The organism is Acidovorax sp. MR-S7 (genome assembly GCF_000400995.2).
Taxonomy (GTDB): domain Bacteria; phylum Pseudomonadota; class Gammaproteobacteria; order Burkholderiales; family Burkholderiaceae_C; genus MR-S7.
In genome coordinates, this window is sequence record NZ_DF238911.1 from 1 (window position 1) to 54,600 (window position 54,600).

53 protein-coding genes and 1 tRNA gene are annotated in these 54,600 nt (G+C 69.6%); 34 read left to right on the forward strand and 20 right to left on the reverse strand.

Translation table 11 applies throughout. The features are described from left to right. Window positions 1-96 precede the first annotated feature (96 nt). Complete coding sequence (locus tag AVS7_RS07585; RefSeq protein WP_020227838.1) at window positions 97-600, reverse strand: TlpA disulfide reductase family protein; 504 nt, start codon at window positions 598-600, stop codon at window positions 97-99. Window positions 601-696: 96 nt separating this feature from the next. On the opposite strand from AVS7_RS07585, the gene AVS7_RS07590 reads away from it, so the two are divergent. The 4 genes from AVS7_RS07590 to ptsP are packed head-to-tail and all read left to right on the forward strand — an operon-like array spanning window position 697 to window position 3,733. Then, window positions 697-1,248, forward strand: a complete 552-nt coding sequence (locus AVS7_RS07590) for a hypothetical protein (RefSeq protein ID WP_020227839.1) — start codon at window positions 697-699, stop codon at window positions 1,246-1,248. Between the two features lie 20 nt (window positions 1,249-1,268). After that, window positions 1,269-1,718: a PTS sugar transporter subunit IIA gene (locus tag AVS7_RS07595; RefSeq protein WP_020227840.1), complete on the forward strand. Its 450-nt coding sequence runs from the start codon at window positions 1,269-1,271 to the stop codon at window positions 1,716-1,718. Beyond that, window positions 1,687-1,956, forward strand: a complete 270-nt coding sequence (locus AVS7_RS07600) for an HPr family phosphocarrier protein (protein ID WP_020227841.1) — start codon at window positions 1,687-1,689, stop codon at window positions 1,954-1,956. Before AVS7_RS07595 ends, AVS7_RS07600 begins: the two co-directional genes overlap by 32 nt. Before the next feature lie 10 nt (window positions 1,957-1,966). Further along, window positions 1,967-3,733, forward strand: a complete 1,767-nt coding sequence (ptsP, locus tag AVS7_RS07605) for a phosphoenolpyruvate--protein phosphotransferase (protein ID WP_020227842.1) — start codon at window positions 1,967-1,969, stop codon at window positions 3,731-3,733. Window positions 3,734-3,796: 63 nt separating this feature from the next. Here ptsP and lipA read toward each other — a convergent pair whose 3' ends face one another. The 3 genes from lipA to AVS7_RS07620 are packed head-to-tail and all read right to left on the reverse strand — an operon-like array spanning window position 3,797 to window position 5,777. Then, the gene (gene lipA, locus AVS7_RS07610; RefSeq protein WP_024001133.1) at window positions 3,797-4,777 is read right to left on the reverse strand and encodes a lipoyl synthase; all 981 of its coding nucleotides are present in this window, start codon (window positions 4,775-4,777) and stop codon (window positions 3,797-3,799) included. A gap of 14 nt (window positions 4,778-4,791) precedes the next feature. After that, a complete protein-coding gene (gene lipB / locus AVS7_RS07615; protein WP_024001135.1) occupies window positions 4,792-5,484 on the reverse strand; it encodes a lipoyl(octanoyl) transferase LipB in 693 nt (230 codons plus the stop codon). 5 nt (window positions 5,485-5,489) lie between these two features. Further along, on the reverse strand, window positions 5,490-5,777 hold the full coding sequence (locus tag AVS7_RS07620) for a YbeD family protein (protein WP_020227845.1): 288 nt from the start codon (window positions 5,775-5,777) through the stop codon (window positions 5,490-5,492). Between the two features lie 227 nt (window positions 5,778-6,004). On the opposite strand from AVS7_RS07620, the gene AVS7_RS07625 reads away from it, so the two are divergent. The 13 genes from AVS7_RS07625 to pdeM all read left to right on the forward strand — a co-directional run bounded on the left by AVS7_RS07625 (window position 6,005) and on the right by pdeM (window position 19,346). Then, window positions 6,005-6,472: an ATP synthase subunit I gene (locus tag AVS7_RS07625; RefSeq protein ID WP_020227846.1), complete on the forward strand. Its 468-nt coding sequence runs from the start codon at window positions 6,005-6,007 to the stop codon at window positions 6,470-6,472. Window positions 6,473-6,494: 22 nt separating this feature from the next. Beyond that, complete coding sequence (gene atpB / locus AVS7_RS07630) at window positions 6,495-7,358, forward strand: F0F1 ATP synthase subunit A (protein WP_020227847.1); 864 nt, start codon at window positions 6,495-6,497, stop codon at window positions 7,356-7,358. 48 nt (window positions 7,359-7,406) lie between these two features. Beyond that, complete coding sequence (atpE, locus tag AVS7_RS07635; RefSeq protein WP_011803767.1) at window positions 7,407-7,655, forward strand: F0F1 ATP synthase subunit C; 249 nt, start codon at window positions 7,407-7,409, stop codon at window positions 7,653-7,655. Between the two features lie 38 nt (window positions 7,656-7,693). Beyond that, window positions 7,694-8,164: a F0F1 ATP synthase subunit B gene (locus AVS7_RS07640; RefSeq protein ID WP_020227848.1), complete on the forward strand. Its 471-nt coding sequence runs from the start codon at window positions 7,694-7,696 to the stop codon at window positions 8,162-8,164. An 11-nt stretch (window positions 8,165-8,175) separates the two neighbouring features. Further along, window positions 8,176-8,718, forward strand: a complete 543-nt coding sequence (locus tag AVS7_RS07645) for a F0F1 ATP synthase subunit delta (protein WP_020227849.1) — start codon at window positions 8,176-8,178, stop codon at window positions 8,716-8,718. Between the two features lie 43 nt (window positions 8,719-8,761). Next, window positions 8,762-10,321: a F0F1 ATP synthase subunit alpha gene (gene atpA, locus AVS7_RS07650; protein WP_020227850.1), complete on the forward strand. Its 1,560-nt coding sequence runs from the start codon at window positions 8,762-8,764 to the stop codon at window positions 10,319-10,321. An 18-nt stretch (window positions 10,322-10,339) separates the two neighbouring features. After that, a complete protein-coding gene (gene atpG / locus AVS7_RS07655) occupies window positions 10,340-11,206 on the forward strand; it encodes a F0F1 ATP synthase subunit gamma (RefSeq protein ID WP_020227851.1) in 867 nt (288 codons plus the stop codon). 28 nt (window positions 11,207-11,234) lie between these two features. Further along, window positions 11,235-12,641 (forward strand): F0F1 ATP synthase subunit beta, encoded by a 1,407-nt coding sequence (gene atpD / locus AVS7_RS07660; protein WP_024001136.1) that lies wholly within the window; start codon window positions 11,235-11,237, stop codon window positions 12,639-12,641. An 80-nt stretch (window positions 12,642-12,721) separates the two neighbouring features. Beyond that, on the forward strand, window positions 12,722-13,138 hold the full coding sequence (locus AVS7_RS07665; protein WP_020227853.1) for a F0F1 ATP synthase subunit epsilon: 417 nt from the start codon (window positions 12,722-12,724) through the stop codon (window positions 13,136-13,138). Window positions 13,139-13,243: 105 nt separating this feature from the next. Next, window positions 13,244-14,287 carry a ligase-associated DNA damage response exonuclease gene (locus tag AVS7_RS07670; RefSeq protein WP_020227854.1) on the forward strand — a complete coding sequence of 348 codons (1,044 nt, stop codon included), beginning with the start codon at window positions 13,244-13,246 and terminating at the stop codon, window positions 14,285-14,287. Continuing rightward, window positions 14,284-15,927, forward strand: coding sequence for an ATP-dependent DNA ligase (locus tag AVS7_RS07675; RefSeq protein WP_020227855.1), 1,644 nt, complete (start codon window positions 14,284-14,286; stop codon window positions 15,925-15,927). The genes AVS7_RS07670 and AVS7_RS07675 overlap by 4 nt, the downstream gene beginning before the upstream one ends. Before the next feature lie 78 nt (window positions 15,928-16,005). Then, on the forward strand, window positions 16,006-18,618 hold the full coding sequence (locus tag AVS7_RS07680; RefSeq protein WP_020227856.1) for a ligase-associated DNA damage response DEXH box helicase: 2,613 nt from the start codon (window positions 16,006-16,008) through the stop codon (window positions 18,616-18,618). Window positions 18,619-18,692: 74 nt separating this feature from the next. Beyond that, window positions 18,693-19,346, forward strand: coding sequence for a ligase-associated DNA damage response endonuclease PdeM (gene pdeM / locus AVS7_RS07685; RefSeq protein WP_020227857.1), 654 nt, complete (start codon window positions 18,693-18,695; stop codon window positions 19,344-19,346). On the opposite strand, the gene AVS7_RS07690 is transcribed toward pdeM, so the two are convergent. From AVS7_RS07690 to AVS7_RS07700, 3 genes are read right to left on the reverse strand one after another with little or no spacing between them, the layout of a single operon-like run. Continuing rightward, window positions 19,343-19,873, reverse strand: a complete 531-nt coding sequence (locus AVS7_RS07690; RefSeq protein WP_020227858.1) for a TPM domain-containing protein — start codon at window positions 19,871-19,873, stop codon at window positions 19,343-19,345. The genes pdeM and AVS7_RS07690 overlap by 4 nt on opposite strands. An 11-nt stretch (window positions 19,874-19,884) precedes the next feature. Next, window positions 19,885-20,781, reverse strand: coding sequence for a YgcG family protein (locus AVS7_RS07695; protein WP_020227859.1), 897 nt, complete (start codon window positions 20,779-20,781; stop codon window positions 19,885-19,887). Window positions 20,782-20,784: 3 nt separating this feature from the next. Next, the gene (locus tag AVS7_RS07700; protein ID WP_020227860.1) at window positions 20,785-21,369 is read right to left on the reverse strand and encodes a LemA family protein; all 585 of its coding nucleotides are present in this window, start codon (window positions 21,367-21,369) and stop codon (window positions 20,785-20,787) included. A gap of 83 nt (window positions 21,370-21,452) precedes the next feature. Here AVS7_RS07700 and AVS7_RS07705 point away from each other — a divergent pair, with 83 nt between their 5' ends. From AVS7_RS07705 to AVS7_RS07715, 3 genes are read left to right on the forward strand one after another with little or no spacing between them, the layout of a single operon-like run. Further along, the gene (locus tag AVS7_RS07705) at window positions 21,453-21,902 is read left to right on the forward strand and encodes a nuclear transport factor 2 family protein (protein WP_020227861.1); all 450 of its coding nucleotides are present in this window, start codon (window positions 21,453-21,455) and stop codon (window positions 21,900-21,902) included. Window positions 21,903-21,947: 45 nt separating this feature from the next. Then, window positions 21,948-22,946 (forward strand): YheT family hydrolase, encoded by a 999-nt coding sequence (locus tag AVS7_RS07710; protein WP_020227862.1) that lies wholly within the window; start codon window positions 21,948-21,950, stop codon window positions 22,944-22,946. Beyond that, the gene (locus AVS7_RS07715; RefSeq protein WP_020227863.1) at window positions 22,939-23,481 is read left to right on the forward strand and encodes a DUF2946 family protein; all 543 of its coding nucleotides are present in this window, start codon (window positions 22,939-22,941) and stop codon (window positions 23,479-23,481) included. The genes AVS7_RS07710 and AVS7_RS07715 overlap by 8 nt, the downstream gene beginning before the upstream one ends. Before the next feature lie 46 nt (window positions 23,482-23,527). Here AVS7_RS07715 and AVS7_RS07720 read toward each other — a convergent pair whose 3' ends face one another. The 4 genes from AVS7_RS07720 to AVS7_RS07735 all read right to left on the reverse strand — a co-directional run bounded on the left by AVS7_RS07720 (window position 23,528) and on the right by AVS7_RS07735 (window position 30,119). Beyond that, window positions 23,528-24,076, reverse strand: coding sequence for a cytochrome c5 family protein (locus AVS7_RS07720; RefSeq protein WP_020227864.1), 549 nt, complete (start codon window positions 24,074-24,076; stop codon window positions 23,528-23,530). A gap of 119 nt (window positions 24,077-24,195) precedes the next feature. Further along, window positions 24,196-25,650, reverse strand: coding sequence for an efflux transporter outer membrane subunit (locus AVS7_RS07725; RefSeq protein ID WP_020227865.1), 1,455 nt, complete (start codon window positions 25,648-25,650; stop codon window positions 24,196-24,198). A gap of 22 nt (window positions 25,651-25,672) precedes the next feature. Further along, window positions 25,673-28,819 (reverse strand): efflux RND transporter permease subunit, encoded by a 3,147-nt coding sequence (locus tag AVS7_RS07730; protein WP_020227866.1) that lies wholly within the window; start codon window positions 28,817-28,819, stop codon window positions 25,673-25,675. Window positions 28,820-28,844: 25 nt separating this feature from the next. Continuing rightward, window positions 28,845-30,119 carry an efflux RND transporter periplasmic adaptor subunit gene (locus AVS7_RS07735; RefSeq protein WP_024001138.1) on the reverse strand — a complete coding sequence of 425 codons (1,275 nt, stop codon included), beginning with the start codon at window positions 30,117-30,119 and terminating at the stop codon, window positions 28,845-28,847. Window positions 30,120-30,288: 169 nt separating this feature from the next. Here AVS7_RS07735 and AVS7_RS07740 point away from each other — a divergent pair, with 169 nt between their 5' ends. After that, window positions 30,289-30,909, forward strand: a complete 621-nt coding sequence (locus AVS7_RS07740) for a TetR family transcriptional regulator (RefSeq protein ID WP_020227868.1) — start codon at window positions 30,289-30,291, stop codon at window positions 30,907-30,909. 67 nt (window positions 30,910-30,976) lie between these two features. Continuing rightward, window positions 30,977-31,052: transfer RNA gene (locus AVS7_RS07745), tRNA-Arg, on the forward strand. A gap of 57 nt (window positions 31,053-31,109) precedes the next feature. Here the strand turns inward: AVS7_RS07745 and AVS7_RS07750 are convergent. The 5 genes from AVS7_RS07750 to AVS7_RS07765 all read right to left on the reverse strand — a co-directional run bounded on the left by AVS7_RS07750 (window position 31,110) and on the right by AVS7_RS07765 (window position 35,640). Then, complete coding sequence (locus AVS7_RS07750; RefSeq protein WP_020227869.1) at window positions 31,110-32,135, reverse strand: Ldh family oxidoreductase; 1,026 nt, start codon at window positions 32,133-32,135, stop codon at window positions 31,110-31,112. Window positions 32,136-32,160: 25 nt separating this feature from the next. Beyond that, on the reverse strand, window positions 32,161-32,928 hold the full coding sequence (locus AVS7_RS07755) for a class II glutamine amidotransferase (protein WP_020227870.1): 768 nt from the start codon (window positions 32,926-32,928) through the stop codon (window positions 32,161-32,163). A 19-nt stretch (window positions 32,929-32,947) separates the two neighbouring features. Continuing rightward, entirely contained in the window at window positions 32,948-33,136 is a 189-nt protein-coding gene (locus AVS7_RS07760; RefSeq protein WP_020227871.1) for a 4-oxalocrotonate tautomerase, read from the reverse strand. Continuing rightward, window positions 33,112-33,294, reverse strand: a complete 183-nt coding sequence (locus AVS7_RS23565) for a cysteine-rich CWC family protein (protein ID WP_369799087.1) — start codon at window positions 33,292-33,294, stop codon at window positions 33,112-33,114. Before AVS7_RS23565 ends, AVS7_RS07760 begins: the two co-directional genes overlap by 25 nt. 147 nt (window positions 33,295-33,441) lie before the next feature. Further along, entirely contained in the window at window positions 33,442-35,640 is a 2,199-nt protein-coding gene (locus AVS7_RS07765) for a malate synthase G (protein WP_020227873.1), read from the reverse strand. Window positions 35,641-35,870: 230 nt separating this feature from the next. Between AVS7_RS07765 and AVS7_RS07770 the strand changes: the two genes are divergently transcribed. The 3 genes from AVS7_RS07770 to AVS7_RS07780 are packed head-to-tail and all read left to right on the forward strand — an operon-like array spanning window position 35,871 to window position 38,011. Then, on the forward strand, window positions 35,871-36,809 hold the full coding sequence (locus AVS7_RS07770; RefSeq protein ID WP_020227874.1) for a LysR family transcriptional regulator: 939 nt from the start codon (window positions 35,871-35,873) through the stop codon (window positions 36,807-36,809). A gap of 49 nt (window positions 36,810-36,858) precedes the next feature. Next, window positions 36,859-37,374 (forward strand): DUF3016 domain-containing protein, encoded by a 516-nt coding sequence (locus AVS7_RS07775; protein WP_020227875.1) that lies wholly within the window; start codon window positions 36,859-36,861, stop codon window positions 37,372-37,374. A 58-nt stretch (window positions 37,375-37,432) separates the two neighbouring features. Further along, window positions 37,433-38,011, forward strand: coding sequence for a DUF3016 domain-containing protein (locus AVS7_RS07780; RefSeq protein ID WP_024001143.1), 579 nt, complete (start codon window positions 37,433-37,435; stop codon window positions 38,009-38,011). 9 nt (window positions 38,012-38,020) lie between these two features. Here AVS7_RS07780 and AVS7_RS07785 read toward each other — a convergent pair whose 3' ends face one another. The 3 genes from AVS7_RS07785 to AVS7_RS07795 all read right to left on the reverse strand — a co-directional run bounded on the left by AVS7_RS07785 (window position 38,021) and on the right by AVS7_RS07795 (window position 42,079). Then, window positions 38,021-40,387 (reverse strand): TonB-dependent siderophore receptor, encoded by a 2,367-nt coding sequence (locus AVS7_RS07785; RefSeq protein ID WP_020227877.1) that lies wholly within the window; start codon window positions 40,385-40,387, stop codon window positions 38,021-38,023. Window positions 40,388-40,571: 184 nt separating this feature from the next. Beyond that, entirely contained in the window at window positions 40,572-41,561 is a 990-nt protein-coding gene (locus tag AVS7_RS07790; protein ID WP_020227878.1) for a FecR domain-containing protein, read from the reverse strand. After that, window positions 41,558-42,079 (reverse strand): sigma-70 family RNA polymerase sigma factor, encoded by a 522-nt coding sequence (locus AVS7_RS07795; RefSeq protein ID WP_020227879.1) that lies wholly within the window; start codon window positions 42,077-42,079, stop codon window positions 41,558-41,560. Before AVS7_RS07795 ends, AVS7_RS07790 begins: the two co-directional genes overlap by 4 nt. Before the next feature lie 153 nt (window positions 42,080-42,232). Here AVS7_RS07795 and AVS7_RS07800 point away from each other — a divergent pair, with 153 nt between their 5' ends. Continuing rightward, the gene (locus tag AVS7_RS07800) at window positions 42,233-42,688 is read left to right on the forward strand and encodes a DUF2214 family protein (RefSeq protein WP_024001144.1); all 456 of its coding nucleotides are present in this window, start codon (window positions 42,233-42,235) and stop codon (window positions 42,686-42,688) included. 48 nt (window positions 42,689-42,736) lie between these two features. On the opposite strand, the gene AVS7_RS07805 is transcribed toward AVS7_RS07800, so the two are convergent. After that, a complete protein-coding gene (locus tag AVS7_RS07805; RefSeq protein WP_020227881.1) occupies window positions 42,737-43,066 on the reverse strand; it encodes a PsiF family protein in 330 nt (109 codons plus the stop codon). Between the two features lie 104 nt (window positions 43,067-43,170). Between AVS7_RS07805 and argS the strand changes: the two genes are divergently transcribed. The 8 genes from argS (at window position 43,171) to AVS7_RS07845 (ending at window position 54,570) form a co-directional block, all read left to right on the forward strand. After that, the gene (gene argS / locus AVS7_RS07810; protein ID WP_024001145.1) at window positions 43,171-44,874 is read left to right on the forward strand and encodes an arginine--tRNA ligase; all 1,704 of its coding nucleotides are present in this window, start codon (window positions 43,171-43,173) and stop codon (window positions 44,872-44,874) included. Window positions 44,875-44,886: 12 nt separating this feature from the next. Continuing rightward, the gene (locus AVS7_RS07815; RefSeq protein ID WP_020227883.1) at window positions 44,887-45,546 is read left to right on the forward strand and encodes an SPOR domain-containing protein; all 660 of its coding nucleotides are present in this window, start codon (window positions 44,887-44,889) and stop codon (window positions 45,544-45,546) included. Between the two features lie 57 nt (window positions 45,547-45,603). Further along, entirely contained in the window at window positions 45,604-46,260 is a 657-nt protein-coding gene (locus AVS7_RS07820; RefSeq protein WP_034690311.1) for a thiol:disulfide interchange protein DsbA/DsbL, read from the forward strand. A gap of 101 nt (window positions 46,261-46,361) precedes the next feature. Then, window positions 46,362-47,006: a lipopolysaccharide transport periplasmic protein LptA gene (lptA, locus tag AVS7_RS07825; protein WP_020227885.1), complete on the forward strand. Its 645-nt coding sequence runs from the start codon at window positions 46,362-46,364 to the stop codon at window positions 47,004-47,006. Next, on the forward strand, window positions 47,006-47,800 hold the full coding sequence (gene lptB / locus AVS7_RS07830; RefSeq protein WP_020227886.1) for an LPS export ABC transporter ATP-binding protein: 795 nt from the start codon (window positions 47,006-47,008) through the stop codon (window positions 47,798-47,800). Before lptA ends, lptB begins: the two co-directional genes overlap by 1 nt. Continuing rightward, on the forward strand, window positions 47,800-49,344 hold the full coding sequence (locus AVS7_RS07835; protein ID WP_020227887.1) for an RNA polymerase factor sigma-54: 1,545 nt from the start codon (window positions 47,800-47,802) through the stop codon (window positions 49,342-49,344). Before lptB ends, AVS7_RS07835 begins: the two co-directional genes overlap by 1 nt. A 16-nt stretch (window positions 49,345-49,360) precedes the next feature. Continuing rightward, entirely contained in the window at window positions 49,361-49,804 is a 444-nt protein-coding gene (locus AVS7_RS07840) for a thioesterase family protein (protein WP_020227888.1), read from the forward strand. 164 nt (window positions 49,805-49,968) lie between these two features. Beyond that, window positions 49,969-54,570, forward strand: a complete 4,602-nt coding sequence (locus tag AVS7_RS07845; RefSeq protein ID WP_024001147.1) for an IPTL-CTERM sorting domain-containing protein — start codon at window positions 49,969-49,971, stop codon at window positions 54,568-54,570. The last annotated feature ends 30 nt before the right edge of the window (window positions 54,571-54,600 follow it).

The following is a 54,600-nucleotide window of genomic DNA, read 5'->3' on the forward strand; positions in this document are numbered from 1 at the left end:
GCAAAGCCGCGCCAGCTCTTGCTCGACGCCATCGGAGTGCCGGTCATCAACACAGATTTGTGACAGAGCCTTTGCTTTTGGGGGTGGCAGGAGGGATCAGGCCTCGGCCAGCAGGCGCTCGATGAGCTTGTGCAGCTCCGCGAAATCGGGGGCGCCCACGAAGCTCTTCACGATCTCCCCGCGCTTGTTGACGATGAAGGTGGAGGGCGTCAGCTTCACATCGCCCCAGGCGCGGGCCACCTCGCCGGTATTGTCGATGGCCACCTTGAACGGCAGCTTGCGCGTCTCGGTGAAGTTCACCACGTAGCTCGGCGGGTCGTAGCTCATGGCGACGGCCAGGGTTTCGAAGCCGCGGTCCTTGAACTTGTCGTAGGTGGCGACGATCTCGGGCATTTCCGCCACGCACGTCGTGCAGCTCGTGGCCCAGAAGTTCACCAGCGCGACCTTGCCGCGCAGATCCTGGGTGGTCTGGCGCGAGCCGTCGAGCAATACGAAGGTGGACTGCGGCGCGGCCGATGCCCCGGTGCCCAGCACCACCACCGCCGCCACGGCGGCACATGCCGCCACGGCGCCCGCTACCAGCCACTTCTTCACTTGCATATCCTGGATTCCCCGTCGTTCGTGCGCATGCTGCGCCCATTGTGCCGCAGGGTGGATCGCCGTCGCGCGCGGAAGTTCGCGGAAATAATCCTCGCCATGCTCCGTCGCCTTTTCTTTGCCATCACCAGCGCCTGTGCGCTGGCCGCCTGCAGCCCCGCGCTGAACTGGCGCAGCGTGTCCATCCCCGAGGCCGGCCTCACTCTCTCCCTGCCCTGCAAGCCCGAACACGCCACGCGCCCGGTGGACCTGGGGCGCGGGCCGGTGGAGCTGGCCATGACCGGCTGCGAGGCCGACGGCGCCACGTTCGTGGTCTCGCACCTGCTGCTGGCCGACCCGTCCCAGGCCGGCGCCACGCTGGACGTGTGGCGCGCGGCGGTGCGCGGGCGCATGCAGGCTGAACCGCCCGACGGGCCGCATGCGCGCTTCGTTCCCGCCCGCGCGCTGGACCTGCCGCAGTCGGTGCGCATGGCCGCGCGCGGGCGCGCGCCCGACGGCAGCGCCGTGGCCGCCGAGGCGGTGTGGTTCGCCCGGCTGGAAGGCACGCAGGCACGCCTCTACCATGCTGTGGTCTACACGCGCGAACCGCACAGAACGCGCGGTGAGGCGGCCGCCGGCACCTTCTTCGACGCCCTGGTGCTGCAGCCATAATGCGGTCATTGCTGCCGCCCATGAACACGCGCCTCCTCCTCATCGCCCACGCCCCCCTGGCCCATGCGCTGCGCGAATGCGCGCTGCACGTGTTTCCTGATTGCGCATCCGACGTGCTGGCGCTGGACGTGCCGCCGAACGAACCGCCGGAGGAGACGCTGGCCGCCGCGCGCATCCTGCTGCAGCAGCAGGGCAGTGCCTCCGTCCTCGTGCTGGCCGACGTGTTCGGCGCCACACCGTGCAACGTAGCCCAGCGCCTCGTGGACGGCGTGCGCACGCGCCTCGTGGCGGGCGTGAACCTGCCCATGCTGCTGCGCGCCGTGGGCTACCGCGCCGAGCCGCTGGAGGCCCTGGCCGAGCGCGCGCTGGCCGGTGGCGCGCAGGGCGTGATGCCGGTGGCCGTGGCCGCGCCGCAGAACCAGACCCGACGTGCATCCCATGATCAAGAACACCATCACCATCAGCAATAAGCTGGGCCTGCATGCCCGCGCCTCCGCCAAGCTCACCAAGCTGGCGGGCAGCTTCCCCTGCGACGTCTGGATGAGCCGCGGCGACCGCCGCATCAACGCCAAGAGCATCATGGGCGTGATGATGCTGGCCGCGGGCCTGGGCGCGCAGGTCGAGATAGAAACCGACGGCGTGCAGGAGCAGGAGGCGATGGATGCACTCCTGGCCCTGATCAACGGCAAGTTCGGCGAAGGCGAGTAGAAAGCGGCATATGACCTTCTCCGTCCACGGCCTGGCAGTCGCACGCGGCATCGCCATCGGGCGTGCGGTGCTGGCGGCCGCGAGCCGCATGGAGGTGGTGCATTACTTCATCGAGCAGGATCAGGTCGAGGCCGAGATCCTGCGCATCCGCAATGGCCGCAACGCGGTGATCGGCGAGCTGCAGCGCCTGCAGACCGACATGCCGCCCGACGCCCCGCACGAGCTGGCCGCGCTGCTGGACGTGCACCTCATGCTGCTGCAGGACGAAATGCTCGTCAGCGGCGTCAAGCACTGGATCCGCGACCGCCTCTACAACGCCGAATGGGCGCTGACCACGCAGCTGGAGATCATCAGCCGCCAGTTCGACGAGATGGAGGACGACTACCTGCGCGAGCGCAAGGCCGACCTGGAGCAGGTGGTCGAGCGCATCCTGCGCCACATGAAGGGCGTGGGCAGCCCCGTCGGGCCGCCGCCCGCCAGCCCCCGGCGCCGCGCCGAGCAGGGCCTGCAGGCCGAGCTGCTGCCCGAGGGCAGCACCGAGGTGCCCCTGGTGCTGGTGGCGCACGACCTCTCGCCGGCCGACATGCTGCAGTTCAAGCAGAGCGTGTTCGCCGGCTTCGTCACCGACGTGGGCGGCAAGACCAGCCACACGGCCATCGTCGCGCGCAGCATGGACATCCCGGCCGTCGTGGGCGCGCGCGGGGCCAGCCAGCTCGTGCGCCAGGACGACTGGGTCATCATTGACGGCGACGCCGGCGTGGTCATCGTCGATCCCTCGCCCATCATCCTGGCCGAATACCGCTTCCGCCAGCGCCAGATCGCGCTGGAGCGCGAGCGTTTGGCCCGCCTGCTGCACACGCCGGCCGTCACGCTGGACGCCCAGGCCATCGAGCTGCTGGCCAACATCGAGCAGCCTGCGGATGCCGCCGCCGCCCTGGGGGTGGGCGCCGTGGGCGTGGGCCTGTTCCGCAGCGAATTCCTGTTCATGGGCCGCGGGGGCCGCCTGCCCGACGAGGAGGAGCAATACCGCGCCTACCGCGAGGCGGTCGAGGGCATGCAGGGCCTGCCCGTCACCATCCGCACGGTGGACGTGGGTGCCGACAAGCCGCTGGACAAGGGCCACAAGGACAGCTCGCTCAACCCCGCGCTGGGCCTGCGCGCCATCCGCTGGAGCCTGGCCGAACCGGCCATGTTCCGCACCCAGCTGCGCGCCGTGCTGCGCGCTGCGGGGCACGGCAAGGTCAAGCTGCTCTTTCCCATGCTGGCGCATGCAGGCGAGATCCGCCAGACGCTGGCGCAACTCGACCTGGCGCGCGCCGAGCTGGACACGCGCGGCGCGGCCTACGGCCCGGTGGAGGTGGGCGCCATGATCGAGGTGCCGGCCGCGGCGCTCATCGTGCGCGAGTTCCTGCGCCACTTCGACTTCCTCTCCATCGGCACCAACGACCTGATCCAGTATTCGCTGGCCATCGACCGCGCCGACGAGGCGGTGGCCCACCTGTACGACCCGCTGCACCCCGCCGTGCTGCGCTTGGTGGCCGATGTGATCGCGGCAGGGGCCCGTCAGGGCAAGAGCGTGAGCGTGTGCGGCGAGATGGCGGGCGACGTGACCATGACGCGCCTGCTGCTGGGCCTGGGCCTGCGCAGCTTCTCGATGCAGCCGGCGCAGATCCTCGCCGTCAAGCAGGAAGTGCTGCGCGCCGACACGCGCAAGCTCGCCGACTGGGCGCAGCAGGTGCTGGTCAGCGACGATCCGGCAGCGCTGCTGTCGCCCTAGCCGATTACTATTTTTTTGGTAGCTGCTGGCGCTTGCTGGATAAGCGCTAGAGGTCGATTGGCTTCAAACACCGGCGGCGTGCGCCTGCTGGTCGGCGTGGTAGCTGGAGCGCACCATCGCGCCCACGGCGGCGTGCGAGAAGCCCATCTTGTATGCCTCTTCCTCGAACATCTTGAAGGTGTCCGGGTGCACGTAGCGGCGCACCGGCAAGTGGCTGTTGCTGGGCGCGAGGTACTGGCCGATGGTCAGCATGTCGATGTCGTGCGCGCGCATGTCGCGCATCACCTGCAGGATCTCCTCGTCGGTCTCGCCCAGGCCGACCATGATGCCGCTCTTGGTCGGCACCTTGGGGTGCAGGGCCTTGAACTTTTTCAGCAGGTTCAGGCTGAACTGGTAGTCCGATCCGGGGCGCGCTTCTTTGTAGAGGCGCGGGATGGTCTCCAGGTTGTGGTTCATCACGTCCGGCGGCGCGGCTTTGAGGATCTCCAGCGCGCGGTCGTCGCGGCCGCGGAAGTCGGGTACGAGGATCTCGATCTGCGTGGCGGGCGAGAGTTCGCGCGTGCGCTGGATGCACTCCACGAAGTGGCCCGAGCCGCCGTCGCGCAGGTCGTCGCGGTCCACGCTGGTGATCACCACGTACTTCAGGCGCAGCTTGGCGATGGTCTTCGCCAGGTTCAGTGGCTCATCCTTGTCCAGCGGGTCGGGGCGGCCGTGTCCCACGTCGCAGAACGGGCAGCGGCGCGTGCATTTGTCGCCCATGATCATGAACGTGGCCGTGCCCTTGCCGAAGCATTCGCCGATGTTGGGGCAGCTCGCTTCCTCGCACACCGTGTGCAAGTTGCTCTCGCGCAGGATCTGCTTGATCTCGTAGAAGCGCGTGGTGGGGCTGCCCGCCTTCACGCGGATCCACTCGGGCTTCTTGAGCACTTCGCCCTGCTCGACCTTGATCGGAATGCGCGAAAGCTTGGCCGCGGCCTTTTGCTTGGCCAGCGGGTTGTAGGCCTCGGGGGATTGCGCTTCGCGCACGACTTCGGGAGTGCTCATGGCTGCGGGGAAAGTCAGGGTGCGAGGCGCGTGCAGAGCTGTTGGCCCAGTACCGCGGCGGCTTCGTCCCAGGTGGTTCGTGCGCCGATTGTAGAAAGGTCCACCGTCGGAAGGCCTGCGTAACCGCAAGGGTTGATACGGGAGAAGGGTTCCAGGTCCATGGCCACGTTGAGCGCCACGCCGTGGTAGGTGCAGTGGCGCGTGACCTTGATGCCCAGCGCGGCGATCTTGCCCAGGCCGGTGAAGTCGGGCGGAGAAGGCGGGGCGGCGGCACCGCGCTGCTGGGGCCGCTGGGGCAGGAGGGCGTGCCCGAACGGGTCGTCCAGACGCACGTAGATGCCGGGCGCGCCCGCCACGCGGTGGCCCGTCACGCCGAAGTGCGCCAGCGTGCGGATCACGGCCTCTTCGAGGCGGTAGACGTATTCCTTGACGTAGTAGCCTGCGCGCCGCAGGTCCACGAGCGGGTAGGCCACGACCTGCCCGGGGCCGTGGTGCGTGACCTGGCCGCCGCGGTTGGTGTGCACCACGGGGATGCCGCCGGGTTGCAGGATGTGGCCGTCCTTGCCCGCCAGGCCTTGCGTGAACACAGGCGGGTGTTCGCAGATCCAGAGCGTGTCGGGCGTCTCCTGCGTGCGCTCCTCGGTGAAGCGCCGCATGGCCTCCAGGGTCGCGTCGTAGGGCACGCGCCCGAGCATGCGCAGCTCCATGGCGTTCAGAGCACGACCTTGACCATGGGATGCGACGACAGTGCGCGATACAGATCGTCGAGCTGCTCGCGGCTGGTGGCGGTGATGGTGATCGTGACGCCGAGGTAGTTGCCGGCGCGGCTGTCGCGCAGCTCGATGGTGGAAGCGTCGAAGCCTGGGTCGAAGCGGCGCGCCACCTCGGTCACCGCGTGAACGAACCCGTCGACCTTGGCGCCCATCACCTTGATGGGGAAGCGCGAGGGGTACTCGATCAGCGAATCCTTGCGCGGATCCGGGGTGGCGGGTGTGGTCATTTCAGGTCTTTCTTCTGTCGCGCGGCGCGATCGCGATGGGGATGAATCGCGATGGTATGCCTGCCAAAGGTAAGCTTGATTTCCGGCCGCGTTGGTCTGCCGCCACAATGGCGCAGGCCGGCCCCCGATGGCAGCACGCAGCGGGGGCTTGTGGATTGCCCGGGGTTTTTACTTATAATCAAGGGCTTTGTGAAAGTTTTGGTCTGCCGCACAGGCAATCTTCGCGCATGAAAACAGACGCCCTCGGGACAGAAGCTGAGGCCGAAGATCCCGACTTCAAGCCCCTGGCCGCGCAAGAGGCCCAGGAGTGGCGCAGTCGCCACCCGGCCGTGTCGGTCTGGCGCATCGTCGGGAGCCAGGCAGGGGTGGGTGTGCTGGTCGCGCTGTCGGCATGGTTGCTGACAGGGCAGGTGCAGGTGGCCTGGTCCGCCGGATACGGCGCCTTGGCGGTGGTGATTCCCGCGGCGCTGTTCGCGCGGGGCATGGCGCGCAAGCGTGCATCCGCAGGGGCGGCCATGGCCGGGCTCTTCGGATGGGAGCTGGTCAAGATTGTGTTGACCGTCGCCATGTTGGCGGCGGCGCCCCGGCTGGTGCCGGGGCTGAGCTGGCTGGCGCTGCTGGTCGGCATGGTGGTGACGATGAAAACGTACTGGATCGCGCTGCTGGCGCGGCCCGGTGTCCGACGAACCGATTGATATTTGAGAGAAGAGTTGTCCGATGGCCGCAGATGCGAACGCCCCGACTGCAAGTGAATACATCGTTCACCACCTGCAGCATCTTCAGAACATCAAGCAGAAGTCCATCATCGACTTCTCGGTGGTCAATTTCGATTCCATTGCGGTCAGTGTGACTCTGGGCGTGCTGGGTTTGTTCCTCATGTGGCTGGCTGCGCGCAAGGCCACCTCCGGCGTGCCGGGCCGTTTTCAGGCCGCCGTGGAAATGCTCGTGGAAATGGTGGACAACCAGGCCAAGGCCAACATCCACAACGCCCAGAGCCGCCAATTCATCGCTCCCCTGGCGCTCACGGTGTTCGTCTGGATCTTCCTGATGAACGCCATGGACCTGCTGCCCGTCGACCTGCTGCCGGTGCTCTGGCAAGGCGCAACCGGCGACCACCATGCCTACCTGCGCGTGGTGCCCACTGCCGACCTCTCCACCACTCTGGGCCTGTCCACCGCGGTGCTGATCCTGTGCTTCGTATACAGCATCAAGATCAAGGGCGTGGGTGGCTGGGCCCATGAACTGGTGACGGCGCCTTTCGGCACCAGCAAGAATCCCGTCTTCGCCCTGATCCTGGGTGTGGTCAATCTGCTCATGCAGATCATCGAATACGTTGCCAAGACGGTCTCGCATGGCATGCGACTGTTCGGCAACATGTACGCTGGTGAGTTGGTGTTCATGCTGATCGCCCTGATGGGCGGCGCGGCGGCTATGTCGCTCTCTGGTGTGTTGCTCCCCGTGGGGCACATCATTGCGGGCTCTATCTGGGCGATCTTCCACATTCTGATCATCACCCTGCAGGCCTTCATTTTCATGATGCTGACGCTGATCTACCTCGGCCAGGCGCATGAAGCTCACTGATCCTTTCCTTTTCCTTTCCAACCTTTCTTTTCATCTCTAGGAGTCATCATGGAAAACATTCTCGGTCTCGTCGCTCTGGCTTGTGGTCTGATCGTGGGTCTCGGCGCTATCGGCGCTTCGATCGGTATCGCTCTGATGGGCGGCAAGTTCCTGGAATCGTCCGCTCGCCAGCCCGAGCTGATCAACGAACTCCAAACCAAGATGTTCATCTTGGCCGGTCTGATCGACGCCGCCTTCCTGATCGGCGTGGCCATCGCCCTGCTGTTCGCTTTCGCCAACCCCTTCGTCCTGGCCTAAGCACTCCGATCAACGCCAACGAATAGAAAGGTGTTGCCGTGAGTATCAACGCGACCCTGTTCGTTCAGGCCATCGTCTTCCTGATCCTGGTGCTGTTCACGATGAAGTTCGTGTGGCCCCCGATCGCGAAGGCGCTGGATGAACGAGCCCAGAAAATCGCCGATGGTCTCGCCGCTGCCGACCGTGCCAAGACCGAGCTCGCCGCTGCTGACCAGCGCGTGAAGCAGGAACTGGCCGCCGCCAGCAACGAAACCGCGACGCGCCTGGCCGATGCCGAGCGCCGCGCGCAGGCCATCATCGAAGAGGCCAAGGCACGCGCCACCGACGAAGGCAACAAGATTGTCGCCGCCGCCCGCGCCGAGGCCGAGCAGCAGGCGGTCACCGCCCGCGAAGCCCTGCGCGAGCAGGTGGCCGCGCTGGCCGTCAAGGGCGCCGAGCAGATTCTCCGCAAGGAAGTCAATGCCGGTGTCCATGCCGATCTGCTGAACCGCCTGAAGACCGAGCTGTAAGGGAGCATCCAATGGCAGAACTCGCCACCATTGCCCGCCCTTACGCCGAGGCGCTGTACAAGGCCTGCACCGACAAAGCCGGTGCGGACCTGAACGGCGCCGCAGCCTGGGTGGACGAGCTGGCGGCGATTGCCGCCAATCCCCAATTGCGCCAGCTGGCAGACAACCCGAAGGTGACGACGAACCAGGTGTTCGACGTCATCGCGGGCGTGGCCCGCTCGGCGTTGCCCGATCTGGCCCAGAACTTCCTGCGCACCGTGATCGACAACGGCCGCGTGCAGGCGCTGCCCGAAATCGCGGCCCAGTTCCGCGCACTGGTCAATCGCAGCAACGGCTCCTCGGATGCCGTGGTGTACAGCGCCTTCCCGCTGGATGCGCAAGCATTGGCCGACCTCGGCACCACGCTGCAAAAGCGCTTCGGCCGCAAGCTCAATCTCTCCGTGCAACAGGACGAGACGCTGATCGGCGGCGTGCGCGTGGTGGTGGGCGATGAGGTGCTCGACACTTCCGTCAAGGCCCGTCTGGAACAAATGAAAGCGGCCCTCACGGCCTGAGCGGCTGGAGGTTTCGGCTATTTAAAGAAAGAAGGAAAGAGTCATGCAACTCAATCCCGCAGAAATTTCTGAACTGATCAAGAGCCGCATCGAAGGGCTGGCAGCCAGCAGCGACATCCGCAACCAGGGCACCGTGGTGTCCGTGACGGACGGTATCGTGCGCGTGCATGGCCTGTCCGACGTGATGCAGGGCGAAATGCTGGAATTCCCCGCCACGGCGGACGGCCAGCCCACCTACGGCCTGGCGCTGAACCTTGAGCGCGACTCCGTCGGCGCCGTGATTCTGGGCGAGTACGAGCACATCTCCGAAGGCGACACCGTCAAGTGCACGGGCCGCATCCTGGAAGTGCCCGTGGGCCCCGAACTGATCGGCCGCGTGGTGAACGCCCTGGGCCAGCCGATCGACGGCAAGGGTCCGATCAACGCCAAGATGACGGACGTGATCGAGAAGGTCGCTCCCGGCGTGATCGCTCGCCAGTCCGTGGACCAGCCGCTGCAGACCGGCCTGAAGTCCATCGACTCCATGGTGCCGATCGGCCGCGGCCAGCGCGAGCTGATCATCGGCGACCGCCAGACCGGCAAGACGGCCGTGGCCATCGACGCCATCATCAACCAGAAGGGCCAGGGCGTGACGTGTATCTACGTCGCCATCGGCCAGAAGGCTTCGTCGATCAAGAACGTGGTGCGCGCCCTGGAACAGGCCGGCGCCATGGACTACACCATCGTCGTGGCCGCCTCGGCTTCCGAGTCCGCCGCCATGCAGTACGTGTCGGCCTACTCCGGCTGCACGATGGGCGAATACTTCCGCGACCGCGGCGAAGACGCGCTGATCGTCTATGACGACCTGTCCAAGCAGGCCGTGGCCTACCGCCAGGTTTCGCTGCTGCTGCGCCGTCCGCCAGGCCGCGAAGCCTACCCTGGCGACGTGTTCTACCTGCACAGCCGCCTGCTGGAGCGTGCCGCCCGCGTCAACGCCGACTACGTCGAAGCCTTCACCAAGGGCGAGGTCAAGGGCAAGACCGGCTCGCTGACCGCGCTGCCGATCATCGAGACGCAGGCCGGCGACGTGTCCGCGTTCGTGCCGACCAACGTGATCTCGATCACCGACGGCCAGATCTTCCTGGAAACCAGCCTGTTCAACGCCGGTATCCGCCCCGCCATCAACGCCGGTATCTCGGTGTCGCGCGTGGGTTCGTCGGCACAGACGAAGATCATCAAGGGCCTGTCCGGCGGTATCCGTACCGACCTGGCGCAGTACCGTGAATTGGCTGCCTTCGCGCAGTTCGCCTCCGACCTGGACGAAGCCACCCGCAAGCAGCTCGACCGCGGCGCCCGCGTGACCGAACTGCTCAAGCAGGCGCAGTACAGCCCGCTGCCCGTCAGCCTGATGGGCGCGACGCTGTTCGCCGTGAACAAGGGCTTCCTGGACGACGTGGACGTGAAGAAGGTCCTGTCCTTCGAGTCCGGCCTGCACCAGTTCCTCAAGACCAGCCATGCCGCCCTGCTGGAGCGCCTGGAGAAGAGCCGTGCGTTCGACAAGGAAGGCAAGGACGAGGCCGAGCTGACGCAAGCCATCACGGCGTTCAAGAAGTCGTTCGCTTAAACCGGACGAGGAGCCATCATGGCAGCAGGCAAGGAAATACGCGGCAAGATCAAATCGGTGGAGAACACCAAGAAGATCACCAAGGCCATGGAAATGGTGGCCGCGTCCAAGATGCGCAAGGCGCAGGACCGCATGCGTGCGGCCCGTCCGTACGCCGAGAAGGTGCGCAACATCGCCGCCAACCTCGGTCATGCCAACCCCGAGTATGTCCATCCCTTCATGAAGACGAACGACGCGAAGGCGGCGGGCGTCATCGTGGTGACGACGGACAAGGGGCTGTGCGGCGGCATGAACACCAACGTGCTGCGCGCCGTGACGGCCAAGCTGCGCGAGTTGCAGTCCGCTGGCGTGGAAACGCAGGCGGTGGCCATCGGCAACAAGGGCCTGGGCTTCCTGAACCGCGTCGGCGCCAAGGTGGTCTCGCACGTCACGGGCCTGGGCGACACGCCGCATCTCGAGAAGCTCATCGGCCCCGTCAAGGTGCTGCTCGACGCTTACGCCGAAGGCAAGATCAACGCGGTGTACCTCTCGTACACCAAGTTCATCAACACCATGAAGCAGGAATCGGTGGTGGAGCAGTTGCTGCCCCTCTCGTCCGAGAAGATGCAGGCCGAGAAGACCGAGCACGGCTGGGACTACATCTACGAGCCCGATGCGCAGACCGTGATCGACGAGCTGCTCGTGCGCTACGTCGAGTCGCTGATCTACCAAGCCGTGGCCGAGAACATGGCCTCGGAGCAGTCGGCGCGCATGGTGGCCATGAAGGCCGCCACCGACAACGCGGGCAACGTCATCAACGAGCTCAAGCTGGTCTACAACAAGACGCGCCAGGCCGCGATCACGAAGGAACTTTCGGAGATCGTCGCGGGTGCGGCAGCCGTCTAACCGGTTTCACAAATTTCTGGAGCAAAAAATGGCTCAAGTGCAAGGCAAGATTGTTCAATGTATCGGCGCCGTGGTGGACGTGGAGTTTCCGCGCGACCAGATGCCCAAGGTGTACGACGCCCTCAAGCTCGAAGGCTCGGCCCTGACGCTGGAAGTGCAGCAGCAGCTCGGCGACGGCGTGGTGCGTACCATCGCCCTCGGCTCGTCCGACGGTCTGAAGCGCGGCCTGATGGTCACCAACACCGCAGCCCCCATCACCGTGCCCGTGGGCAAGGCCACCCTGGGCCGCATCATGGACGTGCTGGGCAACCCCATCGACGAGCGCGGCCCCGTGGACCAAGCCCTCACGGCTTCCATCCACCGCAAGGCGCCCGCTTATGACGAGCTGAGCCCCTCGCAGGAGCTGCTCGAAACCGGCATCAAGGTGATCGACCTGGTCTGCCCGTTCGCCAAGGGCGGCAAGGTGGGCCTGTTCGGCGGCGCCGGCGTGGGCAAGACCGTGAACATGATGGAACTCATCAACAACATCGCCAAGGCGCACTCGGGTCTGTCCGTGTTCGCCGGCGTGGGCGAGCGTACCCGCGAGGGCAACGACTTCTACCACGAGATGGCCGACTCCGGCGTCGTGAACCTGGAGAACCTGGGCGAGTCCAAGGTAGCCATGGTCTACGGCCAGATGAACGAGCCCCCGGGCAACCGTCTGCGCGTGGCCCTGACCGGCCTGACCATCGCCGAGTCGTTCCGCGACGAAGGCCGCGACGTGCTGTTCTTCGTGGACAACATCTACCGCTACACACTGGCTGGTACCGAAGTGTCCGCCCTGCTGGGCCGCATGCCCTCCGCCGTGGGCTACCAGCCGACGCTGGCCGAGGAAATGGGCCGCCTGCAAGAGCGCATCACCTCCACCAAGGTCGGCTCGATCACCTCGATCCAGGCCGTGTACGTGCCTGCGGACGACTTGACCGACCCCTCGCCCGCCACGACCTTCGCCCACTTGGACTCCACCGTGGTGCTGTCGCGCGACATCGCTTCGCTGGGTATCTACCCCGCCGTGGACCCGCTGGACTCCACCAGCCGCCAGCTCGACCCGCAGGTCGTCGGTGAAGAGCACTACAAGGTGGCCCGCGACGTGCAGGGCACGCTGCAGCGCTACAAGGAACTGCGCGACATCATCGCCATCCTGGGCATGGACGAACTGGCACCCGAGGACAAGCTGGCCGTGGCCCGCGCCCGCAAGATCCAGCGTTTCCTGTCGCAGCCGTTCCACGTGGCCGAAGTGTTCACGGGCTCGCCCGGCAAGTACGTCTCGCTGGCCGAGACCATCCGCGGCTTCAAGATGATCGTGGCCGGCGAATGCGACCACCTGCCCGAGCAGGCGTTCTACATGGTCGGCACTATCGACGAAGCCTTCGAAAAGGCGAAGAAGGTCGCCTGATGGCCGCAGGGCCGGCCGTCCACGACGCCCGCCGGCCCCGGTTCTGAAAGGCTTGCCATCCCCTTTTGCAAGGAGCAAAGATGAACACCATCCACGTCGACGTGGTCAGTGCCGAAGAGTCCATCTTCTCCGGCGAGGCGCGCTTCGTCGCGCTGCCCGGCGAGGCGGGCGAGCTGGGCATCCTGCCCAAGCACACGCCGCTGATCACCCGCATCAAGCCCGGCTCGGTGCGCATCGAAATGGCCGACGGCAACGAGGAATTCGTCTTCGTGGCCGGCGGCATCCTCGAAGTGCAGCCCGACCGCGTAACCGTGCTGTCCGACACCGCCATCCGCGGCAAGGATCTGGACGACCAGAAGGCCCAGGAAGCCAAGGCGTCCGCCGAGGAAGCCCTCAAGAACGCCAGGAGCGAGATCGACCTGGCCAAGGCCCAGTCCGAGCTGGCCGTCATGGCCGCCCAGATTGCCGCTCTGCGCAAGTACCGCCAGAAGCGCTGATTCCCTTCCAGGGGTGCCAGCCAGCCGCCTTCAGGGCGGCTTTTTTTCGCCCGTGCCGCGGCGGCGTCCGACGCGGCGGCGCGCCGGCCCGCCCTAGCATGGGCCATGGCGAATCCCACCGACCTGGTCGTGGCCCGGCCCGAGGGCCTGTATTGCCCGCCCGGCGATTTCTACATCGACCCCTGGCGGCCCGTGGAGCGCGCGGTCATCACCCACGCGCACGGCGACCATGCGCGGCGCGGCCATGCGCACTACCTCGCGCACGAGGACAGCGCCGGCGTGCTGCGCGCCCGCCTGGGCGACGACATCGCCCTGCAGACGCTGCCCTACGGCGCGGCCGTCGAGCACCAGGGCGTGCGCATCTCGCTGCACCCGGCCGGCCACGTGCTCGGATCGGCGCAGGTGCGCATGGAGCACGGCGGGCGCGTCTGGGTCGCCTCGGGCGACTACAAGCTCGACGCCGACGGCACCTGCGCGCCGTTCGAGCCGGTGCGCTGCGACACCTTCATCACCGAATCCACCTTCGGCCTGCCCATCTACCGCTGGCCCGCGCAGGCCGCGCTCTGGGCCGAGGTGAACGCCTGGTGGCAGGCCAATGCCGCCGAGGGACGGCCCTCCGTGCTGTTCTGCTACGCCTTCGGCAAGGCGCAGCGCATCCTGCAGGGCGTGGACGCGGGCATCGGCCCGATCCTCGTGCATGGCGCGGTGGAACCGCTCAATGCCGCCTACCGCGCCGCGGGCGTGGCGCTGCCGCCCACGCGCCACGCCACCGACGCGGGGCTGGACGCCGACACTCTGCGCCAGGCCCTGGTGCTCGCACCCCCTTCGGCCCAGGGCACGCCGTGGATGCGCCGCTTCCCGCGCCATGCCGACGCCTTCGCCAGCGGCTGGATGCGGCTGCGCGGCACGCGCCGGCGGCGCGGCGTGGATCGGGGCTTCGTGCTCTCCGACCATGCCGACTGGCCGGGGCTGCAGACCGCCATCGCCGCCACGGGGGCCGGGCAGGTGTTCGTCACCCACGGCAGCGTGGCCGTCATGGTGCGCTGGCTGCGCGAGCAGGGGCTCGACGCGCAGGCGTTCCGCACCGAATACGGCGACGAGGACGAAGGGCCTGCGGACGCCGCCGCGCCTGCGGAACCCCCGCCATGAAAGCCTTCGCCGCGCTCTACCAGGCGCTGGACGCCAGCACCTCCAACCTCGCCAAGCAGGCGGCGCTGCGCGAATATCTGCGCGCCGCGCCGCCCGAGGATGCAGCCTGGGCCGTGTACTTCCTCGCGGGCGGCAAGCCGCGCCAGCTCGTGCCTACCAAATGGCTGCGCGCCGTGGCACGCGAGGCGGCGGGCCTGCCCGAATGGCTGTTCGACGAAAGCTACGAGGCCGTGGGCGACCTCGCCGAAACCATCGCGCTGCTGCTGCCCTCGCCCGCCGCCGGGGCGCCGCCGCTGGGCCTGGCGCAATGGCTGCGTGACCACCTGCTGCCGCTGCGCGGCCTCTCGCCCGACACCCAGGCCGAGCGCCTGCGCGCGCAGTGGGAACGGCTCGCGCCCGAGGAGCGGCTGGTGTACTTCAAGCTCATCACCGGCGCGTTCCGCGTAGGCGTGTCGCGCCTGCAAGTCACGCAGGCGCTCGCGGCGGTGAGCGGGGTGGATGCCAAGCGCATCGCGCAGCGCCTCATGGGCTACACCGGTGTGGGCGCGCAGCCCGGTGCGGCGGACTACCTGCGCCTCGTCTCGCCCGATGACGACGCGGCGGCGCAGGGCCATCCGTATCCGTTCTTCCTCGCCCATCCGCTGGCGCTGCCCGTGGAGCGGTTCGATGACGCGCTCGGCCCGCCCGCGGACTGGATCGTGGAATGGAAATGGGACGGCATCCGCGCCCAGCTCGTGCGCCGCGCGGAAGGCGCGTGGCTCTGGACGCGCGGCGAAGAACTGGTGAGCGACCGCTTCCCCGAACTCCAGGCCATGGGCATGCAGGCGCTGCCCGAGGGCACGGTGATCGACGGCGAGATCGTCGTCTGGGACGGCGAGCGCGCACGCCCCTTCGCCGACCTGCAAAAGCGCATCGGCCGCAAGACGCTCGGCCCCAAGATCCTGCGCGAGCTGCCCGTGGCGCTCTTGGCGTACGACCTGCTGGAAGAGGGCGGCCACGACCTGCGCGGCCTGCCCCAGCACGAACGCCGCGCGCGGCTGGACGCGCTGCTCGCCCGCGCGGCCCACCCCGCGCTCATCGCCAGCCCCGTGCTCGCGGGCGCCGACTGGGCCGACCTCGCCCGCCAGCGCGAATCCGCGCGCGATCGCGGCGTGGAAGGCATGATGCTCAAGGCCCGCGCCGCGCAGTACGGCGTGGGCCGCACCAAGGACGTGGGCACGTGGTGGAAATGGAAGATCGCCCCCCTGAGCGTCGATGCCGTGCTCATCTACGCCCAGCGCGGCCACGGCCGGCGCGCCAGCCTCTACAGCGACTACACCTTCGCCGTGTGGAGCGGCCCGCCCGGCGACGAAGGCCGCACGCTCGTGCCCTTCGCCAAGGCGTATTCGGGCCTGACCGACGCCGAGATGGCGCGCGTGGACGCCATCATCCGCAAGACCACCGTGGAGAGCTTCGGCCCCGTGCGCAGCGTGCGGCCCACGCTGGTGTTCGAACTGGGCTTCGAGGGCATCGCGCGCAGCGGCCGGCACAAGAGCGGCATCGCTGTGCGATTCCCGCGCATGCTGCGCTGGCGCGAGGACAAGCCGGTGGACGAGGCCGACACGCTGCAAACGCTGGCGGCGCTGCTGCCCTTGCCATGATGCGCCGCATTGCTTCTTCTTTGATAGCTGCCAGCGCTTGTCCAGCAAGCGCTGGAGTCCGATTTGGCTCATAGGCCGATGGCTGCCCGCACCTTCCCTCTCGCCGAATCCTGGCTCGCCGGGCGCGGCTGGCAGCCGTTCGCGTTCCAGCGGCAGGTGTGGCGCGCCATCGTGCGCGGCCGCTCCGGGCTGCTGCATGCGACCACGGGCGCGGGCAAGACCTACGCCGTCTGGCTCGGTGCGCTGGAAGCCTTCGCGGATTACAAGCCAAATCGGACTCCAGCGCTTGCTGGACAAGCGCGAGCAGCTATCAAAAGCAAAGCGCCGCCGCTCACCGTGCTGTGGATCACGCCCATGCGCGCTCTGGCCGCCGACACGCTGCGCGCGCTTTGCGCGCCGCTTGAAGCGCTGGCCCCGCACTGGAGCATCGGCGCGCGCACGGGCGACACCGGCAGCGCCGAGCGCAGCGCGCAGGCGCGGCGGCTGCCCACGGTGCTGGTCACCACGCCCGAGAGCCTGTCGCTGCTGCTGGCGCGCGCCGATGCGCGCGAGCATCTCGCCAGCGTGCGCCTCGTGGTGGCCGACGAATGGCACGAGCTGCTGGGCAACAAGCGCGGTGTGCAGGTGCAGCTCGCGCTGGCGCGGCTCGCGGGCTGGAACCCGCGCCTCATGGTCTGGGGCATGTCCGCCACGCTCGGCAATCTCGATGAGGCGGTGCACGCGCTGCTGGGCCGCGAGGGCGGCGCGCTGGTGCGCGGGCGGGTCGAGAAGGAGCTCGTCGTCGATACCCTGCTGCCCGAACGGCCCGAGCGCTTCACCTGGGCCGGGCACCTGGGCCTGTCCATGCTGCCCGCCGTGGTGCGCGCGCTGGAGGAATCCTCCGGCACCACGCTGGTCTTCGTCAACGTGCGCTCGCAGGCCGAGCAGTGGTACCAGGCGCTGCTCGACGCGCGGCCCGATTGGGCGGGGCAGCTCGCCATCCACCACGGCTCGCTCGACCGCGCCGTGCGCGAATGGGTGGAGGCGGGGCTGAAAAGCGGCAGCCTGCGCGCCGTGGTCTGCACCAGCAGCCTGGACCTGGGCGTGGACTTCCTGCCCGTGCAGCGCGTGTTGCAGATCGGCTCGGCCAAGGGCGTGGCGCGGCTGTTGCAGCGCGCCGGGCGATCCGGCCACGCGCCGGGGCGGCCCTCGCGCATCACGCTGGTGCCCACGCACAGCCTGGAGCTGGTGGAGGCCGCCGCCGCGCGCGCGGCCGTGCATGCGGGCCGGGTGGAAACGCGCAGCAGCCCGCGCCAGCCGGTCGATGTGCTGGTGCAGCACCTGGCCACCGTGGCGCTGGGCGGCGGCTTCGCGCCCGAGGCGCTCTATGCCGAGGTGCGCCGCACCGCCGCCTACCGCGATCTGCCGCGCGAAGTCTGGCAGTGGTGCCTGGACTTCGTCGCGCGCGGCGGGCCGTCGCTGGCCGCCTACCCGGACTACCGCCGCGTGGTGCCGGGCGAGGACGGCATCTGGCGCCTGCCCGACGCGCGCCTGGCGCGGCGCCACCGCGCCAACATCGGCACCATCGTCAGCGACGCGAGCATGACCGTGCAGGTGCTGCGCGGCGCGCGCCTGGGCGCGGTGGAAGAAGGCTTCATCGCCCGCCTCAAGCCCGGCGACTGCTTCGTTTTCGCCGGCCGCGTGCTGGAACTGGTGCGCGTGCGCGAGATGACGGCCTTCGTACGCGCCGCCCCGCGTCGCAAGCCCACCGTGCCGCGCTGGGCCGGCTCGCGCATGCCGCTGTCGGCTGTGCTGGCCGACTTCATGGTGCGCCAGCTCGCGCAGGCCGGGCGCGGCCGCTACGCCAGCCCCGAGCTGCGCGCCGCACGCCCGCTGCTCGACGTGCAGCGCCGCTGGTCGCAACTGCCCACGCCCGGCACGCTGCTGGCCGAGACGCTGCGTTCGCGCGAGGGCTGGCACCTGTTCCTCTACCCGTTCGCGGGGCGACACGCGCACCTGGGCCTGGCCAGCCTGTTCGCGTGGCGGGCCGCGCAGCAGGCGCCGGGCACCTTCTCCATCGCCGTCAACGACTACGGGCTGGAAATCCTCAGCGCCACCGCGCGCGACTGGCCCGCGCTGCTGCCCGGCCTGCTGCGCACCGGCACGCGCGCCGAGCTGCTGCACGAAGTGCTCGCCAGCCTCAACGCCACCGAGATGGCGCGCCGGCGCTTCCGCGAAATCGCGCGCGTGGCTGGCCTCATCTTCCAGAGCCACCCGGGCGAGCAGCGCAGCGCGCGGCAGCTGCAGGCCTCGTCGCAGCTGTTCTTCGAGGTCTTCCGCCAGTACGACGCGGGCAACCTGCTGCTGCGCCAGGCCGACGAGGAAGTGCTGAGCCAGGACCTGGACGTGGCCGTGCTGCTCGCGGCCCTGCAGGCCATGCAGGCGCAGCGGCTGGTGCTCTCGCCCCTGGCGCGGCCCGGGCCCTTCGCATTCCCGCTCATGGTCGAGCGCTTTCGCGAACAGCTCACCAACGAGGCGTTGGCCGACCGCATCGCGCGCATGCTGGGCGACATGGAGGCCGCCGCCGACGCCGCCACCGGCCGGCACGAAGCGCCGCCTGAGGCGCATGCCGTGCAGAGCGGGCTGGCTTTCTCCGCCGTGCCTGACAGCGACCGCCGGGCATCGGCAAAGCGGCGTGGCAGCCGCCGCTAGCCGAGCCCCGCCGCCTGTGCGACGGCTTCAACGTGCCGGATCGGTGATCGAACATCCGGCGAGGATGGGAAGACATGCACATCGAACTGCCCCTGGCCGATACCACCGTCCATCTGCTGCCCGAAGGCGCGCTCTGGTGGCCCGATGGCGCCACGCTCTGCACCGCCGACCTGCACCTGGGCAAGGCCGCCACCTTCCGCGCCCGGGGCCTGCCCGTGCCGGGCGGCACCACGCGGGGCAATCTGGATCGCCTGTCATGGCTGTTTGACCGTTACCCACAGGCACGCCGGCTGGTGGTGCTGGGCGATTTCCTGCACGCCGCGGAAGCCCACAACAGCGGCGTGCTGTGCGCGCTGGCCGAGTGGCGTGCGCGGCACGCGGAATTGGAGCTGGTGCTCGTGCGCGGCAACCATGACAGCCACGCGGGCGACCCGCCGCCCTGGCTCGATGCACGCATCGTGGACGAGCCCTGGCCGCTGGGCTCCTTCGCCTGTTGCCACCATCCACAGCGCCATCCTGAACGATGGGTGCTGGCAGGCCATCTGCACCCCGCCGCCGTGCTGCGCGGCAGCGGGCGCGATGCCTTGCGCGTGCCCTGCTTCCTGAGCGAGCCCGGCCTGCTCGTGCTGCCCGCGTTCGGCGAATTCACGGGCGGCTACACGGTCGGCCGCGCGCCGGGGCGCCGCTTGTTCGCGGTGGCGGCGGGACAGGTGTGGGCCCTGCCTTAGCCGATGACGACGGGATCGTCCGGCAGCTCGTTGCCGTGCACCGCGCGGTCCCCCGCAGGAAAATGCGCCACCAGCAGCGCCGACACCTCGGCCAGCGCCTGCGTCAGCCCATCCTCGTAACGCCCGGCGCGGAAGGCCGCGCGCATGTGGCCGACCATCGCCTGCCAGGTGCCGTGCGGCACGCGGCGCGCCAGGCCCCGGTCGGCCACGATCTCGATCGCGTGGTCGGCCAGCAGCAGGTAGATGAGCACGCCGTTGTTGTGCTCGGTGTCCCACACGCGCAGCTTGCCGAACTGAGTGACGGCGCGCTCGCGCGCGTCGGCTCCGCGCCACAGGTACGACAGCGGCAGCCCGCCCTCGATGCAGATGCGGATCTGGCCCGTGTGGCGGCGCTCGCTCGCGGCAACGCGCTGGCCCAGGCGTTCGAGCAGATCGGGTGGCAGGGCCTGGCGCAGGCCGCCCTCGGCCCAGCGGTGGCGCAGCAGGCGGGCGATGCGGTGGAGGAATGCGGTGCGGTTCTTGTCCATGTTCGATGCCTTCACCAGTCGCCCGAGGCGCCGCCGCCGCCGAAATCCCCGCCGCCGCCGGAGCTGAATCCGCCGCCGCCCCCGAAGCCGCCCCCGCCGCCCCAGCCACCGCCGTGGCCGCCGCCCCAGCCGCCGCCGTTCCAGACGATGGGCGCGCCGCGCCCGGCGAAGATCCAGGTGTAGAGCAGCGCCGCGATGCCCGCGCCCGAGGCCAGCAGCATGCTGGCCGTGGCCAGGAAGGCCAGCGCGCCCACGCCGCCGCCCATCACCAGCCCGCCCAGGCGCTGCCCGAACAGGCGGCGCACGATGGGCCCCGCGACCATGACGCCGAAGAACAGGAAGATGGCGAGGTCTGTCCAGTCCGCCCCTGGCGATGCGCGCTTTGTGCCTTCCTGCGGCAGCGGCAGCGACTCGCCCGCGATGCGCGCACCGATTTGCGCCACGGCGGCTTGCAGCCCGCCCGCGAAATCGTTCTCGCGAAAGCGCGGCTTCATCGCGCCGTCGATGATGCGCGCCGCCGCGATGTCGGGGATCGCGCCTTCGAGCGCCTTGGCGACCTCGATGCGCATGCGCCGGTCGTCCTTGGCGACGATGACGAGCACGCCGTCGCCCACGTCGCGCCGGCCGATCTTCCAGGCGTTGCCCACGCGGTTGGCGAAGGCGGCGATGTCCTCGGGCGCGGTGGTGGGCACCATCAGCACCACGACCTGCGAGCCGTGCTGCTGCTCGATGGCCGCGAGCTGCGTCTCCAGCGACTGGCGCTGCGCCTCGCTCAGCGTGGCGGTCTGGTCGATCATGTGCGCGGTGAGCGCAGGCACGGCCCGCAGCGGCTGGGCGGCGGCGGGAAGGGCGCCGGCAACTACCAGAAAGATAGCTGCCAGCGCTTGCCAGACAAGCGCCAGAGGCATTTTTTACTTAGAGAAGTCCACGGCGGGCGGCGTGCTGATCTGCGCCTCGTTCTGCACCGTGAAGCTGGGCTTGGGCTCGTAGCTGAACACCTTGGCCGTGAGGTTGGTGGGGAAGCTGCGCGCGAGCACGTTGTATTCCTGCACGGTCTGGATGTAGCGGTTGCGCGCCACGGTGATGCGGTTCTCGGTGCCCTCCAGTGTCACGCGCAGGTCGCGGAACGCCTGGTTGGCCTGCAGCTGCGGGTAGCGCTCGGCCACCACCATCAGGCGGCTCAGCGCGCCGGAGAGTTCGCCCTGTGCCTGCTGGAACTTGTTGAACGCCTCGGGGTTGTTCAGCGTTTCGGGCGTCACCTGGATGGAGGTGGCCTTGGCGCGCGCCTCGATCACCTTGGTCAGCGTTTCCTGCTCGAAATTCGCCTCGCCCTTCACGGTGGCGACGATGTTGGGCACCAGGTCGGCGCGGCGCTGGTACTGGTTGAGCACCTCGCTCCAGGCGGCCTTCGACTGCTCGTCCAGGCGCTGGAAGTCGTTGTAGCCGCAGCCCGTCAGGGCCAGCGCGGCGGCGAGGGTGGCGATGAGTCGTTTCATGGTGCGGGTCCAATCGTTGAACGCGGAAGATGGCGCATTGTGCCGTGACAGGCCGCGCGATGGCGCGGACAATCGGGGTCGCCATGACACGAACCGCGCAGCGCGCCGCCCTCTTGGCCGGCACCCCCGACGACGTCGAAACCGCGTTCTACGAAGCCCTGCAGGCGGGCGACGTGGAGCGCCTGATGGCCTGCTGGGCCGACGAGGACGAGATCGTCTGCGTGCACCCCGGCAGCGCGCGCCTGCTCGGGGCCGCCGCGATCCGTGCCGCGTTCATCGCCATGCTGGAGCAGGGCGGTCTGAACGTGCGGCCCGCGCAGGTGGTGCGCGTGCAGGCGCTGGCCAGCGCCGTGCACAGCGTGGTTGAGCATGTGCGCGTGATGCTGCCCGACGGCCCGCGCGAGGCGCTGGTCGCCGCCACCAACGTCTACCACAAGACCCCGCAGGGCTGGCGCCTCGTCGCGCACCACGCGAGCACGGGCGGGCTGCGCGAGGCCGACGCTGCGGCGCCGCCGCAGCATGTGCTGCATTGAGAGTGTTTTGGGCCTCTAGCCCTTGACAGAAAAGCGCAAGCAGCTATGAATTACGAAGCGCCAGCCTGGCTGTGCGGCGGCCATGCGCAGACCATCTGGCCCGCGCTGTTCGCGCGCAGCACCTTCGGGCCGGCGCCCCGCTACCGGCGCGAGCGCTGGGACGCGCCGGACGGCGACTTCGTGGACGTGGACTTCCTGCAGGGTGGCGAGGCTGGCCCGCCGCGCCCGCTGCTGGTGCTGTTCCACGGGCTGGAGGGGTCGTCGCGCAGCCACTACGCCCTGGGCTTCGCCGACGTGGCGCGCGAGCGCGGCTGGGACTTCGCCGTGCCGCATTTCCGCGGCTGCAGCGGCGAGATCAACCGCGCGCCGCGCGCCTACCACTCGGGCGACCACGAGGAGATCGCCTGGCTGCTCGTGCGCCTGGTGCAGCGCCAGCGGGCACCTGACGGCACGCGCGCGCCGCTGTGGGCGGTGGGCGTGTCGCTGGGCGGCAATGCGCTGCTGCGCTGGGCGGGCGAGTGGGGTGCCGCCGCAGCCGCCAGCGTGGACGCCGTGGCCGCCATCTGCGCGCCGCTGGACCTCGCGGCCGGCGGGCAGGCCATCGGCCGGGGCTTCAACCGGCAGGTCTACACGCGCATGTTCCTGCGCACCATGGTGCCCAAGGCGCTGGCCAAGCTCGCCCAGTACCCCGGCCTGTTCGACCGTGCCGCGCTGCTGGCCGCGCGCGACCTGCACGGGTTCGACGACGTCTTCACCGCGCCCCTGCACGGCTTTCGCGATGCCGACGACTACTGGCGCCGCGCCTCCGCCAAGCCGCTGCTGCCGCAGGTGCGCGTGCCGGCGCTGGCGCTGAACGCGCGCAACGACCCCTTCGTGCCCGCTGCCAGCCTGCCGCGGCCCGGGCAGGTGGGGCGGCACGTGACGCTGTGGCAGCCGGACCACGGCGGCCACGTGGGCTTCGCGCAGGGCGCGTGGCCGGGCCATGTGCGCGGACTGCCCGACACCGTGGCGCAGTGGCTGGTAGCACAATCCGCGCATGGATGACATCGTGAAGCAGGCCATCGCCAAGTGGCCCAACGTACCCGACTGCTATGGCTGGCTGGGGCTGGACGCGCGCGGCCAATGGTGGCTGCGCGACGAGGCCGTGCAAGCGCGCGGCAGCTTTCCGGCCGAGCGGGGCACGCTGCTGCGGCACGACGGGCTCATCGCCTTCATCCACCGCAACTACGAGCCGGACGCGCAGGGGCGCTGGTTCTTCCAGAACGGGCCGCAGCGCGTCTACGTGGAGCTGGAGGCCGCGCCCCTGGTCTGGCGGCTGGAGGCCGGAGGCCCGCCCGTGGCGCACACCGGCCTGGATGCCGGCGCCGTGCGCGAGTGCCTGGTGGACGAGGCCGGGCGCGTGTACCTGGCCTGCGCGGCGGGCCTGGGCCTGGTCCACAGCCTGGACGTCGGCGCCGTGGCACAGGACATCGAGCGCGGCCGCTGGCAGCCGCGCGAGGTGCAGAGCAGCGACTTGCCCGCCGCCTACGGCTTCGTGCCCAGCCCTGCGGCACGGCAGGCGCAGGCAGGCGCCCAGTAAAAAGCCGGCCACACGGGCCGGCTTCGGAGGGAGCGGGAGCGAGGCCTCAGCCGCCCGATGCGGCGGAAGCGGCAGGCGCGGCGCCTTCGCCTTCCTGGGCGCCGGGGCGGTTCGGTTCCTCGAACTTGGCGCCGGCGGCATTGGCCATGTAGGCCACGCCGCGGGCGATCTCGGTGTCGTCGAAGTCGCCGCCGCCCTGGGGCGCCATGGCGCCCTTGCCCTTGAGCGCGGAATGCACCAGCGCCTCGAAGCCGGTCTGGATGCGCGGCGCCCAGGCCGCTGCGTCGCCCAGCTTGGGCGCACCGGCCGCGCCGGTGGCGTGGCAGGCGGCGCACTGGCCCTTGTAGACCTCTTCGCCGGGACGCAGGGGGCGGTTGGCGTCACGCACTTCCACGGTGCCGATCTTCTGGATGCGCTGGGCGATGGCCAGCTCGGGGTTGCCGGAGCCGGCAGCGGGCTTGTTGCCGGCGGTCACGTAGAGCACCAGTCCGATGATGGCGAAGACCGGGAGCACAAACGCAAAGATGACGGTGACCAGGAGCTGCTTGGGGTTCGTGATCGGCCCGGTGTGCGCTTCTTCGTGGGTGACGCTCATGAGATCCTCTGGTGATTGCAGTTGTAGTGGTGGGGCGGGGAAAAGAGCCCTTCATTATAGGAGGCGCTCCCGCGCCCGCCCGTTGGGGAAAACAGGCAGGCGCCCCACCTTGCGCTGCATCAGGAACGCGGTGTGGCGTTCTCTTGCACGGCTTGTTCCGTCCACCCGCCGCCGAGGACCTTGTAGAGGACGACCTGGTTCTGCAGCTGCTGCAGCCGCGTGAGCACCAGCGACTGCTCGGTGGCGAACAGGGAGCGCTGGGCGTCCAGCAGGTCCAGGTAGCTCGCCACGCCGTTGCGGTAGCGCAGGTCGGACAGCTCCAGCCGCTTGGCGTCGGACTGGACCTGCGCGCGCTGCGCGTCCAGCTGTTCCTGCAGCGTGGCCTGGCCGGCCAGCGCGTCGGAGACTTCGCGGAAGGCCGTCTGGATGGACTTCTCGTACTGCGCCACGGCGATCTCGCGCCCTGCGCGCGCGGCTTCCAGGTTGGCCTGGTTGCGGCCGGCATCGAAGAGCGGCAGCGCCAGCTGCGGCGCGAGCGAAAAGGCCCAGGAGCCACCCTTGAACAGGCCCGACAGCTCGTCGCTCACCGTGCCGAACTGCGCCGTGAGCGACACGCGCGGGAAGAACGCCGCGCGCGCCGCGCCGATGTTGGCATTGGCGCCGATCAACTGCTGCTCGGCCATGCGGATGTCCGGGCGGCGCACCAGCAGGTCCGAGGGCAGGCCCGCGGGCAGCGGCTGCATGGGCACGGCCTCGGCCAGGCGCGCCGAAGGCAGGCTGGCGCGGATGTCGTCGGGCAGCGCTTGGCCCAGCAGCAGGACCAGGGCGTTCTCGTCCAGCATGCGCTGGCGCTGCTGCTGCGCATAGGTGGCGCGCGCGGCCTGCGCGAGGCTCAGCGCCTGGCTGTTGTCCAGCTCGGAACTCACGCCGTTTTCCAGGCGCAGGCGCGTGAGCTTGACCGACTCCTCGCGCGTGGCCAGGGTGCGGCGGGAGATGTCCAGCAGCTCCTCGTCCGCCATCAGCGTGAGCCAGCCGGAGGCCACGGCGGCCACCAGGCTGATCTGCGCCGACTTGCGCGCTTCCTCGGTGGCCAGGTACTGGGCCAGCGCCTGTTCCTTGAGGGCCGCGATGCGGCCGAAGAAGTCGATCTCCCAGGCGGTGATGCCCAGGCCGACCTGGAACAGGTTGGTGTATTCGCCCGTGGCGGTGCTGGGCTGGCGCGTGCCGCTGGCGATGGCGTTCACCGTGGGGTACTGCCCCGCGCGCTGGATCTGGAACTGCGCGCGCGCCTGCTCCACGTTGAGCATGGCCACGCGCAGGTCGCGGTTGTTGCCCAGGGCGACGCCGATGAGGCGCTGCAGACGCGGGTCGCTGAAGTATTCCTTCCAGTCGATGTCCGCGGCGGCGCGGGCCGTGGCCGGCACATCGGCGCCGGCCAGCGCATAGGCCTGCGGCACAGGCGCAGCGGGGCGCTCGTAGGTGGGGATGAAGCTGCAGCCCGCCAGCAGCGCCGCTGCCATCAGGGGGGAGAGGGCGCGCGCGCGGCGCGCTTGGACAGTGTGGTGCTTGTGCATGTGTGGTTCTCCGGCCTGCATGTCATGCCTCGCTGCGGTGCTGCAGGGCCTGCTTGGCGTCGTGCTCGCGCTGGCGCTCGCTGCCCTTGAAGAAGCTGCGCACCACCACGAAGAACACGGGCACGAAGATCACGGCCAGCAGGGTGCCGGTGATCATGCCTCCGATCACGCCGGTGCCGATGGCACGCTGGCTGGCCGAGCTGGCGCCCGTGGCCAGGAACAGCGGCAGCACGCCCAGCGTGAAGGCCAGCGAGGTCATGATGATGGGGCGGAAGCGCAGGTGGGCCGCCTCCAGCGCCGCATCGATCACGTTCTTGCCCGAGGCCTGCAGGTCCTTGGCGAACTCGATGATCAGGATGGCGTTCTTCGCCGACAGTCCGATGATGGTCACCAGGCCGATCTGGAAGTACACGTCGTTGGACATGCCGCGCAGCAGCGTGGCCAGCAGCACGCCCAGCACGCCCAGCGGCACCACCAGCAGCACCGAGAACGGGATGGACCAGCTCTCGTAGAGCGCGGCCAGGCACAGGAACACGGCCAGCAGCGAGAACGCGTACAGCACCATGGCCTGCGAGCCAGCCAGCTTTTCCTCGCGCGACTGGCCCGTCCATTCGAAGCCGAAGCCTTCGGGCAGCTGGGCCGCGAGGCGCTCCATCTCGGCCATCGCGTCGCCCGTGCTGAAGCCGGGGGCGGCGTCGCCTGCGATCTTCATCGAGGGGTAGCCGTTGTAGCGCACGGTCTGCATGGCGCCGGTGATCCAGCGCGTGGACGCGAACGTGGACAGCGGCACCACCTGGCCCTTGCTGTTGAGCACGGGCAGGTCGAGCACGGCCTCGGGCTGCATGCGCGCATGCGCGTCGGCCTGCACCACGACGCGCTGCAGGCGGCCCTGGTTCGGGAAGTCGTTGATGTACGACGAGCCGAGCGCCGTGGACAGCGCGCTGCTGATCGCGTCGAACGACACGCCCAGGGCGTTGGCCTTGTCGCGGTCGATGTCGATCTGCATCTGCGGCGCATCCTCCATGCCGTCGGGGCGCACGCCGGCGAGCACCTTGCTCTGCGCGGCCATGCCGAGCAGCTGGTTGCGCGCGCCCACGAGCGCGTCGTGACCCTTGGAGCCCCGGTCCTGCAGGCGGAAGGTGAAGCCCGTGGCGGTGCCCAGCTCGGGGATGGGCGGCGGGCTCAGCGCGAAGATGAACGCGTCGCGGTAGCCCGCGAGCGCGCCCATGGCGCGGCCCGCGATGGCGCTGGCCGAATGTTCGGCGCCGGCACGCTCGCTCCAGTCCTTGAGCGTCATGAACGCCAGGCCCGCGTTCTGGCCCTGGCCCGAGAACGAGAAGCCCGCCACCGTGACGATGTTGTTCACCTCGGGCTGCTTCAGGGCGAACTGCTCGACCTGCGTCAGCGCCGCGCGCGTGCGCTCCAGCGATGCGCCCGCGGGCAGCTGGATGTTGGTGATCAGGTAGCCCTGGTCTTCGTTGGGCAGGAACGAGGTGGGCAGGCGCGTGTAGACGATGGCGACGGCGCCGACCAGTGCCGCGTAGATGACCGCCATGCGTCCGCCGCGGCGCACCAGCTTGCTCAGGCCCGACTCGTAGCGGTGCGTGGTGCTCTTGAACCCGCGGTTGAACCAGCCGAAGAAGCCCTTCTTCTCGTGGTGGTCCCCGGAGACGGGCTTGAGCAGCGTGCCGCACAGGGCCGGCGTGAGCGACAGCGCCAGGAACGCGGAGAACGCGATCGACGTGGCCATGGTGGCCGCGAACTGGCGGTAGATGTTGCCCGTGGAGCCCGCGAAGAACGCCAGCGGCACGAACACCGAGATCAGCACCACGGTCACGCCGACGATGGCGCCAGAGATCTGGCCCATGGCCTTGCGCGTGGCCTGCAGCGGCGGCAGGCCTTCCTCGCTCATGATGCGCTCGACGTTCTCGACCACCACGATGGCGTCGTCCACCACGATGCCGATCACCAGCACCATGCCGAACATGGTCAGCACGTTGATCGAGAAGCCCATCGCCAGCAGCGCGCCGAACGTGCCCAGCAGCGCCACGGGCACCACGATGGTCGGGATGATGGTGTAGCGGAAGTTCTGCAGGAACAGGAACATCACCAGGAACACCAGCGCCACGGCTTCGAGCAACGTGTGCACCACCTTCTCGATGGACACCGACACGAACACCGAGGTGTCGTACGGAATGGTGGACTTCACGCCCTGCGGGTAGTACCGCTGCAGGTCGGCCAGCTTGGCCTTCACGGCCTTGGCCGTGGCCAGTGCGTTGGCCGTGGGGGTGAGCTGCACGCCCATGCCCACGGCGGGAGCGCCGTTCAGACGCGCGCTGGTGCTGTAGCTCTGCGCGCCCAGCTCGATGCGTGCCACGTCGCGCAGCCGCACGGTGGAGCCGTCGGTGTTGGCGCGCAGCACGATGTTGCCGAACTGCTCGGTGGTGGAGAGCTGGCCCTGCACCACGATGGTGGCCGTCGTCGTCTGCCCCTCGGCGCTGGGCAGGTCGCCCAGGTTGCCGGCGGACACCTGCAGGTTCTGCGCACGGATGGCAGCGCCCACCTGGTCTTGCGACAGGTTGAAGCCCTTGAGCTTGGCCGGGTCGATCCAGACGCGCATCGCGCGCTCGGAGCCGAACTGCGTGACCGAGCCCACGCCCGGCAGGCGCTGCAGCTCGGGCACGACGTTGCGCGCGGCGTAGTCGTTGAGCGCGTCGATGGACACGTCGGGCGTCTCGGACGTGAGCATGGAGAACAGCAGGAAGTTCGAGCGCGACTTCTCGACGCGCACGCCCTGCTGCACCACGGCCGCCGGCAGGCGCGGGGTGGCGCGCGAGAGGCGGTTTTGCACATCGACCTGCGCCAGGTCGTCGTTGGTGCCCGGCTCGAAGCTCAGCACGATCGAGCCCGTGCCGTTGGCCTGGGCCGTGGCTTCCATGTAGGCCAGGCCCGGCGAGCCGTTCATCTCGCGCTCGATGACGGCGAGCACCGAGTCCTCCAGCGTCTGGGCGGTGGCGCCGGGGTAGGCCACCGACACCTGGATGGTCGGCGGCGCCACGGCGGGGTACTGCGCGATGGGCAGCTGGGTGATCGAGACGGCGCCGATCACCATGATGAAGATTGCGATCACCCACGCGAAGATGGGGCGCTCGATGAAGAACTTGGCCATGTGCCGCGCTCCTGGTTCTTATTTCTTATTGCTTGGCCGGCGCGGCATCGCCCGGGCTGGCGGCGGAGGCGGGAGCGGCAGGCGCCTTGGCGCCGCCGTTGCCCTGCCACGGCACGGGCTTGACCACGACCGGATCGCCGGGCTTGCCGCGCGGCAGCTTCTGGAAGCCGTCGACCATCACCTGTTCGCCGGCCTTCAGGCCGTCGAGCACCACCCAGTTCGAGCCCTGGCTGGGGCCGAGCTTGACGGGGCGCGGCGCGACGTTGCCGCCTTCGCCCACCACCATCACCGTATCGGTCTGGCCGGAGCGCGTGACCGCCTGCTGCGGCAGCAGGATGCCGCCGGCCACCTGCGCCTGTTCCAGGCGCACGCGCACGTACAGGCCGGGCAGTAGTGCGCGCTCGGGGTTGGGCACCTCGGCGCGCAGCGTGACTTGGCCGCTGGTCGGGTCCACCGTGAGGTCGGTGAACAGCAGGCGGCCCTGGTGCTGGTAGACGCTGCCGTCTTCCAGCACCACGCTCACGTTCGCGGCGTTGGCGCCGGCCTGCTTGTATTTGCCGCCGGCCATGGCCTTGCGCAGCTTGAGCGCATCGGCCGCCGACTGCGTGAAGTTGATGTAGAGCGGGTCGATCTGCTGGATCACCGCGAGCTCGGTCGCGGTGCCCTGGCCGACCAGCGCGCCCTCGGTCACCAGCGCGCGGCCGATGCGCCCGGAAATGGGCGCGGTGACGGAGGCGTAGCCCAGGTTGATGTTGGCCGTCGTCACGGCGGCCTTGGCGGCCGCCACGTTGGCCTCGGCCGTCTTCTGCGCGGCCACGGCGTTGTCGTATTCCTGCTTGCTGATGGCGTTCACCGCCACCAGGGGGCGGTAGCGCTCGGCCAGCGCCCGGCTCTGCACCAGGTTGGCCTCGGCCTGGGCCACGCTGGCCTGCGCCTGGGCCACGGTGGCCTGGTAGGGCGCGCTGTCGATCTGGAACAGCTTCTGGCCGGCTTTCACGTCGCTTCCCTCGTTGAACAGGCGCTTTTGCACGATGCCTGCGGCGCGTGCGCGCACCTCGGCGACGCGCGAGGCCTCCAGCCGGCCCGGCAGCTCGGTCACCAGGCCCACGTCGCCCGGCTGCACGGTGACGACGCCCACTTCCGGTGCCGGTGGCGGTCCGCCCGCGCCTGCGGGGGCCGCGTCCTTCTTGCCGCAGGCGCTGAGCGCGAGCACGGCGGCGAGGACGATCGACAGCGCCGTCGCCGGGGGGCGCTGGAAGCGGCTGACAGGGCGGGCTTTCTCGTTGTTCAAACGGGGCATGGGAGTCCTTTGGCTGGCAGATGCGTTGGGTGCCGTGACGGGCAGGTGCGAAATGCTCGCATCGTCGAGTGACAGTTGCACAAGGGAGGGCATTATATATACATCCATGAATGTATAATTGCGGATCGGCTGCAGTGATGGCTGCAGCGCTTTTTCCGGGAGACCCGCCATGGCACGACGCACCAAGGAAGACGCAGATGCTACGCGCAATGGCCTGCTGGACGCCGCCGAACTCGTTTTCTACGAAAAGGGCGTGGCGCGCGCATCGCTCAACGAGATCGCCCAGGCGGCAGGCGCCACGCGGGGCGCCATCTATTGGCACTTCAAGGACAAGGTGGACCTGTTCAACGCGATGATGGACCGCGTCACCCTGCCGCTCGAGGAGGCCTGCAACGCCGGCGAGGCGCTGGCGCCTCAGGCGCCGTTGCTGCGGCTGCGCTCCGTGGTCGAGCGGCTGCTCGGCATCATCGAAAGCAACGCGCACGCGCGGCGCGTCTTCGAGATCGCGATGTACCGCGTGGAATACGTCAGCGAGCTCAGCGGCGTGCGCGAGCGGCACCTGGCCGCACACGCGCGCTTCCAGGCCCTGGTGGAGCAGGACCTGCGCCTCGCGGCCGAGGAAGCGGCGCTGGCGCTGCCCATGGACATTGCCGCGGCGGCGCGGGGCTTGCACGCCCTGTTCGATGGCCTGCTGCAGTCGTGGATCCTCGGCAACGCGGACTTCGACCTGCGGGCGACCGGCCTGGCGGCGATCGAGGCCTACCTGCGCGGGCTTGGCTTTCGGGTGTAGTACGCCGTGCGATAATGCCCAGCTTGTCCGCACTGCCCGCCCAGGGCAGCTGCGCGAATCTCTGCCAGCGGCTGTAGCTCAGTGGATAGAGTATTGGCCTCCGAAGCCAAGGGTCGTGGGTTCGATCCCCGCCAGCCGCGCCACATTCCCCCTGTTGGCAAACCATCCTGCGAGCCCGCGTCCGTGCGGGCTCGGCCGTTTCAGCCTGCCAGGGCCAGGATTTCCTCGTACAGCGCACGCGGCACCGCCGCGCCTTCGGCCAGGCTGCGCTGGCGCGCCGCGTAGCGCCGCTGCGAAGGCAGGCGCGCGCCCTGGCCGGTGATGGCGGCGAACAGCTGCTCGGCGCGCTGCTGGTGCGCGGCGGGGTCGCCGCCGCTGAGGCGGGCGGGGTCGAAGGCCAGCACCAGTTCGCCATGGCAGGGCGCGGCGCCCGCGCCCTCGTCGAAGGCCAGCGATTCCTGGCTCATCCAGTCCCCGATCAGCGCCCCGGCCATCAGCTCGACCATGGCCGACAGCGCCGAGCCCTTGTGGCCGCCGAAGGCCAGCATGGCGCCCTGCGCTACGGCGACGGGATCGGTGCTGGGCCGGCCCTGGGCATCGACGCCGCAGCCATCGGGCAGCGGCGTGCCGGCGCGGCGGTGCAGTTCAAGGTCGCCGCGGGCGATGGCGCTGGTGGCGAAGTCGAAGACGAACGGATGCGGCCCCGGGCGCGGCCATCCGAAGGCGATGGGGTTGGTGCCGAACACCGGCTGGCGCCCGCCGGCGGGGGCCACCCAGGCGTGGCTGGGCGTGAGCGCGAGCGCGGCCAGGCCATGGCCGGTGACGGCTTCGACCTCCGGCCACAGCGCGGAAAAATGGAAGCAGTGGCGGATGACCAGCGCGCCGACGCCCTGGGTGCGCGCGGCCTCCACCAGCGCGGGCAGGCCGCGTTCGAAGGCCAGCGGAGAAAAGCCGTAGCGTGCATCGACCTGCACCACGGCCCCGCCGGTGGCCGCGACCACCGGCTCGGCCTGCAGATCCACCTTGCCGGCGCGGATGGTCTGGGCGCAGGTGACGAGGCGGTAGACGCCGTGCGACTGGCAGTCGTCGCGCTGCCCGGCCACGACGGTGCGGGCCATGGCCTCGGCATGGGGCCGCGACAGGCCCTGGCGCAGCAGCACGCGGCACGCGAGGTCCTGCAGCTCTGCGAGGGGGATGCGCACGGAATCGGTGGAGGTGGAGGTCATGTGGATGGGTGAGGGTGGGGCGGCGTCAGACCGCGTGGCACGCGCCGTCCACGAACACGCGCATCTCTCCCGACTGGAAGGCGGTCCACTGTTCGTTGGACGTGAGCGGTGCCGTGACCACCACGGCCACCTTGTCGGCCGGCGTGGTGTGGCTGGAGAAGTCCACGCACAGGTCTTCGTCGCACAGCTGCGCCTGCGCGAAAGGGTGGCGGCGTTCGATGTAGTACAGGTGCGTGGAGGCGTGCGCCCACAGCGCCTGGCCGTTGGAGAGCAGGAAGTTGAACGTGCCGTGCGGCGCGATGCGCGCGGCCAGCTCGCGCAGCGTGAGCGTCAGCTCGTCGATGCTCGGCATGCCCGCGTGGGACTTCGAGAGCTCCTGCATGATCCAGCAGAACACATGCTCGCTGTCCGTGGTGCCCACGGGGTGGAAGTGCGCGTGCAGGCGCGGGCGGAAATCTTTCAGGTCGCCGTTGTGCGCGAACACCCAGTAGCGGCCCCAGAGTTCGCGCACGAAGGGGTGGCAGTTCTCCAGCGTGACCACGCCTTGCGTGGCCTTGCGGATGTGGGCGATGACGTTGCGGCTCTTGATGGGGTAGCGGCGGATCAGCTCGGCCACGGGGGAATCCACGGCGCGCTCGTGGTCGACGAAGTGGCGCAGGCCGCGCCCCTCGAAGAAGGCGATGCCCCAGCCGTCGGTGTGGTCGGCGGTGTTGCCCGCGCGCTGCGCGAACCCGCGGAAGCTGAAGGTCACGTCCGTCGGGGTGTTGGCATTCATGCCGAGCAACTGGCACATGGGGCGGCGCCTCGGTTCCTTACGTGCGGTCGAGCCAGAGCTTGCCGCCCGTGGCCCAGTTCTCGCGCTTCACGTCGGTGATGAGGATGTCCACCGATTCGGGCGAGCCGCCCAGGACTTCGACGCTGACGCGGGTGATCTCTTCGGCCAGCTTGCGCTTCTGTTCGACGGTGCGGCCTTCCATCATTTCGATGTGGTAGGTGGGCATGGGGGCTCCTGTGGATGGGGATCGGGAATCATATCGGCGGCACAGCGCGGGCAGAGGCACGCGCGGCCGCGCTGATCGGGCGGCACGCGCGCCAGCGCCGCGCGGGAGACCGGCTGCGCCATGCACCAGCATTCCCCGGCGGGCAGCCCCGCCGTGATGGCGCAGGCGTTGGACTGGCCGCAGAGCGGGCAGCGCGTGGTGTCGATGGCGGTCATGTGCCCAGTGTAGGAAACACAACGGCGCCCGCAGGCGCCGTTATGAGTCAAATCGGCCTCCAGCGCTTGTGTATCAAGCGCAGGCAGCTATCAAATTTGACCAGCCTTGACCTTCAGGCGCCAGGCGTGCAGCAGCGGCTCGGTGTAGCCGCTGGGCTGCTCCACGCCCTTGAACACCAGCTCGCACGCGGCCTGGTACGCGGCGGATTCGCTGAAGCGCCCGGCCATCTTCTGGTAGAGCGCGTCGCCCGCGTTCTGCTGGTCCACCTTGGCGGCCATGCGCTCGAAGGTCTCGCGCACCTGGGCTTCGGTCACCACGCCGTGCAGCAGCCAGTTGGCCACGTGCTGGGCGGAGATGCGCAGCGTGGCGCGGTCTTCCATCAGGCCCACGTCGTGGATGTCGGGCACCTTGGAGCAGCCCACGCCCTGGTCCACCCAGCGCACCACGTAGCCCAGGATGCCCTGGATGTTGTTGTCCAGCTCCTGCTGCTTCTCGGCGTCGCTCCAGCTCGGGTTGGCACTCACGGGCACGGTGAGCAGGCCGGTCAGCAGGTTGTCGCGCTCGGCGTCGGCGTCGGTCTTTTCCAGCTCGGCCTGGATGTCGCTCACCTTCACCTGGTGGTAGTGCAGCGCGTGCAGCGTCGCGCCCGTGGGGCTGGGCACCCAGGCAGTGTTGGCGCCGGCCTTGGGATGGGCGATCTTCTGCTCCAGCATGGCCTTCATCAGGTCGGGCATGGCCCACATGCCCTTGCCGATCTGCGCCTTGCCGCGCAGGCCCATCGACAGGCCCACCAGCACGTTGTTCTTCTCGTACGCCTGGATCCAGGCGCTGGTCTTCATGTCGCCCTTGCGGATCATCGGGCCGGCCTGCATGGCGGTGTGCATCTCGTCGCCCGTGCGGTCGAGGAAGCCGGTGTTGATGAACGCCACGCGCGCCGGGGCGGCGGCGATGCAGGCCTTGAGGTTGACCGAGGTGCGGCGCTCCTCGTCCATGATGCCCAGCTTCACGGTGTTGGCGCTCAATCCCAGCACCTGCTCCACGCGGCTGAACAGCTCGTTGGCGAAGGCGACTTCGGCCGGGCCGTGCATCTTGGGCTTGACGATGTAGACGCTGCCGGTGCGGCTGTTCTTGATGCCGCCCGCGCCATTGCCCTTCAGGTCGTGGACGGCGATGGCGGTGGTGACCACGGCGTCCAGGATGCCCTCGGGGATTTCCTTGCCTTCCGCGCCCCAGAGGATCGCGGGGTTGGTCATCAGGTGGCCCACGTTGCGCACGAACATCAGCGAGCGGCCGTGCAGCTTCACGGGCTTGCCGTCGGCGCCCGTGTATTCGCGGTCGGCGTTCAGGCCGCGCGTGACGGTCTTGCCGCCCTTGTCGAACGACTCGGTCAGCGTGCCCTTGAGGATGCCCAGCCAGTTGCCGTAGCCCAGCACCTTGTCCTCGGCATCGACGGCGGCCACGGAGTCCTCCAGGTCGAGGATGGTGGACAGGGCCGCTTCCACCACTACGTCGGCCACGCCCGCCGCGTCGGTCTTGCCGATGGGCGTGTTCTTGTCGATGCGGATGTCGATGTGCAGGCCGTTGTGCACCAGCAGCACGGAGGAGGGCGCGGCGGCGTCGCCCTGGTAGCCCACGAACTGCGCGGCGTCTTTCAGGCCGGTGGCGGAGCCGTCCTTGAGCGCGACGGCCAGCTTGCCGCCCTCCACCTTGTAGCCTGTGGCGTCCTTGTGCGAGCCGCTGGCGAGCGGTGCGGCCTGGTCGAGGAAGTCGCGCGCGAACGCGATCACCTTGTCGCCGCGCACCGGGTTGTAGCCCTTGCCCTTCTCCGCGCCGCCTTCCTCGCCGATCACGTCGGTGCCGTAGAGCGCGTCATACAGCGAGCCCCAGCGCGCGTTGGCGGCGTTCAGCGCATAGCGCGCGTTCAGGATCGGCACCACCAGCTGCGGGCCGGCCTGGATCGCCAGCTCGGCATCCACGTTGGCCGTGGTGGCCTGTGCGCCCTTGGGCGGCTCCACCAGGTAGCCGATGCGCGTGAGGAAGTTGCGGTAGCCCGCCATGTCCTTGATCGGGCCGGGGTTGGCCTGGTGCCAGGTGTCCAGTTCCTTCTGCAGCCGGTCGCGCTCGGCCAGCAGGGCGGCGTTCTTGGGCGCGAGGTCGGCCACGATGGCGTCGAAGCCCTTCCAGAACGCGGCGCTGTCCACGCCGGTGCCGGGCAGCACCTGCTCGTTGATGAAAGTGTGCAGTTCGTTGGCCACCTGCAGGCCGTGGACTTGGGTACGTGCGGTCATGGGAAAACCCCCTAGCGGTGAATTGACAAAGCCGTGGCCCGGGCAGCGGGCCTTGAGGGCCACTGTATTAGAAATATTTCCATTAATAAATTGCGCGAATATCTCTAAACCAATGACTTTTTTGCAAAGATTGGCGACACTGCGGTCTTCGCTCCAGGATATTGCAAAATTGATAGCTGCCAGCGCTTGATGGGCAAGCGCTGGAGGCCGATTCGGCTTGAAACGCACCCATGGACAAACTCAAAGCCTTCGAGTCCTTCGTCTCCGTGGCCACCAAGGGCAGCCTGACCGCTGCCGCCAAGGCCGAAGGTGTGGCGCCCGCCATCATGGGCCGGCGGCTGGATGCGCTGGAGGAGCACCTGGGCGTGAAGCTGCTCGTGCGCACCACGCGGCGCATCAGCCTCACGCACGAGGGCAGTGCCTTCCTGGAGGATTGCCAGCGCCTGCTGGCCGACGTGGCGAACGCCGAGGCCAGCGTCTCCGCCGGCGGCGTGAAGGCCACGGGGCACCTGCGCATCACCGCGCCTGCGGGCTTCGGGCGGCGCCACGTCGCGCCGCTGGTGCCGCGCTTTCGCGACCTGCACCCGGACGTGACCATCTCGCTCAACCTGAGCGACCGCGTGGTGGACATGGCTGGCGAGGGCTACGACTGCGCCGTGCGTGTGGGTGACCTGCCCGACTCCTCGCTGGTCAGCGTGCGCATGGCCGACAACCGGCGCCTGTGCGTCGCCACGCCGCAGTACCTGGAGCGCCGGGGCACGCCCCTGCACCCGGGCGAGCTGAGCCAGCACGACTGCCTCACCCTCTCCAGCGACGCCTCGCAGACGCGCGGCTGGGCCTTTCGCGTGCCCGTCGCGGGCGGCGGCGGCGCCTGCGAGGTCTTGCATTTCAAGCCCGGCGGGCCGCTGGACTGCTCGGACGGCCAGGTGCTGCACGATTGGTGCATGGGCGGCTGGGGCATCGCCTGGCGCAGCACCTGGGAGGTGGAGACCGAGGTCGCGGCCGGCCGGCTCGTGGCCGTGCTCGAAGACTTCGCCGCGCCGCCCAACGGCATCTACGTGGTCTTCCCGCAGCGCAAGCACCTGCCGCTGCGCGTGCGGCTGTGGATCGAATACCTGCGGCACCATTACGCGCAGCCGGAGTTCTGGGCGCGGCCGGCGGACCATTGAAGAAAGACAGAGAAGGGAACCCATGCACATCCCAACGCTTGCCCGATGGATGGCTTCTGCCGTTTTCGCGCTGGTGGCAGGCTGCGCGCAGCAGCCGGGCCAGCCGCAGCCACCTGCCGAGACGGACGCGGGCATCGTCAGCGTGACCTATGCCGACCCCTCCCGCTTCACGGACGCGCTCGCACACGCGCGGCCGGAAACCAACGTGCAGCGGCGCGAGTGGATCACCCTGCTGTGCGAGCACCTCGCGGAGCGGGCCGCACCGTTGATGGCCCCGGGCGAGCGGCTCGAAGTCCAGATCCTGGATGTGCGGCGTGCGGGGTATTTCGATGCCAAGCCGCAAGCGGGGTCGACGCCCGTGCGTATCGTCAGCGAAGGCTCTCCGCCGCGCATCGAGCTGGAATTCAAGCGTGTCGGGAGCGATGGCGAGATCATCCAAATAGGCCGGCGGACATTGGACCAGGCCGGCTTCATGCAGCATGCGCAACGCTACCCCGGCGACTCGCTGCGCTACGAACGGGCGCTGCTCGACGGCTGGGTCGCCCAGGAATTCGGCACCCGCTGACATCCGCGCCAGCGCAACTGCACGACCATCTCCCTTTTTGGAAAAGAAAGGCTTCTTCATGCACAGCACCGCCGCGCCATCGCCCACGGCCACCATCACCAGGGGCACGGGCCGCTGCCTGCTGGCCGCCGCGGCCGTGGCGCTTGCCGCGGGCTGCGCCCAGCAGGCGCGCCAGCAGCCCGGGCCGCCGCCTGCGGGCATCGTCAGCGTCGTCCATGGCGATCCGGCCGGGTTCGGCGAGGCCCGCAACGCGCCGCCCGAAAGCGCCAAGGCCCGCCGTGCCTGGCTGGATGCGCTGTGCCTGCATCTGTCCGAACGGGCCGCCGCCGCGCTGCCCCGGGGGCAGCGCCTGGAGGTCAACATCACCGACGTGCAGCGCGCCGGCGGCTTCGAGCCCTGGCGCGGCCCGCAGGCGGCCAACGTGCGCATCGTGCGCGACATCTATCCGCCGCGCATCGACCTCTCGTTCAAGCTGCTGGACGAGGGCGGCGCCGTGCTGCGCCAGGGCAGCCGCCAGCTGCGCGACAGCGCCTTCCTGATGCGACCCGACATGTATCCCAACGACCCGCTGCGCCACGAGAAGGTGCTGCTGGACGACTGGGTGCGCAAGGAGTTCGGCGGCGCTGGCGCGCGGTAGGCGCGCCCGCTACCAGCGGTAGCGCGCGGTCAGCGTGAAGTTGCGCTCGTCCCCGTAGTAGCAGACGCTGGAGCAGGCGGCGACATAGGTCTTGTCCGCCAGGTTCTTGAGGTTCAGGGCGAACTGCCACCGGTCCCACTGGTAGCGCACGGCGGCGTCGTAGACGGTGAAGGACGGCACGGCCATGCGGCTCACCTCCTGCTCGCGCACGCGCCGCACGCCCAGGCCCAGGCTGAGGCCGGGAGCGGCCGGCAGCTGGTAGTCCACCCAGAGCGATGCCGTGGTGCGCGGTACCGAGGCGGGGCGGGCGCCCACGTCGCCCGCGTTGCTGGCGGTGATCTTGGCATCGGTCACGGCCAGCGCGGTGACGAGGCTCCAGTGCCGGCCGATTTCGGCGCGGCCTTCGACCTCCACGCCGCGCGAGCGCACCTCGCCCGTCTGCACCAGATACCCCGCGTGGTCGGGATCGCTGGTCAGCACGTTGCGCTGCTTGATCTCGTAGGCGGCGACCGTGACCGATGCGTCCATGCCCTGCGGCTCGTACTTCACGCCGATCTCATGCTGCGTTCCGGTCGTGGGCCGGAGCCGGTTGAGGTGGAAGTCCGTGCCCGCCGTCGGCTGGAAAGAGCGGCTGTAGCTGTAGTAGGGCGCGATGCCGCTGTCCGCCAGGTACATCAGGCCCAGCCGCGGCGTGAAGGCGTGGGCCTTGTCGGCCGGCGTGCCTGCGCCTTCGTCGTAGCGGGTGGCGTCGTAGCGGCCGCCGATCACGGCGATCCAGCGCCCGTCGAACTTGATGTGGTCCTGCGCGTACAAGCCCAGCTGCCGGGAGCGGTCTTCGCCGCTGCGGGCGGCGCCCGAGATGGGCGCGCCATAGACCGGCGAGAACAGGTCGAGCGGCGACACGGTGCCGAAACGCTGGGTGCGCTCGAAGTGGCTCTGCCTCCAGTCCAGCCCGAACAGGAGGGTGTGCTCGAAACGGCCGTGCCGCACCGTGCCGTGCAACTGGTTGTCGAGGCTGGCGCCCTTGTCGCCGTCGGTGCGCAAGACGGCGTAGCGCTGGGCCAGCCGGGGCGTCGCCGCGGCGACGCGGGGGTACACCGCGACGTAGTCCGAGTCGATGTCGTAGTCGTAGGCCAGCAGGTTCTGGCGGAATTTCCAGGCGCCGTTGAAGGCGTGCTCCAGCTGGTAGCCCAGGCGGGTGCCCTGGCTGTCGTGCCGGTTGGTGCCCGGCTCTCCGACGAACAGGTGGCGCGAAATCCTGCCGGCGGGGTTCGGCAGCAGGGTGCCGTTCAGGGGCTTGCCCGGATCGAACGCGGCATGGGCCGTGTCGTATGCGCCCAGCAGGGTCAGCAGCGTGGCGTCGGTCAGTTGCCAGTCCAGCGCAGCGGACAGCGACGTCCTGTCGTTGGGGTTCTGCCGGATCATGCTCTCGCTGTCGCGCTGCAGGCCCGTCAGGCGGTAGCGGATGCGGCCGTCCTCCGTCACGGGACCGCCGAGGCCCACGGCGACCTGCTTGCGGCTCCAGCTGCCGGCCTGGACTTCCACCTCCCGCAGGGGCGCGGCCGTCGGGCGCTTGCTCACCAGGTTGATGATGCCGCCGGGCGTGCCCTGGCCGTACATGATCGAGGCCGGGCCCTTGAGCAGCTCGATGCGCTCGAAGTGGTACGGCTCCAGGGAGCCGCTGAGGGAGTTGGCGGGGAACTTGCTGCCGTCGAGGTACAGCGCCTCGGTGCCCGTCGTGTTGAAGCCGCGCACGGAGATCCGCGTGCCCGCGCTCCGCGTTCCGCCGCCCTCGAACTTGGAGACGCCGGCCGTGTATTCCAGCGCCTGGTCCAGGGAGTCCGCCGCCTGGGCCTGCATCTGCTCGCGCGGCACCACGCTGACCGACTGCGCAGTTTCGAACAGCCGCGTGTCGGTCTTGGTGGCCGTGGCGCTGCGCGTGGCGACGAAGCCGCCCACGGGGCCGTACGCCGTCTCATGGATCGCTGCGCCCGTGACCGTCACCGTGGGCAGCGCGGCCGCAGTGGATACCTGCGCGCTGGCGGTGCCTGCCGTGGCGGCTGCAGCACGCCGCAGCGCCCAGTTGCCGTTGTCCGTGCGCACCAGCTCCAGCCCGCTGCCTGCCAGCGCGGCGCGGGCGGCCTGCTCGGCCGTGTAGCGGCCCTGCACGGCCGGGGCGGTGCGGCCGCGCACCAAGGCGGCGTCGATGCTGATCTGCCGGCCGCTGTCGGCGGCGATGCGGGCGAGCGTGCTGCCCAGCGGCTGGGCGGGCAGGTCGTAGCTGCGGGGCGCTTGCGCATGCGCGGCGATGGCGCAGGCGAGCAGGGCGGCCGCGGCCAGGGCGCGCGGCGGGCAAAGGGGTGGCGTGGAAGGCATGGCAGTCCTCGGAAGGCGGGTGCGTGACGAAGGGGTTCCGAGGCTTGTCGCGCGAGCGCGCAAAAGTGTTCATCTTTTTGCGCGCCTGCGGTGGCGGCGTTGCATGAGAGCTATGTTATGTATAGCTGCTCGCGCTTGCTGGTAAAGCGCTGGAGGCCATTTTGGCTATGAGTCTGCGGCGTGCTCACTCGATCGTGACCAGCCACCCTTGCCGGAAGACCCGCACCTCGATGGGCAGCGTTTCGGCCAGCGCGGCGAGGGCGCGGTCGGTGTCGTCGAGGTCGTAGCTGCCGTAGACGCGCAGCGCGGCGGCCCGGGGGGCGATGCGGACGAAGCCGGTGCGGTAGGCGCGCAGGGCGTCGATCACCTCGCCCAGCGGCAGGTCGTGCGCTTCCAGCAGGCCGCGCCGCCAGGCGGAGGCGGTCTGGGGCGCCAGGGTATCGGGCACCACGCCCTGCGGGCCGAAGCGCGCGCCCTGGCCCTCGGCCAGTTCCAGGTGCTGGCCGCCGGCGGCGGTGACGTCGCTGCGGTGTTCCAGCATGCCCACGTAGCTGTCGGCCTCGTGCAGGCGCACGATGAAGCGCGTACCCAGTGCGCGCACCTGCCCGTGGGCCGTGCGCACGACGAAGGGCGCGCCGCCGTGCCGGCCGGCGGGCGCGGCTTCGGCGAGCAAGGCGCCCTGGTGCAGCGTGACGGTGCGGCGGCCGGGGCCGAAGTCGAGGTCGGCGGCCGAGCGCGCGTCGAGCGTGACGGTGCTGCCGTCGGGCAGCGCGAAGCCGCGCCGCTCGCCGGTGCCGGTGCGCAGGTCGGCGGCCCACTGGGCGAGCGGGGCGTGCCGCTCGGCCAGCAGCAGCGCCGCCCCGGCGGCCACGCCGCCCAGGCCCAGCGCGCCGCGCAGCAGGCGGCGGCGCTGGCGCAGGCCGGCCTCGGCGCGGGCCAGCGCGCTGCCCAGGGCGCCGGGAGTGCCTGGCGTGCGCGCGGCGGCGGCGCGGGCGCCGTGCAGCGCACTGTCCAGCGGGCCGGCCAGCCGCTCCCAGGCGCTGCGGTGGCCGGGCTGGGCGGCCAGCCAGGCGTCGAACCCGGCGCGGTCGGCGGCGGTCACGGCGCCGGAGTGGAGCACCACCAGCCAGCCGATGGCGGCTTCGGTGGCCTCGTCGAGCGGGGCGCCGCTCACGTGCGACGCGCCGGGGCGGCCACGCCGGCCTCCTGCTGCGCCAGCGCGATGGCGATGCGGCGGAAGCCCTCGGCCATGTGGCGGCGCACGGTGCTGTGCGAGATGCCGAGCTGCCCGGCGATCGCGTGGTAGCCCAGCCCGTGGATCTGGCTGAGCACGAAGGCCTGCCGCGCCTTGAGCGGCAGGCCGTCCAGCGCCTGGGCGATGTAGTCCAGCGTTTCCAGCAGCACGGCCCGGTCCTCGGGCGAGGGCGCGAACTCCTCGGGATGCAGCGCCAGCGTCTCCAGGTAGGCCTGCTCCAGCGCGCGGCGGCGCCACAGCGTGAACAGCAGGCGCTTGGCGATGGTGGTGAGGAAGGCGCGCGGCTCCTGCACCGCGCCCAGGTGCCGCGAGGCCAGCACGCGCAGGAAGGTCTCGGAGGCCACGTCCTGCGCATCGGCCGTGCAGCGCAGCCGCGCCTGCAGCCGCGCGACCAGCCAGCCGTGGTGGCTGGCAAAGAGCTGCCGGGCGTGCAGCATGGGCGGCGCGGAGGGCGATGGAGCGGTCATGGGAGCGCCATTGTAGAGATTCAAATAGGAATTGTTCTCAGCATCGGCATGCGCTGGCGCCGTAGCGGGCGCTGGCATAGGATGCGCGGCATCGCACGCTCCCTTCATGCCGAAGACCGCCCCATGACCACCGAAGCCCTGCTGGCCTACGCCCACATCCTGGCCATCCTCATGACCGCCACCTTCCTGGCCAGCGAGGCCGCGCTGTGCCGCCAGGAATGGATGAGCGCCGCCGTGGTCGAGCGGCTGGTGCGCGTGGACCTGCTCTACGGCATCTCCGCGCTGGCGCTGCTGGCCACGGGCCTGGCGCGCACGTGGTGGGGCATGAAGGGCGCGGGGTGGTACTGGTCGCAGCCGCTGCTGCACGCCAAGGTCACGCTGTTCGTGGTGATCGGGCTCATGTCCATCGGCCCCACGGTGCGCTTCCTGCGCTGGCGCCGCCAGCTGCGCGCCACGGGGGCGCTGCCGCCGGAGCACGAGGTGCGCGCCACGCGCCGGCTGGTGATGATCGAGGCGCACCTGCTCGCCGTGATCCCCCTGCTGGCCGTCTTCCTGGCGCGGGGCGTGGGGACGCGCTGACAAAAAAGCCCCGCACGGGCGGGGCTGGTGTATGGGACGGGCCGCGTGTCAGGCGGCGGGCTGGGCGCTCAGGCATTCCTTCATGAAGGCCTTGCGCTCGTCGCCCTTGAGGGCCTTGGCCTTGGGGTCGGCGTTGCAGGCCTTCATCTTGTCCTGCTGCCTGGCTTGCTTGTTGGCCGAGAGGCACTCCTTCATGAAGGCCTTGCGCTCGTCGCCCTTGAGGTTCTTCTCCCCGGCCTCAGCGTTGCAGGTCTTCATCTTGTTTTGCTGGGCCGTGGGCGCCTTCTTGGCGGCCGCGTCTCCCTCGGCGGCCTGGACGGCGAACGAGGAGGCGAAGGCGAGGCTGGCGGCGGCCAGCAGGGGAAGCAGTTTCTTCATGGAGTGCTCCTGCAAGAGTGGATGATGAGAGCCCCGAGGGGCTGTCCAGCATAACGCCGGGGCCGCGGTTTTGGATGACGGGCCGCCCCGTAGAATCCCGCCCCATGCTTTCCGTCAAACAGGAATTGCTCGCGGCGCTGGCCGGCGAGCTGGAAAAATTGTCGCCCGGCGCGGGCGCACGTGCCGCTTTCGAGAACCCCAAGGTGGCCGCGCACGGCGACTTCGCGTGCACCGCGGCCATGCAGCTGGCCAAGCCGCTGCAGCAGAACCCCCGTGCCCTCGGCGAGCAGCTCAAGGCCGCGCTGGAAGCCACGCCCGCCTTCGGCCAATGGGTGCAGGCCATCGAGATCGCCGGCCCGGGCTTCCTGAACATCCGGCTCAAGCCCGCTGCCAAGCAGCAGATCGTCAGCGAGGTGCTGGCGCAGGGCGCGCGCTTCGGCTTCCAGGGCGACCGGGGCGAGAAGGTGCTGGTCGAATTCGTCTCGGCCAACCCCACGGGCCCGCTGCACGTGGGCCACGGCCGCCAGGCCGCGATCGGCGACGCCATCAGCAACCTCTACGCCACCCAGGGCTGGCGCGTGCACCGCGAGTTCTATTACAACGACGCGGGCGTGCAGATCGACACGCTCACCAAGAGCACGCAGCTGCGCGCCAAGGGCTTCAAGCCCGGCGACGCTTGCTGGCCCACCGATGCGGACAACCCGCTGGCCAAGAACTTCTACAACGGCGACTACATCGCCGACATCGCCCAGGCCTTCCTGAACAAGGAAACGGTGAAGGCCGACGACCGCGAGTTCTCGGCCAACGGCGACGTGGAGGACTACGACAACATCCGCCAGTTCGCCGTGGCCTACCTGCGCAACGAGCAGGACAAGGACCTGCAGGCGTTCAACCTGAAGTTCGACCAGTACTACCTGGAGTCCAGCCTCTACGCCAACGGCCACGTGGACGCCACCGTGCAGCGCCTGGTCGCCAACGGCAAGACCTACGAGCAGGACGGCGCGCTGTGGCTCAAGTCCACCGACTACGGCGACGACAAGGACCGCGTCATGCGCAAGCAGGACGGCACCTATACCTATTTCGTGCCCGACGTGGCCTACCACATCCAGAAGTGGCAGCGCGGCTTCGCCAAGGTGGTCAACATCCAGGGCACGGACCACCACGGCACCATCGCGCGCGTGCGCGCCGGGCTGCAGGCAGCCCAAGTTGGCATTCCCCAGGGCTATCCCGACTACGTGCTGCACACCATGGTGCGCGTGGTGAAGAACGGCGAGGAGGTGAAGATCAGCAAGCGCGCGGGCAGCTACGTCACGCTGCGCGACCTGATCGAGTGGACCAGCAAGGACGCGGTGCGCTTCTTCCTGCTCTCGCGCAAGCCCGACACCGAATACACCTTCGACGTCGACCTGGCGGTGGCGCAGAACAACGACAACCCGGTCTACTACGTGCAGTACGCCCACGCGCGCATCTGCTCGGTGCTGCGCGGCTGGCGCGAGTCCTACGACGTGGCCGAACTGCGGGACGTGGACCTGGCCGCGCTCGACGGCCCCCAGGCCCAGGCTCTCATGCTGCTGCTGGCCAAGTACCCCGAGATGCTCACGGCGGCCGCGCAGGGCAACGCGCCGCACGACGTGACCTTCTACCTGCGCGACCTGGCGGCCGCGTACCACAGCTACTACGACGCCGAGCGCATCCTGGTGGATGACGAGCGTGTCAAGCGCGCGCGCCTGGCCCTGGTCGCCGCCACCGCGCAGGTATTGCACAATGGCCTGGCGGTGCTGGGCGTGTCGGCGCCAGCCAGAATGTAAGTGATCACTGATATGAAGAAGCAGCAACGCGGCGGCACCATCGTGGGGTTCATCCTGGGGATGATCGTCGGGCTCGGTGCCGCGCTGGCGGTGGCCGTCTACGTGACCAAGGTGCCCGTGCCGTTCCTCAACAAGAACGGCCCGCGCGCGCCCGAGCAGGACGCTGCCGAGGCCCAGCGCAACAAGAACTGGGACCCGAACGCGCCGCTGTACGGCAAGAACCCGGCGCGGCCCGCCGCCCCGGCCTCCGCGCCCCAGGCGCCGGCCAGCAGTACGGCTGCCGCTCCCGCGCCGGCGCCCGCAGTGACTGCGGCGCCCGCGGCACCCACCGCCGCGGCCAGCCGGCCGGCGCAGTCGGCTGATCCGCTGGGTGACCTGGCCCGCGCGAAGGCCGCGGCCGCACCGCCGCCGCCCGCGCCCACCACGGGCGCCGATCCGTTCGACTACTTCATCCAGGCGGGGGCCTTCCGCACCCAGCAGGATGCCGACGCGCAGCGCGCCAAGCTGGCCATGCTCGGCTGGGAGGCGCGCGTGAGCGAGCGCGAACAGAACGGCCGTACGGTCTTTCGCGTGCGCGTGGGGCCTTTCGCCAAGCGCGACGACGCCGAATCCCTGAAGGAAAAGCTCGACGGCGCGGGCGTGGATTCCGCCCTCGTGCGGGTGCAGCGCTGAAACTTTTCGTCATGGGCTGGTTCACACAGCCTTCCTTCCATCGGAGTGACCTATCAAATGAAACGCCGCGAGTTCTCCCTGTCCACCGCAACGACGGCCGCTGCCGCTGCCTTGAGCCTGCCGATGGCTGCGCCCGCTTTCGCGCAGGCCCGCCAGTTCAAGGAGGGCAAGGACTACGCCAAGCTCGGCAAGCCCGTGGCATCGGAAGCACCCGCCGGCAAGGTCGAGGTGATCGAGTTCTTCTGGTACAGCTGCGGGCACTGCAACGCCTTCGAGCCCACGCTGGAGGCCTGGATCAAGTCCGCGCCCAAGGAGCTGCACATCCGCCGCGTGCCCGTGGCGTTCAATTCCAGCTTCGTGCCCCAGCAGAAGCTCTACTACACGCTCGAAGGCATGGGCAAGCTGCCCGAACTGCACGCCAAGGTGTTCCGCGCCGTGCACGTGGAGCGGCTGCCTCTGAACAAGGACGACCTGATCTTCGACTGGATCGGCAAGCAGGGCGTGGACGTGGCGAAGTTCAAGGAGGTCTACAACTCCTTCACCGTCTCCAACCAGGTGCGCAAGGCCTCGCAGCTGCAGGACGCCTACCAGGTCGAGGGCGTGCCCTCCATGGGCGTGGCGGGCCGCTACTACACCGACGGCACCATGGCCGGCAACATGCAAAGCGTGCTGCAGGTGGTGGAATACCTGGCGTCGCAGGCGCGCAAGGGTTGACCGCCCGTTTCCGCTGCGCGAGCGCGCCCCCGGGGCGCGCTTTGTCTTTTTAGAAGCTGGGGCGCATGCGTCAGTACAATGGCCCGCAAGATTCGTGCCCTATGAGAAAACGACTGCTCCCGCTCCTCCTGCTCTGCGCGCTGGCCTGTGCCTCGTGGGGCGCCCGTGCCGAGAAGGCCGACCGCAACAAGCCCATGAACATCGAGGCCGACGCGCTGCGCCACGATGAGCTCAAGCAGACCAGCGTGTTTTCCGGCCGCGTGGTCATGACCAAGGGCACCATCGTGCTGCGCGGCGCGCAGCTCGAAGTGCGCCAGGACGCCGACGGCTTCCAGTACGGTGTGGTGACGGCGGAGCAGGGCAAGCGCGCCTTCTTCCGCCAGAAGCGCGACACCGCGCCCGGCGCGCCCGACGAATTCGTCGAGGGCGAGGGCGAGCTCATCGAATACGACGGCCGCGCCGACAAGGTGCGGCTCATCCGCCGCGCCGAGCTGCGCCGCTACCGCGAGGCCACGCTGACCGACGAGCTGGCCGGCGCGCTCATCGTCTACAACAACCTCACGGACGTCTTCACCGTGGACGGCCAGAAGACCGCGCCGGCCGGCACCAGCGCGGGCACGCCCGGCGGGCGCATCCGCGCCGTGCTCTCGCCCAAGGAACCCGCCTCCGGCGCGCAGCCCGCGCCGGCACCCGCCGACGCGCCCGCGCTGCGTTCCAGCCCCGAACTGGGCGGCGGCGCGAAGTGATGGCCGCGCACGAGGCACAGGCGCCCGCGGCGCACGCCATGGATGCCGGAGCCGACAGCCGCCTGGAAGCCTGGCACCTGCAGAAGTCCTACGGCAGCCGCAAGGTGGTCAAGGACGTGTCGGTGGCGGTGCAAAAGGGCGAAGTGGTGGGCCTGCTCGGCCCCAACGGCGCCGGCAAGACCACGTCGTTCTACATGATCGTGGGCCTGGTGCGCAGCGACGGCGGCAGCATCCGCATCGACGGCCAGGACGTCACCCACATGCCCATCCACCGGCGCTCGCGCCTGGGGCTGTCCTACCTGCCGCAGGAGGCCTCGATCTTCCGCAAGCTCAACGTCGAAGAGAACGTGCGGGCCGTGCTGGAGCTGCAGAAGGACGAGGCCGGCCGCCCCCTGGCGCGCGCCGAGATCGAGCGCCGCCTCACCGCGCTGCTCGAAGAGCTGCGCGTGCAGCACCTGCGCGAATCGCCCGCGCTGGCGCTGTCGGGCGGCGAACGCCGGCGCGTGGAGATCGCCCGGGCGCTGGCCACGCAGCCGCGCTTCATCCTGCTGGACGAGCCCTTCGCGGGCATCGACCCCATCGCTGTGATCGAGATCCAGCGCATCATCGGCTTCCTGAAGGCGCGCGGCATCGGCGTGCTCATCACCGACCACAACGTGCGCGAAACCCTGGGCATCTGCGACCACGCCTTCATCATCAGCGACGGCCAGGTGCTCGCGCAGGGCACGCCGTCCGAAATTGTCGATAACGCTGAAGTGCGCCGCGTCTATCTCGGCGAACACTTCAGGATGTGATGAAACCCAGCCTGTCGCTGCGTGTCTCGCAGCATCTGGCGCTCACGCCGCAGTTGCAGCAGTCGATCCGGCTGCTGCAGCTCTCCACGCTGGAGCTGGCGCAGGAAGTCGAGCAGATGCTCGGCGACAACCCCTTCCTGGAGGTGGCGCAGGACGAGGCGCCGCGCGAGGAATTCGGCATCGCACAGGCCGACGCGCCCGCCAGCGCCGACGAGGATGCTCCTTATTCAGGAGCTGCCAGCGCTGAACCAGCAAGCGCTGAGGCTCCGAATGAGCCGGAACCTTCTCCGGACTGGGAGGGCGACGGCACCGTCGAGATGGCCCCCGACGACGGCGAGTGGGGCGGAGACGCTCCTGCGCGCACAGGATCTTCCAGCGGCGATGGCGACGAGGTGGACGCCACGGAGCTCGCCCGCGGCCACGAATCGCTCACCGACCACCTGCACCGCCAGGCCCTGTCCCTGCGTCTGTCGGAGGTGGACTGCGCCGCGCTGCGCTTCCTCATCGAATCGCTGAACGACAACGGCTACCTCGACGAGCCGCTCGAATCCCTCGCGCAGAGCCTCGCGGGCACCGAAGACCCCGAGCAGGTGGACGAGCTGGTGCACCGCTTCACCGTCGCCCTGGGCCTGCTGCAAAGCCTGGAGCCCGTCGGCGTAGGCGCGCGCAACCTGGCCGAATGCCTGGCGCTGCAGCTGCGTGCGATGGACCAGGACGAGGAGGGCGACCCGGCCGTGATCCAGGCCGCGCTCGCCATCTGCCGCCAGCCGCTGGAGCTGCTGGCCAAGCGCGACGTGCGTCGCCTGGCCCAGGCCGCCGGCAGCAGCGAGGACGTGACGCGCGCCGCCATGGCGCTCATCGCGCGGCTGGAGCCGCGCCCCGGCCGGCGCTTCGCCGACGTGGACCGCAACATCATCGTGCCCGACGTCATCGTGCGCAAAACCGGGCGCGGCGCGCAGCAGCGCTTCAGCGTGCAGCTCAACCCCGACGTGATGCCCCGCCTGCGCGTGCACGACATCTACGCCGGAGCGCTGCGCGGCGGGCGCGGCAGCGAAGGCCACCAGGCGCTGCAGCAGCGCCTGCAGGAGGCGCGCTGGTTCATCAAGAACATCCAGCAGCGCTTCGACACCATCCTGCGCGTCTCCACCGCCATCGTCGAGCGGCAGAAGAACTTCTTCGTCCACGGCGAGTTGGCCATGCGCCCGCTGGTGCTGCGCGACATCGCCGACGAGCTGGGCCTGCACGAGTCCACCATCAGCCGCGTGACCACCGCCAAGTACATGGCCACGCCGCAGGGCACGTTCGAGCTGAAGTATTTCTTCGGCTCCGGCCTGGGCACCGAGACCGGCGGCAACGCCTCCAGCACGGCGGTGCGTGCGCTCATCAAGCAGTTCGTGGCTGCCGAGAACCCGCACAAGCCCCTGTCGGACAGCCAGATCGCCGAGATGCTCAAGGAGCAGGGCATCGAGTGCGCGCGCCGCACCGTGGCCAAGTACCGCGAGGCACTCAAGATCGCGCCCGCCAACCTGCGCAAGGCGCTCTAGAAAGCACATCTTCCTCATGGCCCGCGTCGTCTTCAACCTTCCCGCCCATTTCGGCTTCGCCACCGAGCTGCAGGTCTACATCAGCCACGTCAACCAGGGTGGGCACCTGGACAACGCGCAGCTGCTCAGCCTCGTTTCCGAGGCGCGCGTGCGCTTTTTCCGCTCCCTGGGCTACCCGGAGGCCGACGTGGCGGGCCTCGCCACCGTGGTGGGCGACATGGTCGCCCAATACAAGTCCGAGGCCTTCCACGGCGAGACGCTGCGCGTGGAGATGGCGCCGCAGGACTTCAACCGCTACGGCTTCGACCTCGTCTTCCGCATGACCGAGAAGACCCAGGGCCGCGAGATCGCGCGCGGCAAGACCGGCATCGTGTTCATCGACCGCGCGGCCCGCAAGCCCGCGCCTATCCCTGAATCGGTGCGGCAGTTGCTGCTGCAGCGCAGCGTGCAGGCAGCCTGAACATGCGGGCGGCCCGGGGCAGCAAATTACCCAATTTCAGGGATGTTGCGAAAAGTCACATTCCGTTAACATTGTTTGGCCGCGTGGGCTTGGTTTGAGTGTTTTTGGGCTTTAGCCCTTGCCTGGCAAGCGCAGGCAGCTATCAAACCCATAGTTCAAACGCCATGCACTCACCTATCTGGGGCTCCTGGAGCCGCGCACTGCTGTGCGCCGCTGTCCTGACACTGCCGCTTGCCCACGCCCGCGAGCTTGCGCCCATCGACGCCCTGGGAGAGGCTCCCCCCGCAGTGCAGCGCAAGGCCGCCCAGGCCTTGCCCGTCCAGGTGCAGAGTCTCTCGCGCGAGGAACGGCTGGGCGTGCCCACCTTCGTGCAATTGAGGCCCTCCCTGGCCAAGTCGCGCCCCGCGAACGCCGATCCCGCCAGCGCCGCGCGCGGCGAATTGAAAGCCCTGGCCGGCCTGTACGGCATCACCGAGCAAGAAGCCGACGCCGCCGTGCTGCACCATGTGCAAGCCCTGCCCGGCGGCGCGCGCCTGGTGCGCCTGACCAGCCGGCGCGATGGCATCGAGGTTTTCCGCGAACAGGCCACCGTGCTGCTGGACGCCGAGGCGCAGGCCACGGCCATCGGCGGCTACCTGGGCAGCACCGCCCTGGCGCCCCAGCCCAAGGCGGCGCTTGCGCAGCCCCTGACCGCCCCCGGCGCCCTGGCCCGCGCCTTGCAGGACTGGGGCTTTGCCGCCGATGTGGAGCGCCTGCTCCAGCCCAGCGGCGCGCCCCAGGGGGCCTACCAGTGGTGGGTGCTGCCCGGCGGGACCAGTGGCGAGGACGGTGCCACGCTCCTGTCCGCCCGCACCAAACCCGTGTGGTTCCGCCTCCCCCAGGGTCTGGTGGCCGCCACCTACGTGGAAGTGCGCGTGCTGCAGGAGGGGCAGGAACATGCCTACGCCTACGTGGTGGCCAGCAGCGACGCCCGCCTGCTGCTGCGCCACGACCAGACGGCGCACGCCGACTTCCGCTACCGCGTGCCCGCCGACGCGACGCCGCCCTACACGCCCTGGCCCGGCCCCCAGGGCCGCAACGGCACGCCCCACCCCGCCGGCACGCCCAACGGCTACGCCGCCCCCATGGCGCCGCCCAATCTGGTGACGCTGCAAAACGCGCCGTTCTCCCGCAACGATCCCTGGCTGCCCGGCGGTGCCACGCAAACCCAGGGCAACAACGTGCATGCCTATGCCGACCTGGCCGCGCCCGATGGCTTCAACGGGGGCGGCGACCGCATCGCCGATGTTTCCGCGCCCGGCGCCTTCGACTACGCCTACAACCCGCTCCAGGGGCCTTTGGCGAACCAGGGCCAGATCGACGCCTCGGTGGTCAACCTGTTCTACGCCACCAACTGGCTGCACGACTGGTTCTACGACGCGGGCTTCGACGAAGCCGCGGGCAACGCCCAGGCCGACAACTTCGGCCGGGGCGGGCAGGACGGCGACGCCATGCGCGCCGAGGCGCTGGACTACAGCGGCACCAACAACGCCAACATGTCCACCCCTGCGGACGGCGCGCCGCCGCGCATGCAGATGTACCGCTTCCTCAACCGTGGGGGCGTGCAGGCCAGTGCCGCCAGCGTGACTTTCACCCAGCCTCCCGCCGGTGCGCAATTCGGGCCGCTCGCGTTCGACCTCACGGCCGACGTGGCCGTGGCAGCCCCAGCCGAAGGCTGCACGCCCTTGACCAACGCCTCCAGCCTCACCAACAAGATCGCCCTCATAGACCGTGGCAACTGCGAGTTCTCCGTCAAGGTGCTGAACGCGCAGCAGGCGGGTGCGGCGGGCGTCGTCATCGTGAACAACCTGGCGAGCGCGCCCACGGCGATGGGGCCTGGCGCGTCCGGCGCCAGCGTGACCATTGCGGCCATCATGGTCGCGCAGGCTGACCGCGCCGCGCTGGCCGCCGGCGGCGTCACGCTGCGCATGCAGGGCTACGGCGCCGAGCGCAGCAGCGCGTTGGACAACACCGTCATCGCCCACGAGTGGGGCCACTTCATCAGCAACCGCCTGATCGGCGACGCCAGCGGCCTCACCACCAACCACGCACGGGGCCTAGGCGAAGGCTGGGGCGACTTCCACGCGCTGTTGCTGATGGCTGCCGAGCAGGATAGGACCGTGGCCGGCAATAACCTCTGGCAGGGCACCTACGCCATCGCGGGGCACGCCATGGCCAATGGCGCCGGAACGGACGCCGCCGATGTGGCCTATTACGGCATGCGCCGCTACCCGTATTCGACGGACACGGCCAAGAACCCGCTCACCCTGCGCCACATTACCGACGGCCAGGCGCTGCCCGGCGGCGCGCCGCGCAACCCCAGCGCGGGCGGCCTCAACGCCGAGGTGCACAACATGGGCGAGGTCTGGGCCAACATGCTGTGGGAGTGCTATGTCAGCCTGCTCAACGCGTACTCCTTCCAGGAAGCGCAAGACCGCATGAAGCAGTACCTGGTGGCGGGCTACAAGCTCACCCCCGTCAACCCCACGCTGACCGAGGCGCGTGACGCGCTGCTGGCCGTCGCGCGGACCAGTGACCCGGCGGACTACACCAGCTTCTCCGCCGCCTTCGCCAGGCGCGGCGCGGGATCGCTGGCGCTGGTGCCCGACCGCTACTCCACCACCAACGCGGGCGTGGTGGATGACTTCGGCACGGCGGGCGTGCTGGAAATTGCCGGCCTGCAACTGTCGCTGGCCGCGTCGGGTGCGGTGATGTGCGACGCCGACACCGTGCTCGACAGCGGCGAAACCGGCGTGGTGCAAATCACGCTGCGCAACCGGGGCTTTGAATTCACCAACCCTGGCACGGCGACGCTGTCGGCCGACAACCCCGCCTTGTCGTTCCCCGATGGCCCCGTGGCCGTACCCGGCGTGGCTTCGGGCGCGTCCGTCACCGTGACCGCGCGCGTGCTGCTCTCCGGCCTGACGGCACCCGGCGCGGCGCGCATTACCGCCCAACTGGCCTACGGCAGCCAACCCACCACGCCCGACGACCGCACGCTGGACCTGCCCCTGCACCGCGACGAATGGGCCAACCGCGCCGCCACCGACGACGCCGAGGCAGCGGCCAGCGCCATGGAGTTCGGCAGCACGGACCCGGCCTTCGCCAGCGCCTGGGGCGCCAAGGGCAGCATCGGCAGCCGCTTCTACGCGGGCGCCACGCCGGCGGGCATTGGCTCGCACTGGATGCGCACGCCGCCGCTGCAGGCGGGCGCGGGCGACCTGGTGGTGTCGTTCAAGCACCGCTACCGCTTCGAGCAGTCCGACGGAAAAAACTGGGACGGCGGCCAACTGATGATCTCCACCAACGGCGGCACCACCTGGGCCAGCGTGGGCAGCGCAGCGGGCTACACCGGCACCATCAACGGCGCCAGCGGCAACCCGGCCGAGGGCCAGCAGGCCTACGTGGGCCAAAGCCCCGGCTGGCCCGCCCTGGCCGCCGCCACCGTCAACCTGGGTACCGCCTACGCCGGGCAAACCGTGCGCCTGGCCTGGGTGGTCCACACCGACCCGGCCGCCACCACCGAAGGCTGGGAGGTGGACGACATCGCCATCACCGGCATCGCCAACTACCCCTTTCCGCGCGTGGTGCCCGATGCGCAAGCCTGCGCGCCGGGCCTGGCCGTGACCGACGGCACGCCGCAGTCAGCCCCCGTGGGCACGGCCTTCCCCTGGCCGCTCAAGATGACCTTGCGCGGCGCCAGTGGCGTGGCGCAAGCGGGGCAGACGGTGACCTTCGCCGTGCCGCCATCGGGCGCATCGGCGGCGCTGTCCTCCATGTCCGTGGTGACCGACGCCAGCGGCGAAGCCTCCGTCACCGCCACCGCCAATGGCACCGCAGGCTCCTACACCGTCACGGCCACGTCGGGCGCCTACACCGCCAGCTTCGCGCTGGCCAACACCGCCGCGCCGGGGGTGGGGAGCTTCATCGCCGTCAGCGGCACGCCGCAATCGGCCACCGTGGGCACGGCCTTCGCACAGGCGCTGCGCGTGCGCCTGCGGGACGAGCACAACGCACCCCTGGTGGGCGCCGCCATCGGCTTCGCGGCACCGCTCTCGGGCGCATCGGCCACGCTGTCCGCCGCCTCCGCGGTGACGGACGGCAACGGCGAAGCCGCCATCACCGTTACCGCCAACGCCACGGCGGGCAGCTACCAGGTCGTCGCCAGCCACGCGGGGGGCACGGTGCCCTTTGTGCTGACCAATGACGCCCTGCCGCCGCTGCTCATCAGTGGCCCCGTGCCGGGCGGCACGGCGACGGTCAGCGTGCAGTCCGCCGCCGCGCCGCTCACGGCCTCGGCGCAGTTTGCGCAAACGATGTTCGCCAACGACCCGGCAAGCGCGAGCCTGCCGTCCATGCCGGGCTACACCTTCCCCTTCGGCATCGTGGGCTTCAAGCTGGAGAACGTGGGCCTGGGGAACGCCGTCACCCTGCGCATCCAGTACCCCGGCAACGTGCCCGCCAGCGCCGAGTACTGGAAGCACGGCCCGCAGGGCTGGCACCAGATCCCGATGGCGCGGATCAACGCCACCACCATCGAGATCACGCTGACCGATGGCGGCGTGGGCGACACCGACGCTGCGCAGGACGGCACCATCACCGACCCCGGCGGCCTGGCCGTGCTGGCCGCGCCGGGCGGAGCGGCGGCCATCCCGGCGCTGTCGCCCTTCGCGCTGGCGCTGCTGGCGGCGGGGCTGGGGCTGCTGGGCTGGCGCCGCCGCAGTTAGAGGAAAAATAGGCTCCAGCGCTTGCCCATC

Excerpts from the sequence above, each read along its gene's own strand:
- AVS7_RS07765 (WP_020227873.1), bottom strand. The coding sequence starts at position 35,640 with ATGACCGCACGTACCCAAGTCCACGGCCTGCAGGTGGCCAACGAACTG.
- AVS7_RS07645 (WP_020227849.1), top strand. The coding sequence starts at position 8,176 with ATGGCAGAACTCGCCACCATTGCCCGCCCTTACGCCGAGGCGCTGTAC.
- AVS7_RS07595 (WP_020227840.1), top strand. The coding sequence starts at position 1,269 with ATGAACACGCGCCTCCTCCTCATCGCCCACGCCCCCCTGGCCCATGCG.
- atpG (WP_020227851.1), top strand. The coding sequence starts at position 10,340 with ATGGCAGCAGGCAAGGAAATACGCGGCAAGATCAAATCGGTGGAGAAC.
- atpB (WP_020227847.1), top strand. The coding sequence starts at position 6,495 with ATGGCCGCAGATGCGAACGCCCCGACTGCAAGTGAATACATCGTTCAC.
- AVS7_RS07665 (WP_020227853.1), top strand. The coding sequence starts at position 12,722 with ATGAACACCATCCACGTCGACGTGGTCAGTGCCGAAGAGTCCATCTTC.
- AVS7_RS07795 (WP_020227879.1), bottom strand. The coding sequence starts at position 42,079 with ATGCTGCACGCCCGGCAGCTCTTTGCCAGCCACCACGGCTGGCTGGTC.
- lipA (WP_024001133.1), bottom strand. The coding sequence starts at position 4,777 with ATGAGCACTCCCGAAGTCGTGCGCGAAGCGCAATCCCCCGAGGCCTAC.
- AVS7_RS07840 (WP_020227888.1), top strand. The coding sequence starts at position 49,361 with ATGGCCCGCGTCGTCTTCAACCTTCCCGCCCATTTCGGCTTCGCCACC.
- pdeM (WP_020227857.1), top strand. The coding sequence starts at position 18,693 with ATGCACATCGAACTGCCCCTGGCCGATACCACCGTCCATCTGCTGCCC.
- atpD (WP_024001136.1), top strand. The coding sequence starts at position 11,235 with ATGGCTCAAGTGCAAGGCAAGATTGTTCAATGTATCGGCGCCGTGGTG.
- AVS7_RS07675 (WP_020227855.1), top strand. The coding sequence starts at position 14,284 with ATGAAAGCCTTCGCCGCGCTCTACCAGGCGCTGGACGCCAGCACCTCC.
- AVS7_RS07695 (WP_020227859.1), bottom strand. The coding sequence starts at position 20,781 with ATGCCTCTGGCGCTTGTCTGGCAAGCGCTGGCAGCTATCTTTCTGGTA.
- AVS7_RS07755 (WP_020227870.1), bottom strand. The coding sequence starts at position 32,928 with ATGTGCCAGTTGCTCGGCATGAATGCCAACACCCCGACGGACGTGACC.
- AVS7_RS07715 (WP_020227863.1), top strand. The coding sequence starts at position 22,939 with ATGGATGACATCGTGAAGCAGGCCATCGCCAAGTGGCCCAACGTACCC.
- AVS7_RS07750 (WP_020227869.1), bottom strand. The coding sequence starts at position 32,135 with ATGACCTCCACCTCCACCGATTCCGTGCGCATCCCCCTCGCAGAGCTG.
- AVS7_RS07805 (WP_020227881.1), bottom strand. The coding sequence starts at position 43,066 with ATGAAGAAACTGCTTCCCCTGCTGGCCGCCGCCAGCCTCGCCTTCGCC.
- argS (WP_024001145.1), top strand. The coding sequence starts at position 43,171 with ATGCTTTCCGTCAAACAGGAATTGCTCGCGGCGCTGGCCGGCGAGCTG.
- AVS7_RS07680 (WP_020227856.1), top strand. The coding sequence starts at position 16,006 with ATGGCTGCCCGCACCTTCCCTCTCGCCGAATCCTGGCTCGCCGGGCGC.
- AVS7_RS07835 (WP_020227887.1), top strand. The coding sequence starts at position 47,800 with ATGAAACCCAGCCTGTCGCTGCGTGTCTCGCAGCATCTGGCGCTCACG.
- AVS7_RS07725 (WP_020227865.1), bottom strand. The coding sequence starts at position 25,650 with ATGCACAAGCACCACACTGTCCAAGCGCGCCGCGCGCGCGCCCTCTCC.
- AVS7_RS07585 (WP_020227838.1), bottom strand. The coding sequence starts at position 600 with ATGCAAGTGAAGAAGTGGCTGGTAGCGGGCGCCGTGGCGGCATGTGCC.
- AVS7_RS07770 (WP_020227874.1), top strand. The coding sequence starts at position 35,871 with ATGGACAAACTCAAAGCCTTCGAGTCCTTCGTCTCCGTGGCCACCAAG.
- AVS7_RS07720 (WP_020227864.1), bottom strand. The coding sequence starts at position 24,076 with ATGAGCGTCACCCACGAAGAAGCGCACACCGGGCCGATCACGAACCCC.
- AVS7_RS07760 (WP_020227871.1), bottom strand. The coding sequence starts at position 33,136 with ATGCCCACCTACCACATCGAAATGATGGAAGGCCGCACCGTCGAACAG.
- AVS7_RS07700 (WP_020227860.1), bottom strand. The coding sequence starts at position 21,369 with ATGAAACGACTCATCGCCACCCTCGCCGCCGCGCTGGCCCTGACGGGC.
- AVS7_RS07775 (WP_020227875.1), top strand. The coding sequence starts at position 36,859 with ATGGCTTCTGCCGTTTTCGCGCTGGTGGCAGGCTGCGCGCAGCAGCCG.
- AVS7_RS07820 (WP_034690311.1), top strand. The coding sequence starts at position 45,604 with ATGAAACGCCGCGAGTTCTCCCTGTCCACCGCAACGACGGCCGCTGCC.
- AVS7_RS07735 (WP_024001138.1), bottom strand. The coding sequence starts at position 30,119 with ATGCCCCGTTTGAACAACGAGAAAGCCCGCCCTGTCAGCCGCTTCCAG.
- AVS7_RS07800 (WP_024001144.1), top strand. The coding sequence starts at position 42,233 with ATGACCACCGAAGCCCTGCTGGCCTACGCCCACATCCTGGCCATCCTC.
- AVS7_RS07730 (WP_020227866.1), bottom strand. The coding sequence starts at position 28,819 with ATGGCCAAGTTCTTCATCGAGCGCCCCATCTTCGCGTGGGTGATCGCA.
- AVS7_RS07670 (WP_020227854.1), top strand. The coding sequence starts at position 13,244 with ATGGCGAATCCCACCGACCTGGTCGTGGCCCGGCCCGAGGGCCTGTAT.
- AVS7_RS07690 (WP_020227858.1), bottom strand. The coding sequence starts at position 19,873 with ATGGACAAGAACCGCACCGCATTCCTCCACCGCATCGCCCGCCTGCTG.
- AVS7_RS07815 (WP_020227883.1), top strand. The coding sequence starts at position 44,887 with ATGAAGAAGCAGCAACGCGGCGGCACCATCGTGGGGTTCATCCTGGGG.
- AVS7_RS07590 (WP_020227839.1), top strand. The coding sequence starts at position 697 with ATGCTCCGTCGCCTTTTCTTTGCCATCACCAGCGCCTGTGCGCTGGCC.
- atpA (WP_020227850.1), top strand. The coding sequence starts at position 8,762 with ATGCAACTCAATCCCGCAGAAATTTCTGAACTGATCAAGAGCCGCATC.
- lptA (WP_020227885.1), top strand. The coding sequence starts at position 46,362 with ATGAGAAAACGACTGCTCCCGCTCCTCCTGCTCTGCGCGCTGGCCTGT.
- AVS7_RS07600 (WP_020227841.1), top strand. The coding sequence starts at position 1,687 with ATGATCAAGAACACCATCACCATCAGCAATAAGCTGGGCCTGCATGCC.
- AVS7_RS07785 (WP_020227877.1), bottom strand. The coding sequence starts at position 40,387 with ATGCCTTCCACGCCACCCCTTTGCCCGCCGCGCGCCCTGGCCGCGGCC.
- AVS7_RS07845 (WP_024001147.1), top strand. The coding sequence starts at position 49,969 with ATGCACTCACCTATCTGGGGCTCCTGGAGCCGCGCACTGCTGTGCGCC.
- lptB (WP_020227886.1), top strand. The coding sequence starts at position 47,006 with ATGGCCGCGCACGAGGCACAGGCGCCCGCGGCGCACGCCATGGATGCC.
- atpE (WP_011803767.1), top strand. The coding sequence starts at position 7,407 with ATGGAAAACATTCTCGGTCTCGTCGCTCTGGCTTGTGGTCTGATCGTG.
- AVS7_RS07780 (WP_024001143.1), top strand. The coding sequence starts at position 37,433 with ATGCACAGCACCGCCGCGCCATCGCCCACGGCCACCATCACCAGGGGC.
- AVS7_RS07620 (WP_020227845.1), bottom strand. The coding sequence starts at position 5,777 with ATGACCACACCCGCCACCCCGGATCCGCGCAAGGATTCGCTGATCGAG.
- lipB (WP_024001135.1), bottom strand. The coding sequence starts at position 5,484 with ATGGAGCTGCGCATGCTCGGGCGCGTGCCCTACGACGCGACCCTGGAG.
- ptsP (WP_020227842.1), top strand. The coding sequence starts at position 1,967 with ATGACCTTCTCCGTCCACGGCCTGGCAGTCGCACGCGGCATCGCCATC.
- AVS7_RS07740 (WP_020227868.1), top strand. The coding sequence starts at position 30,289 with ATGGCACGACGCACCAAGGAAGACGCAGATGCTACGCGCAATGGCCTG.
- AVS7_RS07705 (WP_020227861.1), top strand. The coding sequence starts at position 21,453 with ATGACACGAACCGCGCAGCGCGCCGCCCTCTTGGCCGGCACCCCCGAC.
- AVS7_RS07710 (WP_020227862.1), top strand. The coding sequence starts at position 21,948 with ATGAATTACGAAGCGCCAGCCTGGCTGTGCGGCGGCCATGCGCAGACC.
- AVS7_RS07625 (WP_020227846.1), top strand. The coding sequence starts at position 6,005 with ATGAAAACAGACGCCCTCGGGACAGAAGCTGAGGCCGAAGATCCCGAC.